The 55,481-nt window shown below is 61.0% G+C and carries 59 protein-coding genes and 6 tRNA genes (2 of these 65 cut by a window edge); 26 read left to right on the top strand and 39 right to left on the bottom strand.

The features are described 5' to 3' along the window. The 6 genes from BHD07_RS21330 to BHD07_RS21305 all read right to left on the bottom strand — a co-directional run. On the bottom strand, positions 1-879 hold the beginning of the coding sequence (locus BHD07_RS21330) for a bifunctional DNA primase/polymerase (RefSeq protein ID WP_338282972.1). Its footprint begins 1,512 nt before the window's first position; only the first 879 of its 2,391 coding nucleotides appear in the window; it begins with the start codon at positions 877-879; its stop codon lies beyond the left edge, outside the window. Beyond that, positions 848-1,120: a hypothetical protein gene (locus BHD07_RS21325; protein WP_338282971.1), complete on the bottom strand. Its 273-nt coding sequence runs from the start codon at positions 1,118-1,120 to the stop codon at positions 848-850. Before BHD07_RS21325 ends, BHD07_RS21330 begins: the two co-directional genes overlap by 32 nt. 285 nt (positions 1,121-1,405) lie before the next feature. After that, a complete protein-coding gene (locus BHD07_RS21320; protein ID WP_338282970.1) occupies positions 1,406-1,627 on the bottom strand; it encodes a helix-turn-helix transcriptional regulator in 222 nt (73 codons plus the stop codon). Positions 1,628-1,695: 68 nt separating this feature from the next. Continuing rightward, a complete protein-coding gene (locus BHD07_RS21315; RefSeq protein WP_338282969.1) occupies positions 1,696-2,070 on the bottom strand; it encodes a hypothetical protein in 375 nt (124 codons plus the stop codon). Beyond that, positions 2,063-3,349 (bottom strand): tyrosine-type recombinase/integrase, encoded by a 1,287-nt coding sequence (locus BHD07_RS21310; protein ID WP_338282968.1) that lies wholly within the window; start codon positions 3,347-3,349, stop codon positions 2,063-2,065. Before BHD07_RS21310 ends, BHD07_RS21315 begins: the two co-directional genes overlap by 8 nt. Before the next feature lie 317 nt (positions 3,350-3,666). Further along, positions 3,667-3,963, bottom strand: coding sequence for a hypothetical protein (locus BHD07_RS21305; RefSeq protein ID WP_100673208.1), 297 nt, complete (start codon positions 3,961-3,963; stop codon positions 3,667-3,669). A 181-nt stretch (positions 3,964-4,144) separates the two neighbouring features. On the opposite strand from BHD07_RS21305, the gene BHD07_RS21300 reads away from it, so the two are divergent. After that, on the top strand, positions 4,145-4,378 hold the full coding sequence (locus tag BHD07_RS21300) for a hypothetical protein (protein ID WP_100673207.1): 234 nt from the start codon (positions 4,145-4,147) through the stop codon (positions 4,376-4,378). Positions 4,379-4,480: 102 nt separating this feature from the next. On the opposite strand, the gene BHD07_RS21295 is transcribed toward BHD07_RS21300, so the two are convergent. Next, a complete protein-coding gene (locus tag BHD07_RS21295; RefSeq protein WP_234819254.1) occupies positions 4,481-4,627 on the bottom strand; it encodes an HNH endonuclease in 147 nt (48 codons plus the stop codon). Between the two features lie 127 nt (positions 4,628-4,754). Between BHD07_RS21295 and BHD07_RS21290 the strand changes: the two genes are divergently transcribed. From BHD07_RS21290 to BHD07_RS31960, 5 genes are all read left to right on the top strand, one after another. After that, positions 4,755-5,060: a hypothetical protein gene (locus BHD07_RS21290; RefSeq protein ID WP_026168598.1), complete on the top strand. Its 306-nt coding sequence runs from the start codon at positions 4,755-4,757 to the stop codon at positions 5,058-5,060. A gap of 19 nt (positions 5,061-5,079) precedes the next feature. Next, on the top strand, positions 5,080-5,259 hold the full coding sequence (locus BHD07_RS21285; RefSeq protein WP_338282967.1) for a hypothetical protein: 180 nt from the start codon (positions 5,080-5,082) through the stop codon (positions 5,257-5,259). A gap of 158 nt (positions 5,260-5,417) precedes the next feature. After that, positions 5,418-5,582, top strand: coding sequence for a hypothetical protein (locus tag BHD07_RS21280; RefSeq protein WP_100673204.1), 165 nt, complete (start codon positions 5,418-5,420; stop codon positions 5,580-5,582). A 39-nt stretch (positions 5,583-5,621) separates the two neighbouring features. After that, on the top strand, positions 5,622-5,885 hold the full coding sequence (locus BHD07_RS21275) for a hypothetical protein (protein WP_018095002.1): 264 nt from the start codon (positions 5,622-5,624) through the stop codon (positions 5,883-5,885). A gap of 447 nt (positions 5,886-6,332) precedes the next feature. Continuing rightward, positions 6,333-6,572, top strand: coding sequence for a hypothetical protein (locus BHD07_RS31960; protein ID WP_018095003.1), 240 nt, complete (start codon positions 6,333-6,335; stop codon positions 6,570-6,572). Between the two features lie 72 nt (positions 6,573-6,644). On the opposite strand, the gene BHD07_RS21270 is transcribed toward BHD07_RS31960, so the two are convergent. Beyond that, entirely contained in the window at positions 6,645-6,935 is a 291-nt protein-coding gene (locus tag BHD07_RS21270; protein WP_338282966.1) for a hypothetical protein, read from the bottom strand. 217 nt (positions 6,936-7,152) lie between these two features. On the opposite strand from BHD07_RS21270, the gene BHD07_RS21265 reads away from it, so the two are divergent. The 3 genes from BHD07_RS21265 (at position 7,153) to BHD07_RS21255 (ending at position 9,505) form a co-directional block, all read left to right on the top strand. Beyond that, positions 7,153-7,554, top strand: a complete 402-nt coding sequence (locus tag BHD07_RS21265; RefSeq protein ID WP_275600051.1) for a DUF1236 domain-containing protein — start codon at positions 7,153-7,155, stop codon at positions 7,552-7,554. A gap of 905 nt (positions 7,555-8,459) precedes the next feature. Continuing rightward, entirely contained in the window at positions 8,460-8,867 is a 408-nt protein-coding gene (locus BHD07_RS21260; protein WP_003530981.1) for a DUF1236 domain-containing protein, read from the top strand. A gap of 326 nt (positions 8,868-9,193) precedes the next feature. After that, positions 9,194-9,505: a hypothetical protein gene (locus tag BHD07_RS21255; RefSeq protein WP_018095009.1), complete on the top strand. Its 312-nt coding sequence runs from the start codon at positions 9,194-9,196 to the stop codon at positions 9,503-9,505. A gap of 215 nt (positions 9,506-9,720) precedes the next feature. On the opposite strand, the gene BHD07_RS21250 is transcribed toward BHD07_RS21255, so the two are convergent. After that, the gene (locus BHD07_RS21250; protein WP_100673202.1) at positions 9,721-10,716 is read right to left on the bottom strand and encodes a GlxA family transcriptional regulator; all 996 of its coding nucleotides are present in this window, start codon (positions 10,714-10,716) and stop codon (positions 9,721-9,723) included. 266 nt (positions 10,717-10,982) lie between these two features. Here BHD07_RS21250 and BHD07_RS21245 point away from each other — a divergent pair, with 266 nt between their 5' ends. Both BHD07_RS21245 and BHD07_RS21240 read left to right on the top strand, forming a co-directional pair. Continuing rightward, the gene (locus BHD07_RS21245; protein ID WP_338282963.1) at positions 10,983-11,630 is read left to right on the top strand and encodes an outer membrane protein; all 648 of its coding nucleotides are present in this window, start codon (positions 10,983-10,985) and stop codon (positions 11,628-11,630) included. Positions 11,631-11,784: 154 nt separating this feature from the next. Further along, positions 11,785-12,048, top strand: coding sequence for a hypothetical protein (locus BHD07_RS21240; protein WP_100673200.1), 264 nt, complete (start codon positions 11,785-11,787; stop codon positions 12,046-12,048). A gap of 16 nt (positions 12,049-12,064) precedes the next feature. On the opposite strand, the gene BHD07_RS21235 is transcribed toward BHD07_RS21240, so the two are convergent. From BHD07_RS21235 to BHD07_RS21190, 10 genes are all read right to left on the bottom strand, one after another. Then, positions 12,065-12,922, bottom strand: a complete 858-nt coding sequence (locus BHD07_RS21235; protein ID WP_338282962.1) for a PCC domain-containing protein — start codon at positions 12,920-12,922, stop codon at positions 12,065-12,067. Continuing rightward, the gene (locus BHD07_RS21230; RefSeq protein WP_338282961.1) at positions 12,919-13,680 is read right to left on the bottom strand and encodes an SDR family NAD(P)-dependent oxidoreductase; all 762 of its coding nucleotides are present in this window, start codon (positions 13,678-13,680) and stop codon (positions 12,919-12,921) included. Before BHD07_RS21230 ends, BHD07_RS21235 begins: the two co-directional genes overlap by 4 nt. Further along, positions 13,677-15,326, bottom strand: coding sequence for an acyl-CoA synthetase (locus BHD07_RS21225; RefSeq protein WP_338282960.1), 1,650 nt, complete (start codon positions 15,324-15,326; stop codon positions 13,677-13,679). The genes BHD07_RS21230 and BHD07_RS21225 overlap by 4 nt, the downstream gene beginning before the upstream one ends. Beyond that, the gene (locus BHD07_RS21220) at positions 15,323-16,492 is read right to left on the bottom strand and encodes an acetyl-CoA acetyltransferase (RefSeq protein ID WP_275597890.1); all 1,170 of its coding nucleotides are present in this window, start codon (positions 16,490-16,492) and stop codon (positions 15,323-15,325) included. Before BHD07_RS21220 ends, BHD07_RS21225 begins: the two co-directional genes overlap by 4 nt. Next, the gene (locus BHD07_RS21215) at positions 16,489-17,337 is read right to left on the bottom strand and encodes an IclR family transcriptional regulator (protein WP_338282959.1); all 849 of its coding nucleotides are present in this window, start codon (positions 17,335-17,337) and stop codon (positions 16,489-16,491) included. The genes BHD07_RS21220 and BHD07_RS21215 overlap by 4 nt, the downstream gene beginning before the upstream one ends. Positions 17,338-17,340: 3 nt before the next feature. Beyond that, positions 17,341-18,144, bottom strand: coding sequence for an SDR family NAD(P)-dependent oxidoreductase (locus BHD07_RS21210; RefSeq protein ID WP_338282958.1), 804 nt, complete (start codon positions 18,142-18,144; stop codon positions 17,341-17,343). A 108-nt stretch (positions 18,145-18,252) separates the two neighbouring features. Beyond that, a complete protein-coding gene (locus tag BHD07_RS21205; RefSeq protein WP_018095019.1) occupies positions 18,253-19,263 on the bottom strand; it encodes a TRAP transporter substrate-binding protein in 1,011 nt (336 codons plus the stop codon). Positions 19,264-19,311: 48 nt separating this feature from the next. Then, a complete protein-coding gene (locus BHD07_RS21200; protein ID WP_338282956.1) occupies positions 19,312-21,180 on the bottom strand; it encodes a TRAP transporter large permease subunit in 1,869 nt (622 codons plus the stop codon). A gap of 361 nt (positions 21,181-21,541) precedes the next feature. After that, positions 21,542-22,417 carry an MBL fold metallo-hydrolase gene (locus BHD07_RS21195; RefSeq protein WP_275597885.1) on the bottom strand — a complete coding sequence of 292 codons (876 nt, stop codon included), beginning with the start codon at positions 22,415-22,417 and terminating at the stop codon, positions 21,542-21,544. Then, positions 22,404-23,903, bottom strand: coding sequence for an aminotransferase class V-fold PLP-dependent enzyme (locus tag BHD07_RS21190; RefSeq protein ID WP_338283140.1), 1,500 nt, complete (start codon positions 23,901-23,903; stop codon positions 22,404-22,406). Before BHD07_RS21190 ends, BHD07_RS21195 begins: the two co-directional genes overlap by 14 nt. Before the next feature lie 99 nt (positions 23,904-24,002). Between BHD07_RS21190 and BHD07_RS21185 the strand changes: the two genes are divergently transcribed. Then, positions 24,003-24,485 (top strand): Lrp/AsnC family transcriptional regulator, encoded by a 483-nt coding sequence (locus BHD07_RS21185; protein ID WP_275597884.1) that lies wholly within the window; start codon positions 24,003-24,005, stop codon positions 24,483-24,485. A 181-nt stretch (positions 24,486-24,666) separates the two neighbouring features. Next, the gene (locus BHD07_RS21180) at positions 24,667-25,833 is read left to right on the top strand and encodes a BCCT family transporter (RefSeq protein WP_338282955.1); all 1,167 of its coding nucleotides are present in this window, start codon (positions 24,667-24,669) and stop codon (positions 25,831-25,833) included. Between the two features lie 549 nt (positions 25,834-26,382). Here BHD07_RS21180 and BHD07_RS21170 read toward each other — a convergent pair. Continuing rightward, positions 26,383-26,823: a YybH family protein gene (locus BHD07_RS21170; protein ID WP_338282954.1), complete on the bottom strand. Its 441-nt coding sequence runs from the start codon at positions 26,821-26,823 to the stop codon at positions 26,383-26,385. Between the two features lie 189 nt (positions 26,824-27,012). Continuing rightward, on the bottom strand, positions 27,013-27,177 hold the full coding sequence (locus tag BHD07_RS21165) for a hypothetical protein (RefSeq protein WP_018095026.1): 165 nt from the start codon (positions 27,175-27,177) through the stop codon (positions 27,013-27,015). Between the two features lie 95 nt (positions 27,178-27,272). Between BHD07_RS21165 and BHD07_RS21160 the strand changes: the two genes are divergently transcribed. Beyond that, entirely contained in the window at positions 27,273-28,067 is a 795-nt protein-coding gene (locus BHD07_RS21160) for a class I SAM-dependent methyltransferase (RefSeq protein ID WP_338283139.1), read from the top strand. A gap of 169 nt (positions 28,068-28,236) precedes the next feature. Here the strand turns inward: BHD07_RS21160 and BHD07_RS21155 are convergent, their stop codons facing one another. The 6 genes from BHD07_RS21155 to BHD07_RS21130 all read right to left on the bottom strand — a co-directional run bounded on the left by BHD07_RS21155 (position 28,237) and on the right by BHD07_RS21130 (position 31,523). Beyond that, positions 28,237-29,481 carry a calcium-binding protein gene (locus tag BHD07_RS21155; protein WP_338282953.1) on the bottom strand — a complete coding sequence of 415 codons (1,245 nt, stop codon included), beginning with the start codon at positions 29,479-29,481 and terminating at the stop codon, positions 28,237-28,239. 363 nt (positions 29,482-29,844) lie between these two features. Further along, a tRNA-Arg gene (locus BHD07_RS21150) sits at positions 29,845-29,921 on the bottom strand. A 17-nt stretch (positions 29,922-29,938) separates the two neighbouring features. Beyond that, positions 29,939-30,244, bottom strand: coding sequence for an ETC complex I subunit (locus BHD07_RS21145; RefSeq protein ID WP_003530925.1), 306 nt, complete (start codon positions 30,242-30,244; stop codon positions 29,939-29,941). 52 nt (positions 30,245-30,296) lie between these two features. Then, a tRNA-Pro gene (locus tag BHD07_RS21140) sits at positions 30,297-30,373 on the bottom strand. Positions 30,374-30,453: 80 nt separating this feature from the next. Next, positions 30,454-30,945, bottom strand: coding sequence for a DUF192 domain-containing protein (locus tag BHD07_RS21135; RefSeq protein ID WP_018095030.1), 492 nt, complete (start codon positions 30,943-30,945; stop codon positions 30,454-30,456). After that, positions 30,945-31,523, bottom strand: coding sequence for a cold-shock protein (locus tag BHD07_RS21130; RefSeq protein ID WP_003530922.1), 579 nt, complete (start codon positions 31,521-31,523; stop codon positions 30,945-30,947). The genes BHD07_RS21135 and BHD07_RS21130 overlap by 1 nt, the downstream gene beginning before the upstream one ends. 196 nt (positions 31,524-31,719) lie before the next feature. On the opposite strand from BHD07_RS21130, the gene BHD07_RS21125 reads away from it, so the two are divergent. From BHD07_RS21125 to BHD07_RS21100, 6 genes are all read left to right on the top strand, one after another. Further along, positions 31,720-32,160 (top strand): VOC family protein, encoded by a 441-nt coding sequence (locus BHD07_RS21125; RefSeq protein ID WP_275597880.1) that lies wholly within the window; start codon positions 31,720-31,722, stop codon positions 32,158-32,160. Between the two features lie 391 nt (positions 32,161-32,551). After that, positions 32,552-33,865, top strand: coding sequence for a YcbK family protein (locus BHD07_RS21120; RefSeq protein WP_100673184.1), 1,314 nt, complete (start codon positions 32,552-32,554; stop codon positions 33,863-33,865). Between the two features lie 161 nt (positions 33,866-34,026). Next, a tRNA-Glu gene (locus BHD07_RS21115) sits at positions 34,027-34,102 on the top strand. 217 nt (positions 34,103-34,319) lie between these two features. Further along, positions 34,320-34,395 (top strand) — tRNA-Glu (locus BHD07_RS21110). 57 nt (positions 34,396-34,452) lie between these two features. Continuing rightward, positions 34,453-34,527, top strand: a tRNA-Glu gene (locus BHD07_RS21105). Positions 34,528-34,711: 184 nt separating this feature from the next. Continuing rightward, positions 34,712-34,787 (top strand) — tRNA-Glu (locus BHD07_RS21100). 73 nt (positions 34,788-34,860) lie between these two features. On the opposite strand, the gene recJ is transcribed toward BHD07_RS21100, so the two are convergent. The 4 genes from recJ to BHD07_RS21080 all read right to left on the bottom strand — a co-directional run bounded on the left by recJ (position 34,861) and on the right by BHD07_RS21080 (position 39,842). Beyond that, positions 34,861-36,663 (bottom strand): single-stranded-DNA-specific exonuclease RecJ, encoded by a 1,803-nt coding sequence (gene recJ / locus BHD07_RS21095; protein WP_338282952.1) that lies wholly within the window; start codon positions 36,661-36,663, stop codon positions 34,861-34,863. A gap of 129 nt (positions 36,664-36,792) precedes the next feature. Further along, entirely contained in the window at positions 36,793-38,115 is a 1,323-nt protein-coding gene (locus BHD07_RS21090; RefSeq protein ID WP_100673182.1) for a homoserine dehydrogenase, read from the bottom strand. Positions 38,116-38,195: 80 nt separating this feature from the next. Further along, the gene (locus BHD07_RS21085; protein ID WP_010969423.1) at positions 38,196-39,413 is read right to left on the bottom strand and encodes an LL-diaminopimelate aminotransferase; all 1,218 of its coding nucleotides are present in this window, start codon (positions 39,411-39,413) and stop codon (positions 38,196-38,198) included. A 123-nt stretch (positions 39,414-39,536) separates the two neighbouring features. Continuing rightward, a complete protein-coding gene (locus tag BHD07_RS21080; protein ID WP_198516793.1) occupies positions 39,537-39,842 on the bottom strand; it encodes an SHOCT domain-containing protein in 306 nt (101 codons plus the stop codon). Between the two features lie 211 nt (positions 39,843-40,053). On the opposite strand from BHD07_RS21080, the gene phaC reads away from it, so the two are divergent. From phaC to sthA, 5 genes are all read left to right on the top strand, one after another. Beyond that, positions 40,054-41,889, top strand: a complete 1,836-nt coding sequence (gene phaC / locus BHD07_RS21075; protein WP_338282950.1) for a poly(3-hydroxyalkanoate) polymerase subunit PhaC — start codon at positions 40,054-40,056, stop codon at positions 41,887-41,889. 20 nt (positions 41,890-41,909) lie between these two features. After that, on the top strand, positions 41,910-42,629 hold the full coding sequence (gene sfsA, locus BHD07_RS21070; protein WP_338282949.1) for a DNA/RNA nuclease SfsA: 720 nt from the start codon (positions 41,910-41,912) through the stop codon (positions 42,627-42,629). Between the two features lie 28 nt (positions 42,630-42,657). Then, complete coding sequence (gene map, locus BHD07_RS21065) at positions 42,658-43,497, top strand: type I methionyl aminopeptidase (protein WP_003537051.1); 840 nt, start codon at positions 42,658-42,660, stop codon at positions 43,495-43,497. Continuing rightward, positions 43,494-44,282 carry a RadC family protein gene (gene radC, locus BHD07_RS21060; protein WP_338282948.1) on the top strand — a complete coding sequence of 263 codons (789 nt, stop codon included), beginning with the start codon at positions 43,494-43,496 and terminating at the stop codon, positions 44,280-44,282. The genes map and radC overlap by 4 nt, the downstream gene beginning before the upstream one ends. 141 nt (positions 44,283-44,423) lie before the next feature. After that, on the top strand, positions 44,424-45,827 hold the full coding sequence (gene sthA, locus BHD07_RS21055; RefSeq protein WP_338282947.1) for a Si-specific NAD(P)(+) transhydrogenase: 1,404 nt from the start codon (positions 44,424-44,426) through the stop codon (positions 45,825-45,827). A gap of 81 nt (positions 45,828-45,908) precedes the next feature. Here sthA and sufA read toward each other — a convergent pair whose 3' ends face one another. The 7 genes from sufA to BHD07_RS21020 all read right to left on the bottom strand — a co-directional run bounded on the left by sufA (position 45,909) and on the right by BHD07_RS21020 (position 52,967). Further along, positions 45,909-46,301 carry a Fe-S cluster assembly scaffold SufA gene (sufA, locus tag BHD07_RS21050; protein WP_338282946.1) on the bottom strand — a complete coding sequence of 131 codons (393 nt, stop codon included), beginning with the start codon at positions 46,299-46,301 and terminating at the stop codon, positions 45,909-45,911. Positions 46,302-46,395: 94 nt separating this feature from the next. Further along, positions 46,396-46,776: an SUF system Fe-S cluster assembly protein gene (locus tag BHD07_RS21045; protein WP_018095041.1), complete on the bottom strand. Its 381-nt coding sequence runs from the start codon at positions 46,774-46,776 to the stop codon at positions 46,396-46,398. A gap of 10 nt (positions 46,777-46,786) precedes the next feature. Continuing rightward, on the bottom strand, positions 46,787-48,031 hold the full coding sequence (locus BHD07_RS21040; protein ID WP_338282945.1) for a cysteine desulfurase: 1,245 nt from the start codon (positions 48,029-48,031) through the stop codon (positions 46,787-46,789). Between the two features lie 12 nt (positions 48,032-48,043). Continuing rightward, entirely contained in the window at positions 48,044-49,321 is a 1,278-nt protein-coding gene (sufD, locus tag BHD07_RS21035; protein WP_338282944.1) for a Fe-S cluster assembly protein SufD, read from the bottom strand. A gap of 22 nt (positions 49,322-49,343) precedes the next feature. After that, positions 49,344-50,099: a Fe-S cluster assembly ATPase SufC gene (gene sufC, locus BHD07_RS21030; protein ID WP_003531483.1), complete on the bottom strand. Its 756-nt coding sequence runs from the start codon at positions 50,097-50,099 to the stop codon at positions 49,344-49,346. Between the two features lie 77 nt (positions 50,100-50,176). Continuing rightward, complete coding sequence (gene sufB / locus BHD07_RS21025) at positions 50,177-51,646, bottom strand: Fe-S cluster assembly protein SufB (protein WP_003531481.1); 1,470 nt, start codon at positions 51,644-51,646, stop codon at positions 50,177-50,179. 154 nt (positions 51,647-51,800) lie between these two features. Further along, entirely contained in the window at positions 51,801-52,967 is a 1,167-nt protein-coding gene (locus BHD07_RS21020; RefSeq protein WP_338282942.1) for a cysteine desulfurase family protein, read from the bottom strand. A 216-nt stretch (positions 52,968-53,183) separates the two neighbouring features. Here BHD07_RS21020 and BHD07_RS21015 point away from each other — a divergent pair, with 216 nt between their 5' ends. Continuing rightward, the gene (locus BHD07_RS21015) at positions 53,184-53,861 is read left to right on the top strand and encodes an alpha/beta hydrolase (protein WP_018095045.1); all 678 of its coding nucleotides are present in this window, start codon (positions 53,184-53,186) and stop codon (positions 53,859-53,861) included. A 748-nt stretch (positions 53,862-54,609) separates the two neighbouring features. Here the strand turns inward: BHD07_RS21015 and BHD07_RS21010 are convergent. Beyond that, on the bottom strand, positions 54,610-55,481 hold the 3' portion of the coding sequence (locus BHD07_RS21010) for a GGDEF domain-containing protein (protein ID WP_338282941.1). It continues 325 nt past the right edge of the window; 872 of the gene's 1,197 nt are visible here — the last part of the coding sequence; its start codon lies off the right edge, out of view; the stop codon is at positions 54,610-54,612.

Raw genomic sequence — 55,481 nt, 5'->3', positions numbered from 1 at the left:
CGCCGCTCCGCCCCACTTTTCGACAAGAGAAATTGGTGTTTCCGGCTGTTCGAGACCGAAGTCCTGAATTCCGTCGCGATGAATGGAAATGTCTTCCTCGAGTTCGCGCCCAAGCTCCTTGGACTTGACACGCCATGAGCCCGTCCCGGCCTCTTTTCGCGCGGCGGAAAAGAGGGACGGCACCCACCTGTCGGTGTCCTCGAGGGCTGCAGCATTGACCTGCTGCCAGAAGGTTCCCGAGCCGGCGCGGGTCTGCTCTACCGCGGCCTTACGCGCCCGCAGTGGACGCCCATGAGCGTTGAGGTAGTCTGTTGCTTCCGCGACGAACCCATCGATTGCTTCCGGAGTAATTTCCGGAAGCTCGGAAAGCGGCACATCAAGCGGAGACGGGCCGATCCACTCGTACGGCCGATGCGTCTCTGGGTGGATGCCGAAGCCGACGATTTGCTGACCGTCGCCCATCACCTCGACTTGGCATTTCAGCCCGTTTACCGTGTATTCGGCGGTCGACAATTTCTTTCGAACCTCGGTGGCGCGAAACAGCAACATCACCTTCGGCGCCTTACCAACGCGGCGAAGGGCGATGTGGGCGCCAGGCAGCAGGTCTGCCATTGCCGTTAGCGCGGCCGCCGTGTCCGGATCTTGAGCGTCGATGTCGACAGCGACAACGCTGCCGCACAGGACGCCGGTGTTTGTGTACGTTGGATTCGCGGCCGTGAGAGTGGAAATCTCTTCTGCGGAGCTAACCGGCGTGCGCCAGCCCGCGACGTCCGAGATCTTGCCGCGTGCCAGGACGGGAGAATAGCCGTTCGCGAAGAGCGCCGTGCGAATAGCAAGTGGGGTGAGATCAGACGTAGCTGTTGCGGCGATGCTGGTCACTATCGATTTCCTTTATTGCAAGAGCAGCGATGTCGCGACGCACAGATGGAGCCAGTGCGGCCGTTAACGAGCCATTCCCAGATTTGGGCGGATAGACATTCAACCTGCCGTCTCGCGCCTCGATCAATTGGAGATCGAAAAGCTTGATCTCGGGCGTCAGCTCGAGGCTAAACGCAGCAATGGCCCTAAAGCCCTGCGGCGATGCAGGGTTGTGAAGGCGCCGTAGATCCACCACTCTCATCGCGCACCCTCGGCGGCGTTCCGCACCTCTCGGGCCAGTTTCTGCCAGCTTGCAAAGATGCGGTCGCCCCTTCCGTTTTCTGGCAGATGGGAGTGCCAGTCTTCACCTGGGGGCACGTTCAATTCGGCTCTGATCTTATCTTCGAATGCGGCCAATCTGGCCGCCGCGCCTAGCTGCTGACGCAAGTATCCTCCTATCGCCGCCCGAAAGGCGGTTGACTGTGTGAACGACTGTGGTGGGAATTACGAGAACAAATAACCGGGAATTGCCGGTCAGCGACAAGGATTAGGCGGCAATATTCCGCGCGGGTGTGTTGTCATTGGCACACCATGTGGATGTACGGGCGCGCTCGGCCACCCATGTGTCGAGGTCGGACGTATTGTAAATCACGCTCCGACCCAACTTGTAGAACCGCGGGCCGCCGCCGAAGCAGCGAAACTTGTCGAGGGAGCTTTTCGAGAGGCCTACGTACTCGGCCGCTTCCTTCACGCGAATATTCTTGGTCATCAGCACCTCCATCGTTTCAATATGATGGACAGCTATTTATGACATTTCACGGGGGTAGATTAGTTGCTTTAAATGTCCTGTGGGGCATCGCCGGCAATTTCTTCCATTGCAGCTTCCCATTTTGCGATTGCAAGTTTGACTTTCGCCTGGTCTCCCAACCGATACTTTATGCTTAGTTCCTCAAGGCGCCGCTCATATGGAATGCCCGCTGAGCGCATCTCGTCGTTCTCGGCCCCGATCTCCGGCCATAAATGTTTGGAGCCGAACGGCTGGCGCCCCCTTTTCGCAGTGGCGAGGTATTCGGCGAGAGCGCGCGTCTCGGCCCCCGCCTTACCCGACGCGATAAGGTCATTTATCCGGGCAAGCGCCTCTTCTCGCTTTCCTTGGTGGAGAAGAATGCGTATCCAGTGGGCCGGAACGTCAATCGGCGGGAGCTTAGCCATTCGTGCCCCTCATAGCCTTTGCGATCTTATTCCCAATCTCGTCTGCCGCGCGCTTGAGCGGATCCACGTCTAAGTGGGCATAACGCTGCGTGGTCGCCGCTTGAGTGTGGCCCAGCAGCTTCCCGATGATGGGAAGACCGAGGCTGCCTCCGACACCGACGCTGGCAAAGGAATGGCGAAGGTCATGCAGGCGCACTCCCTCCAGCCCCGCACGCTTGAGGACGGCTTCCCAGGGTTTGTTGAGATCCGCTCTGGGTTTTTCGTCTTCGGTGCCGGCCGAATTCCCTGCAATTACGTATTTCCCGACGCGTGGCAAGCCCTCAAGAATCGCAATCGCTGCAGCGGACAGTACGACGGTTTTTTTGCCAGTCTTCGAGTCCGGAAGGAAAAGTACGCCGCGCTCTAGATCCACCTCCGACCATTTCAGATCAAGAATTTCGCGGCGTCGCGCCCCAGTCAGCAATAGAAGTCGGATTGCTGCCACGGCATGCGGACCATACACGGTGCGCCTATTCTCCGGTTTAGGAGCATGCTTCGCGTAAGTTTTTTTCTCGTCGACAGCGTAAGGCAAGCCGATCGTCTCCGCCTCATGAAGGGCTTCGCCTAGCGCCGTCAGTTCTGACGTGGTGAGAAACCTCTCCTTGCGATTTTCCTTGAACCTTTCCACCGCCTTCACAGGATTATGCCCCGCGGGCACCAGATGCTGCTTTGCAGCCCAGCTGAACATGGCTGAGAGAACCGCGAGTGTGCGGTTTGCCATTGTTTTTCCAGCGTTCCCCTTCCCGATTTTACCGCGGGTAATGTGTGCCTGCAGCCGCGCAACGTCACTTGGCGTCACGAGCGAGCAGCGCATTGATCCGAGCACAGGCTTTACGTACCGCTCGACCGCGGCCGAGTACTCTTGATAAGTACGTGCCTTGCGCTTGGTAGCTACATGGTCCCGTAAGAACTTGTCGGCCAGGTCAGCGACCGTATCCTGCTTCCGCTCATCACTTCGTGCGCCCGCCGGATCAGCGCCCAAGGTCACTCGCGCAAGGGTTCGGGTAGCTTCGTCGCGGGCGTCCTCGGGGGAATGCGTGGCAGGCGTGCCGATTTTCAGCCTCTTTTTCGCGACTCCGCGTCCTCCCGCCCCCGGTCGGTACTCGAGTATCCAAGATCTCGCTCCGCTCGGCATGACCTTGAGACCGAGACCCTTCACGGTCTCGTCGTAATAGATGACCGCCTTCTCCGACGGCTCGATTGCAGAGACCGCTTTTCTCGTAAGCTTGATTGTCGGCATGATCCCCCACTGAGTCGCCACCGAGTCGCCACCAAAAATGAAACACACGGAAATCCGCGGCGACTTACATGCGAACATATAAGGCAAAATGCCTGAAAAACCAAGGGTTCTTGACACAAGCGGAAACACGGAGCAATTTAGGTATGCTGACTTTTAATCAGTAGGTCCAGGGTTCGAATCCCTGCGCGCTCACCATAAAAAGACAATCAAACAACGCTTTGCATGATCTTTCTAGCTTTACCCTCGCCTTCCGCCACCGGCCAGCTTGGCGTCGGCATCAGATCACAGCTTGCATTAAGCCTCGCGTCGGCGAGCCGCTAGAAATTCAAGTAAATATTGACGCTCGGTCGACGGTTGTAGCGGTAATCGTCACGGTAGCCGTAGCTCTGGGTGTAGTCATAGCGTGGGAAGCACCTGCCGTAGTAGCGGCATGAACGCCAAGCCTGCCGCCTGTTCCAATGGCTGTCTCGCCAGTTGCGTCGGTGGTCGACCTGCTCAACCGCGCCCGTCTTCACCTGCTCTGGCCTAGGCACGAAGATCGGCGCGGCTCTCGCGGGCAAGGCGAAGGACGCAGCCAAAACTGCGGCTGTGAGGGCCGACAAAAACTTTCTCATGAAGGGATCCTCCTCGGTGCGGATGAGATTGCACCGTGGAGGCTGAACTGCTGATGAATGGGTGCGTTGGTGGTGTCCTGCTGAATCGAATCTACGCAAATGCGCAGATCCGGTCGGTTCACTGATATCCGGAACCTCCCCGCCGGTCGTCGGTTCCTCCTTCCCCAGCAGGAGAAACAACATGGCCAAAGACGAACTGAGCGCCGGCTTCACCGGGACGCCGACCGAACCGCCCACTGGTGTCCGAAAGGTAGCGAAGACAGCCACCGACGCAGTGAGCCGCGAGGCTAACGCTGTGGTGGCCGGCGCCGCGGATCACCCATACACAGCAACCGGCCTGGCGCTCACAGTCGGGGCCCTCGCCTTCGCGATCGGCTACGTTATGGGCCGATCGTCAATCGACAACTGGCGGTAGATTACCGGCCGGCGCTGCTGGTGTGGGCGCAGATGGTGACCGCGCTGGCCATTGGAAACTGTAGCTCTGATTGGCCCTAAAACTCTTGCGTCGCCAGGACGCTTAACTCAGCCGGTCGCGCTCGCCGCGGCTGTTGTTGCAGCGCGTGCATGCCATAGCGAGGTTTGACCAATGGCTCGTACCGCCGTCAGCGCGGCGATGCAGGTGTTCCACAGAAGCCACCTGAAATACCTTCCAGCGCGTGTCCATCGCTGCCTCCGTGGTCGTCGCTTTCATCTGTCGACGCGGCGCCGAGTCTATCACGGTGATCTCTTGCGTTTGCCGGCGGCCTGGGCGAACCTCTGATTCCCATTTCCTGAACTGGCATGTGAAACCGATGAGCAGCAAAATTTTCGAAACCTTGACCGGCATGTACTTTACGGTCGACGCCGCCGATGGGAGTTACTCCACCGGTCAAGTGATCCGGCTCGCTGCAGAGGGGCTCTATTTCGTTCGGTTCGACGGCAACGAGGTGACATTGCCCCTGGAACTCGTGACCGTCGGCGAGATGCTGGACACCACCGAAGAAGAGTACAAGCTCTGGCGGTTTTTCGACACGATCGAGGAACGTGACACGTGGATCGAATGGCTGGACGCGCCGTCTAAGCCGCGGGTTATCTCGCTTGTGAAGCCGACCAAGTAACACGTTCGAACCCGTGACAATGGCCAATATCGATCAGATAGTCATGTTTGGCGCCGGTCTCTGGATGACAGCGGCAGGCTTTGGCTTCGTCCAGACGAATACTCAAGTCCCGTGGCTCGTTCAACTCACAAGGCATTTTCGCTGGATGGGGCCGCTGTTGACCGTTATCGCTGTGGTTCTGCTGTTTAACCCAAGTTAGCGACATGATTTTCCGAATGGCCGTAGAAGATGGGACGAAGAGTTGAACTGATTGCGGTGGCAGTGATCATCATCTCCGCCTTTGTGCTCGTTTGGCTGCTATTTGTCTTCAGTTGAACGCTGAAAAGATCAGCATGGCGTGGTCTGGAGCAAGCGATATTGAAGCGTAACGTGCGCGCCATGAGACTGCTCGCCCTGGCGGCCATTCTGATCGCAGTGCTGCTGCTGTTCCTGCTCGTATCCGGCATTGCCGATGTCCCCTGTCAGGACGGCAGCTGGGACCCGAACAGATATACCTGCGTACATACAGGGGTGACGTCATGAAGGCTGCCCCTCGGCACGCCCACATGCTATAAGAGATCGATGACCGAAAACGAACAGCAATACGAGTTTTCCGAGTTCTCCGGCGAATTTGTCGACGACGACATCATGGTCACTATCGGCATATACCGCCCGGCGGGCACCAACGCGGACTGGACGCTTGAGGTCGTCGATCAAGAGGGATATTCGACCGTCTGGGATGATCTGTTCGCCACCGACCGCGATGCTTTCCAGGAATTTCTGGCGACCGTCCATCGCGATGGAATACGCAGCTTTCTCGATCAGTCGATCCGCACCGTCCATTGACGCTGCATTCCGCGCGCCTGGATGATTGGTATTGGTCCGATGCCGCTGATGTGATCAGGAGGCGGAAAATCGCGCTTGATGTAAATGTGCAAAAGCGCTTTACCTACCCATGTATTTTGAAGAGGCGTACCGGAATCGCGGAATCAGACCTTTCTCGCTGATGAAACCGCAGATAGCGTCTCTGCGCAGCTGCATTCCGGCTGCGTCCCCGAGTCCAATGAAGGCAACTGGATGAGGGCTTGCCCCGCCATCGTGCGGGGCTTTTTCGTGGACAATGGTACTGGTCGGACAGCCGACTTGAGACACCCGTACACCGAAGCGTTGGCTCTCCCTCATGCCCATAAGGATGCGGTCGCGACCACCGTTTCTAGCCCATTTTAGTCAGAGAGTAAGCATTGCGCCTCGAAATAGGTTGTGTTGTGATTCGCACTCAACCGGAGTGCTGCCATGTTCGATAATGAAGAGATCGGTATCCCCTGCCCCGAATGCGGCCACGAGACCAGCAAGCCTGTCGCTTGGGTGAAAGCGAACGACGAACTCCCTTGCAGGAGATGTGGGACCGCCATCGTGTTGGAGAACGAAAAGCACTTGCTCACGATCGAGCAAGTCGCTCAGAACATGACGAAACTCAGACGATCGCTCGCAAAGTTTCGTAGGAATGCTCGTGGTGCGCGTTGGCACCGGTGACATCCATCCGCCGCGAAGGAAATCCCTCCCGAATGCGCTTCGAGGAAGGACTGGCGTCCGTGTGAACCGTCGCTAGAAGTTGAAATAGATCGTCACGCCCGGCCGCCGATGGTAGCGGTGATAGTCTCGATAGCTGTAGTACCGGGGATAGCACCTGCCGTAGTAGCGGCAGGAACGCGAAGCGTAGCGTCTGTTCCAGTGGCGCTGCGTGCGCCAATGGCGATGGTGCCGGTGATTGACCTGCTCGGCAGCGTCGGTCTTCACCTGCTCCGGCACAGGCACGAATATCGGTGCGGCGCTTACCGGAAGGGAAAAAGGCGCAGCCAGGACTAAGGCTGTGAGGGCGGATGAGAGCTTTTTCATCATCGACTCCGTCTCGCTGCTTATGAGCTTGGGCCATCATGCCTGAACCGCTGATGAACGAGCCCTACTCAAGAAAATTCACTATCAAGGAAATATATCCCCGAAGTCCGCACGATTAATCGGGAAATCGTCTGGCATTGAGTCGGACTAAAGTCCAAGGAGTGGAACCGCTTGCTTATTTCCCCGTTGAGTGACGAGTTCAACGAGAGGAAATGTTATGAAGAAGCTCGTATTTATTACTGCGACTGTCGCGCTCATCGCCAGCGGTGCTGTCGCGCAGCAAGCCGACGGTACCAACGCGGCAACCGGCATGGTCGGCGGTGCCGCCACCGGCGCCATTATCGGCGGCCCGATCGGAGCCGGGGTCGGCGCGGTGGTAGGCGCCACGCTCGGCGGCGCACTCACGCCGCCTCCCCCCGAAGTGGTCACTTATGTTCAGCAGCAGCCGGCACCGCCATCGGTCGTCGTTCAGCAGCCGATCGCGGTCGGCAAGCCTGTTCCCGAAACGGTTATGCTGACGCCAGTCCCGCAGAATCCGACCTATGCATATGCGGTGGTCAATGAGCAGCGTGTCATCGTAGAGCCGAAATCGCGCACGGTCGTTCAGGTCATCAACTGACCTGACGGCGGTGAGAGCGGCCCTCGCAGGCTCGGTTTAAGGCCCCAGGCCGGCCCCGCGTTTATCGCCGGCCTGGAACTTACCCGCGGCGTGGCCGTTCACTCGTGAAGAAAGGAGTTGATCGATGAATCAGATTATCTACCTCGTCGGCCTCGTTGTGATCGTGATAGCGATCTTGTCGTTCTTCGGCTTGAGCTGAACTGAGAAGATCGTTCCATGGCGCGGCCAGCCGATCCCGGCTTTTCGCAGCTTCACCAGGGATTCCCGCGGATTTATTCGCAGCGGCGTACCGGAAACCGAGATTCAGACCTTCCCACCCGTTCGGCTCAGAGATAGCGTCCGCGTCGTAGCTGCATTGGAGCTACATCTTTCCCCGCATTTCGTTTGCCAAGCGGATGCGTGCCTGCCCCGCCATCGAGCGGGGCTTTTTTATCGCCGTAACTCCACGTCCCGCCGCGGCTTCGATGCGTGCGCGGTTTGCGGCGGATGCGGCCGTAGACGCAGACAAATCACTGATCTGCCGGACTTTGGTCCCTGGATCATAAGGCTCTTGGCCCGCCAAAGGTCCGATACGCTGGGCTGCCGGCTGCGATATTGTTCGCATGGAAGGCTGCAGCAAATCCATCGGCGATTGTTGCAGAGAGATCGGGAGGTCCGAAGCCAGCCGCCGCTGGACGGCGGACCCCGCGAGTGGCCCCAGAGCGGTGTCCCAGTAGTCCCTTCGGGCAGCGCCGCTCTGGGGCTTTCCCCAACCACCGGATCGCGTCGGCAACTCGCCTGTCGTCACGGTATATTTCACTCAGGTAACGTAACGTTACTGTATAACAGAAATTAACCGCTAGTAAGATCAGGAACAAATTGAACGATACGTCGTTCTACCATCGTATATCAAGGGAGTACGATAGATGAACGCCAAGATCTTCATTGTTACTGCGATCGCAACGGGCATCTTTGCCGCGCCCGCTATTGCAAACGACACCAACCAAGGTGCGGTGACGGGTGCCGCTGGCGGAGCCGTTACCGGCGCTATTGTTGGCGGTCCCGTCGGCGCTGCCATCGGCGGTGCGGTCGGCCTCGTCGCCGGCGCTGTTATCGCTCCTCCGCCGCAGCAGGTCGTAACCTATGTGCGACAGCAGCCGGTTCCCGCCGATACCGTGGTCCTGCAGGAGCGGATCGCCGTCGGTCGTCCGCTACCGCGGACCGTGGCTCTGACGCCCGTTCCCGAGAATCCCTCCTACGCGTTCGCCGTGGTCAACAACCAACGCGTGATCGTCGACCCAAGAACCTACACGGTCGTCCAGGTCGTTCAGTAAGAGGCATTGGAGCGGGATGAGGAAAAGTCTTTGCGCTTTTCAACCGCATCCCGCTCCAATTTATAGATCATGTTCATGATCCTGGTCGACACGGCCTGAAATCACCGTGATCCAGAGCATTTCCGCGCTTCTTCGGTTCGCGGAAATGCTCAAGCTCTCGTTTCCGCGCATTTCGAGATGGTGTGGCACATACACATCGCTTTTCAGCAAAAACTGATTCATGTAAAATTGCTGCTTCCTTCCGAATCGGAATCGCCCTCTATCGAGGGGAACCAAGGAATCATCCCGCCGTTTCCCCCTAGGTTCGCTTCCGGAGGGCTGCCACCATGTTTACCGCTTTGTTGATTGCCTCACTCGCGGCGCCTTCGAGTCTCGTCTCGGCCACCGCGACGGTCGATGATCTCCAGTCCGACTTCGAAACTGCCGTGGCCTGCCGGCAGATAGACGGCAGGAACGTATGGAAGGGTGAACTGGCCTATTACATCCAGTCCTATGTCTACGAAGGCGATGCAGCCGCTTCGGCTGACCGCGCCGACATGGCTGATGCCGTGCTGCCGGAGGACAACGAACCGGAGACGGTCAAGGAATTCGAAGAGGCCTGCTCACTTGCCGGGTCGACCGGACACGCACGAAGGTGACCGTTCTGGCGCAAGTCGATTGCCCCTCTCGATCACTACAGCGGCCGTTGCGCGTCTCGTAAGACGCGCGGCGCTGTACAGGGATGAGAGCAGCGCCGCGTCTGCGGCGCGGGAAGCGTTCTTTCAGCCCAAGGACTTGGTCTGGCTGGATTCCTGTGACAAGCACAGGAATGAGGAAGACAAAGCCGCGGCGGCTATCCGGATTTCAACAGACCTCAGCCTGATGCGTCCGGTGTAACGCCTGCGCCACGTGCACTGCGCATTTTCAAAGCGCTCGTCCGGTATTCGCGGCGATAGGCGCGCGAAAAGGCGGAGAGACTGTCGAATCCGCAACGCAGGGCGATGTCACGCATCGGAATTCCGGTATCACGCACGAGCCGGTGGGCGACCTGCAGCCTGAGGCGCAGGTAATAGGCGCCGGGACTCGTCGAGAGGCCTTTGGCGAAGAGCGTTTCGAGCTTGCGCTGCGAGACGGAAAGCCGGCGCGCCAGCGCCGCGACCGTCATCGGACGTTCGAGCGTGCGCTCCATGAGCCTGATGGCCGCGGCAAGCTCCGGGTCGCGTGCCTCTATGCGGCCGAGCGAAACGAAAGGCTGGACATCCGTCGGTCCGTGCATCTGGTCGTAGACGAAAATGCTCGCGACATCGAGCGCCAGTGCAGGCCCGAGCCTCTCGGCGACGAGATGCAGCATCATGTCGAAGGTCGGCGACGCGCCGCCTGAGGTCCAGTATTTGCCGTCGATCACGAAACGGTCGCCGATCACCTCCAATTCGGGAAACGCCTGGCTGAAATCTTCGAGTTCCTCCCAATGGGCCGTAGCCTTGCGGCCATTGATGAGCCCGGAACGGCCGAGCAGCCAGCACCCGGATTCGACGCCTGCGACGATGTCGAAATGTCGCGCACATTCCTGCAGGGTCGCGAGAAAGCGCTTGCCGGCGTGCCTTTGAAGATTGAACCCGCCGATGATGAGAAGAAGATCTCCCACGACGGGCAAGGTGAAACTTCCGTCCACGGCAATCGGGACGCCGCAGGTCAGCATCACCGCCTGGCCGTCGGCGGACAGCAGCCGCCAGCGGAAGACCTCGTGCCCCGCCACTCGATTTGCCGCGCGCATCGGATCGAGGACCGAGGCAAAGGACATGATCGACGATTCGGGCAGGACGACCACCACGACCTCAATCGGCGATTGTGCAGAACGGTTCGCAATCATGCGCGTAACGTCAAATTTTATGCGCAGTATGTCAAATGGCAAACGAGCGTTAGGGCATTATCGACCGGCAATCGATCTCTTCGCGGGCATTTGCAGGCCCGCTCGGAGATGATGTTCCCCTTTTTCCGCTACTTTCGGAAGGGCCGGCCGGAACGAACCGCCGGCCCTCTTTCTTTCCCCGGGCGGGCGGTTCGAAGGCGTTGTTTTTCGCAGACTCGCTCCCGATATGTTGCTAATCTCTGCCGCAACAACAGGAGGCATCTGTGATGATCAGAAATGTGCTTGTTGCAGTCTTCGGGGCTTCGCTGCTCGGGGGAGCGGCCCATGCAGCCGATTTGGCACAGGCACCGGAGCCGGCGCCGACGGTCGAGACGATATCCAGCTTCGTATGGACGGGCGGTTATCTCGGCCTGCAGGGCGGCGGTGGCTGGTTGAACAGCGACCTCAGCGTCCCGGGCGGCAGCGCCTCCGAAAAATTCAGCGGCGGCCTCTTCGGCGCCTTCGCCGGCTACAACTATCAGCATAGCGACTGGGTCGTCGGCGTCGAGGGCGATGTCAGCTACAACTGGAATGATGAGACCGTCACCGTCTTCGGATCTGACACCGAAACCGGGACGGATGTTTCCGGATCCGTGCGCGCCCGCCTCGGCTACACCGTAAACGACCGGACGCTGATTTACGGCACAGGCGGCTGGGCAGTAACGCGCGGCTTTGTCGATGTCGCCGGCGCGCCCAAGGAAAAGGAAACCTTCAACGGCTGGACCATCGGCGCGGGTGTCGACTACGGCTTCACCGACAGCGTCTTCGGACGCGCGGAATATCGTTACAACGATTTCGGAGACAAGGATGTGGGCGGCGTCGATGTCGACCTCGACCAACACCAGTTTACCGTCGGCGTCGGCGTGAAATTCTGATCGCCGCAGGAGTTTCGATCAAGGACCCGGCAATCGCCGGGTTTTTTCTGGAGGCATATCGGCTCCGATATGAGAACGCAGCAGGCATCAGGACACGGGTTGCGGAAGCGGGATGGGATGTAACCGCGCCCGCCGAAACATACGGGGAGGAAGGATGGGAAGATTTCTGGAGTTCTTGGGCGGTGCGATCGTCATCGGAACGCTGGTTTTGCTGGCGATGACACTGGTTCCCGCTCCCGACGTGAAAACACTCGTCGCCGTCCTCCCCTGGGCCTTTCCGGCGATTGCCGGCGGCCTCCTCCTCGTCGCCTTCGGCGCGATGCTCGACCACCTTGCCGCCATACGCTCGGCGGCAGACCGGCAGGCCGATATTTTCCAGCAACTGCTCGAGCGGCGAAACACAGCGAAGAAGGAATGAGGATCGCCCTCGACCGTCACTCTTCGACGATCAGCACCTCGAACGTTATGCAAACGGCGTCAACGCCGTAGGCTATCTCACCCTCGAAAATGGTGCATTCCGTATCGACGATCGCGATATCGAGCTTCGCTTTGGCCTGTCCGCCCCGATCGGGTGAAAGCGTCCCCTTGCGAATGAGCAATTCCGAAGCGGCCGATTCCATGACCTGGCCGTCGACGAACGTGCAGCCGACGAGGCTGCCGATGCCGTGCAACGTCGCCCGTTCGATTCCGTGCTCGGCTGCCGTGCGCTCGATCGCCGAATGGATCGGTTCGTTCGGCTTCAACCGGCAGAGAACGGCGCGCCGCGGAGTGATGGCCGGTGCGGCGGCATGAGGCACAGGCGTGAACAGACGGAATCGGGTCTCGCTGTCCTCCAGCTGATCCATGATGGCGCCCGACAGTATCCAGGCTTCCGCCTCCACCGGTTCGGCGAATTGCGAATCCTTCGGCATCACGTGCCCGGCCGCGCGGAAACCGTCCTCGTGCCGCCAGACACCATGGCCGTGCAGGAACGGCTCCCCGTCGCGCCGGCCGAACGTCATGACCAAATCTTCGATGGGCGCGCGGCCATTAGGCGCATGTATGCCGCTGTACCAGGCGGCATGAAGGCCGTCATGCGAGAGAGTCGGTGCGACATAGGCAAGCGGCGCAAACGCACCGCCCCTGACCTCTACGATCGCGCTGTCGCAGCCTTTTTCAGCGAGCGCCTCGTGGACGGCTTCGAGCACGCTCCGGCCCGGTTTGAAGGTCAATCGCGTCTTCTCGGCGTGGCACCCGAGAGAGATCACCCTCGGCGTGAACGGCACGCCGGGTTGGCGGAGACTCCGCATCATCGTCCTTTCAAAGTCAGACCGGCGTTGACGAACCCTCCATCGACCGCCAGCACCTGGCCGTTGATATGGCTCGCCTCCTCCGAGATCAGGAACGCCGCGCTGGCCGCGATTTCGCGCGACGAACCGTAGCGGCGCTGGGGGATGCGCTCGTGCCATTGCGCACGCACGTCATCCGTATGGACGGCACGCGACAAAGGCGTGTCGATGGCACCGGGAGCGATGGCATTGACGCGAATTCCATCCTGTCCGAGCTCGGTCGCGAGAATGTAGGTGAGCAGATTGACCGCGCCTTTGGAGGCGCCGTAGGCGGCGCGTCCCTTGTTGCCGATAATACCCGATACGGAGGAGATGTTGACGATTGCACCGGGCGTGGCCGTCGCCAGCCAATGACGCGCCGCCTCACGGCAGACGATGAACGTGCCGGTCAGATTGACGTCCAGAATGCGGCGGAAATCGTCGACGCTGGTCTCGACGGCAGGCCTGTCGATCGCGATGCCCGCCGAATTGATGACCGCCCGCAGCGGTGCCCTCGCCGCCGCGGTCTCGATGGCCGATGCGACCTCCTTTTCATCCGTGACGCTGCAGGCGATTGCCTGCGCGGGATCGATCGGGATCGCGCGACATGCGTCCGCCAGCGCATCGGCATTGCGATCCACCAGATAGACCCTCCAGCCGCGGCCGTTCAGAAGCCTCGCTATTTCGAGGCCGATACCGGATGCTCCACCCGTGACGAGTACGGATTTCATTCCATCGCTCATGGGGCAGCACTCCTGCGGTCCCCGATGCCAACGGAACCGATGTCCAGTTCGCCGCGCCGTTCGAGTTCCTCGCGGATCAGCTTCTTGGTGATCTTGCCATAGGCCGATTTTGGCATTTCGGACCAGAACACGATCTTCTTCGGAAGCTTGTAGCGGGCAATCTTCCCGTCCAGCCATTCCCTCAGAGCCGCCGCGTCGACCGACGCACCGTCACGTGCGACGCAAACCGCGATGCCGACCTCTCCCCAGACCGGATCGGGAACGCCGACGATCGCCGCCTCGCTGATATCCGGATGCATCAGGAGCTTTTCCTCGATCTCGCGCGGATAGACGTTGGACCCGCCCGAAATGAACATGTCGGAGGCGCGGCCGGTGATGTAGAGGAAGCCTTGCGCATCGACATGGCCAAGGTCGCCGGTCCGAAACCAGCCGTTGCGAAACGCTTTGGCGTTGGCCTCGGGGTTCCGATAATAGCCGGCAAAAACCGCCGGGCCGATCACGCAGATCTCGCCGGTCGCGCCCGCCGGGACTTCGTTGCCGTCGTCGTCCTGGATCTGCAGCTGCATGCCCGTCCGCTCGAAACCGCAGGTGCCGATACGCGCATCCGGGCCATCCTCCGCGCTGTGGAAGGCGGGAGGCAGGACGGTGATCGCTCCCGTCACTTCGCCGAGCCCGAAATACTGCACCAGGACGGCGCCGAGCTTTTCCAGCGCTTTTTTCTGATCGGCACGGTACATCGGCGCACCGGCATAGATGACATAGCGCAGCGACGAGTGGTCGTACCGGTCGACGGACGGATCCTCGATGAGCAGCTTTACGATAGTCGGTACGGCGAAGAGGTTGCTGACCCTCCATTTTTCGACGAGGGCCCAGAACTGCGGTATGTCGAGCTTCTCGGACGGCAAGAGGATCGTGGTTGCGCCCCTTGCGACCTGGCACAGCTGATGGATCCCGGCGCCGTGCGACAGCGGCGCAACGACGATCGACCGGTCGCGATGGGTCGTAGCCGGAAAGAGATCGCCGATATGATTGTTGATGACGAAGGCCATTTGCCCGTGCGTCAGCACGGCAGCCTTGGGTCGGCCGGTGGTGCCGGACGTATAGAAATACCAGCATGGATCATCGCGATCGACGGCAACGGGCGAAACCGATTTTCCAAGATTGCGCGCAACGATCGCATCATAGTCTTCGCCGACCCGTGACGCGCCGATCGGAATGCATGATCCGATCTGCTCGCCCGCAGCCCGACATGCTTCGGCATGAGCCTCGAAGGGGGCCTGGAATATCACCAGCCTGGCACCGCTCGATTGGGCCAGATAGGCGACCTCCTCCGGCAGCTGCCGGAAATTCGTGGGAACCCAGACCGCACCTGCTCTGAACGCCGCAAACATGGACTCGAACATCTGGTTGCAGTTGGCGGAGTGGACGAGAATCCGGTCTCCTTTGCGCACGCCGAACTCATGGACGAGCGCATATGCCATGGCGTCGACCCGCGCCTCCAGCTCGTTCCAGCGCCACCGGTGATCGCCGTGAACGAGGGCGATCTCGTCCGGATTGCGTCTCGCTGCCTGCGAAAGGAAATTGCCGAGGTTCATGACTCGCGTCGAAACGGGGGTGACGCCGCCCTGGGGTTCGTTGCTCGTCATTTCGCCCGTTCCAGGATGGAGACATAGTTTGCGACGGCAGCGCCGCCCATGTTGAAGATGCCGGCGAGACCGGCGCCGGGGATCTGCATTTCGCCCGCCTCCTCCATAAGCTGCATGGCGGAAATGACATGCATCGAGACCCCCGTCGCGCCGATCGGATGACCCTTGGATTTCAAGCCGCCGGAGGGGTTGACCGGCAGGCTTCCGCTCCTGGTGGTGGTTCCGTCGCGGATCGCACGGTAGCCTTCGCCGGGTGCGGTCAGGCCCATCGCCTCGTATTCGATCATCTCGGCTATGGTGAAGCAGTCATGCGTCTCGACGAAGGAGAGATCGTCCAGCGTGGCGCCTGCCATGGAAAGTGCCGCTTTCCAGGCCCGCCGTGGCCCGTCGAATTCCAGCATGTCCCGGCGGCTGAGCGCAAACACGTCGTTGACGTGGCTGCGGGCCCGGAAGGCGATTGCCCGCTGCAGCGTCGCAGCCGTGTCCGCGTCGGCGAGCACGAGGGCGGCCGCCCCGTCCGAGACGAGCGAGCAGTCGGTGCGGCGCAAGGGGGCCGCGACGATCGGATTCTTCTCCGAAACGGTGTTGCAGAACGCAAAACCGAAATCCCTTCGCATATGCGCGTAAGGGTTGGCTACGCCGTTTTCGTGGTTCTTGGCCGCTATCATCGCAAGCTCTTCGGAACGGTCGCCGTAACGCTGGAAGTAATGCTGTGCAATGCGGCCGAAGACGCCCGCAAAGCCCCCTTCCACGTCGCCTTCCTCTTTCCGGTAGCTGCCGCCCAGAAGGATATCGCCGACTGCTGCCGTCGAAACGGCGGTCATCTTCTCGGCACCGATGACGAGTGCGATGCGGCCGCGGCCGGCCTCGATGAAATCCATCGCCGTATAGATCGCCGCCGAGCCTGTCGCGCACGCATTTTCAAGCCGCACGGACGGGACGTGAGCAAGGGCCTCGTCGGTCATGCCGACAAGTGCGGCCTGAAACTCCTGCTTGGAGAAGCCGCCGTTCATGACTCCGACAAAGATTCCGTCGACATCCGAGGCGGCAAGACCGGCATGGGCAAGTGCCGGCGCCGCGACCGCGGCCATCAGCGCCTCTGTGTCCGCGTAGTCGGTCTTGCCGAACTGGGAGTGGGCCCAGCCTACGATCTGCGCCTTGGTCATCTGGACAATCTCCTTTTGAGAGGTCTTGCAATGGAGGCTATGTGTCGCGTCCCGCGTTCACGGAACTGCTCGGCGAGTTTGCTCTCGATGCGTGAAGCTTCCTGCCTGAGAAGAGCTGCCAACTCGCTCTGCCGCGGCTCCTGCATGCGGCTGTCGATGGCGGCAATGCTGATGGCTCCGGCGACGCCGCCGCCGGGATAGCGGATTGCGACGCCCACACCCCAGGAGTTGGTGAGGATAAGGCCGGGATTGACCGCATAGCCCTGAGCGCGAGCAAGCTCGACGCGGCGGCGCAGTTCGTCCGGCCCAAGCATCGGAAACTGCTCCTCGAGCACGGCGGCATTCTGGTCCAGAACGGACGAAACCTCCTCGTCCGAAAGAGCCGCGAGCATGGCCAGAGAGCCGGCGCCGACGCCCAGCGGATGCACGAAGCCCGCCTGGAGTGCGTGGGTGCGGATCGGAAAGCTCCCCTCCTCCCGGTGGAGACAGACCGACGACGCTCCGCGGCGTACGGAGAGAAAGCAGGAGTCGCTGGTCTTCTGCGCCAGGCGATGCAGGCTTTCCGTCGACAGGCGCAGGAGCCCGTGCCGGCTCGATGCGAGGGTGCCGAGCACATAGGCTTCTTCACCGACATAGTAGCGCCGGTCGCGGTCGTCCTGCTCCAGGAGGCCGGCCCTGATCAGGGCAAGCAGGAGGCGGCGAACCGTTGGTTTGTTGAGGCCGCTCTGCTCCACGACGGCGCTCAGAGACATGCCGTCCATCTGGCGGCCGACCAGCGACAGGAGCTTGGCCGCACGATCGACGCTTTGCGAACCGGTCATGTCCCTGTCGGCCGCATCGCCCATGTTTCAGTGTACCCCCATGATCGTGCAGCTCTGGCCGCCATCGACCGGCAGACAAACGCCGGTAATGAATTTCGCTTCGTCGGAGGCAAGGAAAAGCGCTGCATTGGCGACATCCCAGGCATCGCCCATGCGCCCGCCCGGAACCGCCGCGTTGCGGGCTGCCACCATTTCCTCGGCGGAGGCGTATTGCGAGGAGATCTGCTTGTAGATCAGAGGCGTGTCGATCAGGCCGGGGACGACACAGTTCGCGCGGATTCCGTGCGGCGCGTATTGAGCCGCGATCGCGACCGTCGCCTGGTTGACCGCCGCCTTCGTCGCGTAATAGGCGAAATAGGGATAGCCGGTCCACCGGATGCCGGCGAGCGACGAGATGTTGACGACGGCGCCACCGCCGGCTTCGATCATGTGCGGGATGACAGCCTTGGCGGTGCGGAACACCGAGCCGAGATTGAGATCCACGGATTGCTGGAACTGTGCTTCCGACAACTCGACCGGTCCACCCATATGCGTGACGCCGACATTGTTGTGTAGAATGGAAATGGTGCCGAATGCCTGCCGTGCGGCCGCCACCGCCGCTTCGACAGATGCGAGAGCGGTGACGTCTGCGGCGACGGCTAGGGCCTGGCCGCCTTCCGCCGCGATGATTGCCGCCGTTTCCTCGGCTGCCTCCCTATCGACGTCGACACAGACGACCTTGGCGCCCTCACGCGCATAAAGCACTGCGGCAGCCTTGCCGTTGCCCCAGCCGGGGCCGGAGGAACCCGCACCGAAGACGATTGCCGATTTTCCCTTGAGACGGTCTGCCAATTCGAAACCTCGGAAGGCGCCACGCGCTCGTGGAAGAACGCGCCGCGTCGCTGCATCGGTCGGCGAACGGCCGGGTGAACGGCCGCCCGCCTCGTCGTGCTCAGGTGGTCAGCCGAGGCTGGTGCCTACGGCCTTTTCGAGAATGGCCCAGGCCTCGTCGCCGAATTTTCCCTTCCATTCGGCGTAGAAACCCGCCGATCTCAGCGTCTCCCGGAAAGCTGCCTTGTCCGGGTCGGTGAATGTCATGCCACTCTGGGTGAGCTGCTCGCGTACCGTGTCGTTCACTTTGGCGGTATCGGTGCGCTGTGCGATGGCCGACTCGTTGAGATGTTTGGCCGCAATCTCCCTTATGTCTTCCGGCAGTGTTTCCCAGGCCTGCTTGTTCGCCAGCATCCAGAAACCGTCCCACATATGGTTGGTCATGGCGCAATGTTTCTGCACCTCGTAGAGCTTGGCGGTCGAGGCGATTGCCAGTGGGTTTTCCTGGCCGTCGACGGTGCCGGTGCTGAGCGCCGTGTAGACTTCCGCGAAATTGATCGTGGTCGGTGCAGCCCCGAAGGCGGTGAACATGGATTGCCAGAGCGGGCTCGGCGGAACGCGGATCTTGAACCCCTTGAGGTCCTCCGGCGTGTTGATCGGCTTGGTCGAACTGGTGATCTGGCGAAAGCCGTTGTCCCAGATCTTCTCCATGGGCACGAGGCCCTTCTTTTCGATCTCGCCGCGCGCATAGGCGCCCAGCTCTCCGTCCATCGCCTTCCAGACCGTGTCGTAGTCGGGGAAGGCGAAGCCGATGCCGCTGATGGCAGCGTTGGGCACCAGGGTCGAGAGAATCAGCGGCGAGAGCGAGAAGAACTCGGTTGCGCCGTTGCGAAGCTGCGAAAGCGTTTCGGTGTCGTTGCCGAGCTGACTGCTCGGGAAGATGTTGATCTTCAGGCGGCCGCCCGTCTCCTCCAGGATCTTGTCGGCGGCTTCCTTCAGGCGAATGTTGAGCGGATGGGTGACCGGCAGGTTGTTTGCCAGCTTATAGGTGAAGTCCGCGGCATGGGCCTTGGTGCGGATCGAAGCCCCAAGCGCAACTGCTCCAGTGCCGAGCAGCATCGTTCTACGGGTTATTTTCATCGCTCTGTTCTCCTCCTGATCGTCGATGATGAATATGGGATGGCGGGCTCACAGCAATGCGAGCGAGAACCACGGCACGGCGGCGATCAACAAGAGGCCAAGCACCATTGCGCCGATATAGGGCCAGATCGCTCCCATGGCCTCGTCGGGCGAAACGTTGCCGATCTTGCAGGCGATGTAGAAGCCGATGCCGATCGGCGGCGCCATCAGTCCGACGTTCATCGCGGTGACGATGACCATGGAATAGTGGACGTCATGGATCCCCATCGCACGCGCGATCGGAAACATGATCGGCGCCAGGAGCACGATCGCAGGGAGGCCTTCGAGCACGCAGCCGAGCAGCATGAACAGGGCGATCGAGACCAGCATGAAGGTGAACCATCCACCCGGCAGGCCGCTCATCATATCGGTGAGCTCGAAGGCGAACCCGGTCTGGGTGAGCGCCCAGGCCATCGCCGCGGCGGTACCGAGGATCAGGAGGATCGCACCGCTCATCGCGGCGGTCTCGACCAGCATCCTGTAGGTCCGGCGCATGCCGATACCGCCATAAAGGACAGTGCCGATGATGAAGGCGTAGACGACCGCGATGGTGGAGACCTCGGTCGCGGTCGCCGCACCGCTCGCGACCGCGCTGCGGATGATGAACGGCAGTACCAGGGCCGGCGCCGCGATCAGGGCCGTGCCGCCGATGTGTTTCAGCGACGGGCGCACGACGCCGTCGACATTTTCTCGGGCCGCCTTGATGCGTGCAAGCGCGGCAAGCGCGACCAGCAACACGAGAGCGATGGCAAAACCGCTGGTAAACAGAGCGGCGATCGAAACGCCGGCCACAGAGCCGAGAACGATCAGCACGATGCTCGGCGGCACGGTGTCGGCCATGGCGGCCCCGGTCGCGAGCAGCGCTATCATTTCCTTCGGCTTGTGACCCCGGCGCTTCATCTCCGGAAACAGCGCCGGGGCAACCGTCGCCATGTCCGAGACTTTCGACCCGGAAATGCCGGACACGAGAAAGAGCGAGCCCAACAGAACGTAGGACATGCCGGCCTTGACGTGGCCGAGCATGGAGGCGAGGAAATCGACGATCGCCTTGCCCATTCCGGTCGCGTCCAGAATGCAGCCGAGAAGCACGAAGACCGGGACCGACAGCAGAATGAGGCTGGACATGCCCTCGTCCATGCGGCCGATCATGACGACCAGCGGCATCGACGTCGTGAAGGCGAGAAACAGAAGCGTCGCGATGCCGAAGCAGAAGGCGATCGGAACGCCCATCGCGAGGCAGATGGCAGCACCGCCGACGAGAAAGATCAGAATGTTGCCGTTGCCGAACGAACTGAGCGCAGGCGTCAGCAACCAGAGCACCAAGGCGACCGCGAGCACGAATGCCACGGCCAGCACCACGTCGAACGGCCTGGCGGTTCTGATCAATTGAGCGACGGCCAGCAGCACCATCAGGACCATGCCGACTGCAATGGCCGCGGCACGATAGCCCGCCGGGATGTTCAAGGCCGACGAAGTGATGTCCATTTCGCCGGCGGCATAGGTGTAGGCTGCCGGCAGCAGGACGAGAAGGAACGCCATGATGGCGACCATGCCGAGCGTTTCGGTGAACTGCCGGGCCCTTTCGCCGAGAGCATTGAGAAGAATGGTCAGCCGCAGATGCTCGCAACGATCGATCGCGATCGCCGAACCGAGCATGGCTAGCCACAGGAAGGCGATGGATGCGGCTTCATCGATCCAGACGATCGGTCTCGACAGGCCGTAGCGAAAGGCTACGCCGGTAAGCAGCATGGCGATGATCGCCACAAGCAGAGCGGCGGACGACGCTTCGACGGGGCGCATCAGCCGCGAACCCGGCCGGGCCTCCATCGTCTCGGCGAGCACGGCGAATTCGGACACGCCCTCCGTCGTGGTGGTCATCGGCTTCCTCCCTTACGAACCGTTCGATCGCCTTGCGCGCCAGCCGCGCGAATGCGGCGGGATGAACGACGTCAAAGCTCCTCCCGGAGGTGTCGTCCGAAGAAACTGGATGCATCGGATCGACATTCCAGATCGTCCGTCGCCCTCCAAAGCAACGTTCGATCAGGTCCATTTTGTAGGTGAAAGGAAACCACCTAGCAACACGCTGAACTAAACCGTTGAATACGTAATATATTCGTCGTTAAGTGAGGTCCATAATGTGAACCTTATCGTGTCGTCGCGGAACAAGCGTAAGCCCCGTGGTCGCCTGGTGCGGGTCCCCTTCGCCGGCTTGCGGCGGACGAATCCGTCCCTGTCCCCGTCATTCCCAGACGGCACCGGGAAAGGCGTTCAGCGGTATCTTGAGGTAGCGGCGGCCATTATCCTCGGCGACCGGCAGTTCTCCGCCGCGAATATTGACCTGCAGGGCATGCAGAATCAGCTTGGGCATCGGTAAGGTCCTGTCGCGCGCCTCCCGCAGATTGACGAAATCCGCCCGTGTTTTTCCGGCGACATGCGTATTATTAGCTTGCTGTTCCGCCACCGTACTTTCCCACAGAGCTTCACGGCCGCCTGGCCGATAGTCATGTCCGGTGAAGAGGCGGGTCTCGCCCGGAAGGGCAAGAATGGCCTCGATCGAGTTCCACAGGCTCTCGGCGCTGCCGCCGGGAAAATCCGCGCGGGCGGACCCGCTGTCAGGCATGAACAACGTGTCGTGAATGAAGGCCGCATCGCCGATGATGTAGCTGATCGACGCTAGCGTATGCCCAGGCGAGTGCAGTACGCGGGTTTCGAGATTCCCGAGTTCGAACATATCGCCGTCGCGAAACAGCCGATCCCACTGCGAACCGTCACAAACGAAATCCGGCCAATTGTAGATCTGTTTCCAGATCTGCTGCACGCCTTTCACGTGCTCGCCGATGGCAGTGGGCGCCCCCGTTCGATCCCTGAGGTAGCGTGCCGCCGAGAAATGATCCGCATGCGGATGGGTGTCCAGTATCCATTCGACACTCAAACCCTGCTTGGCCACATGATCGAGAATGGCGTCGGCATTCGTCGTCGCGGTGGAACCCGATTTCTGATCGAAGTCGAGCACCGGATCGATGATCGCGCATTTTCCCGTTTCGGGGTCGGCCACGACATACTGAATGCTGCACGTGGCCGCGTCGTAAAAGGCGGCTACATCAGGCCTGTGCATGTGCCCTTCCCTTCTCGGCCGCTACACGAGGGAAGAATATCGCACGTGCCGGATCGAAGTCGTAATCCCGTTCGAACGCCGGAGCGTCGGCAGCCAGTTTCGCGACGGAATCGAGGATGAATTTCACCTTTTCGTCCGAGAGCAGAACGCTGAAATTCAGCCGCGTGAAGCCGGGCTTCTTTATTTCGTCGCCGGCGAGAATGGCTTGGCGCATCTGCTCTGACTGCTGCGCATCGATCGACAGCAGCCTGTGAACATAGGGCCCGGCGCAGGCGCAACCGCCACGGGCCTGAATGCCGAAGCGGTCGCTCAGCATGCGAGTAACGAGTTGCTGGTGCATATACCCCCCTTTGCCGTCGCGGATGCGGAAGGAAAAAATCGGTAGCCGGTCCAGCGCCGGTAGACCAAGTATCTCCAATTGTGGGACATCCTTCCATGCGGAAAAGGCACGAACCGTAAGCTGGCGATTGCGCCGCGCCATTTCCTCCAATCCGATGGCGTGCTTGACGACAAAGGCGAGGGCCGCCCGGATGTCGCCAACGACGTTCGGTGTCCCCGCCTCTTCGCGGGCTTCGAGGCTGTCGCTGTAGTCGTGCGTCTCCGGCGAGACGAATTTCACCGTCCCGCCGCCCGGCCAGGAGGGTTTGCTCGTGGCCAGACCGTCGCGCCGAACGATCAAAATGCCGGAAGCGCCCGGGCCGCCAATGAACTTGTGCGGCGAGAGAACGATGGCGTCGATCTCCGCAGAACCGCTCGGCGACACCGAAATCGGTACATAGGGCCCGGCACCTGCATAGTCCCAGATCATCTTGGCCCCGGCCGATTTCACCAAGTCGGTAGTCGCGGCGACGTCGCTGGTGATTCCCGTGATGTTCGAGGCCGCGGACAATGTACAGATGGTCAGGTCGCAAGATCCGCTTCGCAGAGCCTGATCCAGAAGGAAGAGGTCCGGGCCGCCCTCGGGCGATTCGGTCAGCTCGACGATTTCCGCACCGCTTTCGCGCCAGGGAAGTATGTTGGAGTGGTGCTCATACGGACCGATGATGACCCGCACGGTCTTCCCTGCCGCGATCGCTTCGGTGACGCCGAACAGTTTGACGAGGCGGTTCAGCCCCGAAGTCGCGCCGGATCCGGTAAAGATGACCGCATGTCTCTCGTCCGCTCCGCAGCACTCGGCGATCAACGCCCGCGCCTCCCTTCGCATGCGGGTCATGAACCCGCCGCAGTAAGAAGCCTCGGTATGGCTGTTGGCGTAAAATGGCAGGACTTCCTCGAGGATGAAGCGTTCGACCGTTCCAAGCGCCCGGCCCGATGCAACATAGTCGGCATAGACCAGGTTTCTGATGCCGTAAGGGCCTTCGATCTGCGACGTGGCCCCGACGAGATCGCTCCGCAGGTAGTCTATGAGATCGCCGCGGTCCAGCCCTCGGCGAAACCGCTCGAGAGGCGTGACGTTATCTTTCGGCTCATGGCGGACAGCTTGCACGATCACCTCCCGAGGCTTGAATGTTGACATCGATTGTATTCTGCCGCACCGTCGAAATGTTCACCTATTTTCTGCAGTTCCTCTCGGGTTTTGTGTCACATGATCGAATCTCAAGCCAAAGTCGATGGATTCGATCTGAAGATTCTGACGGCTCTGCAAAAGGATTCGAACCTCTCGCAGCGCGAACTGGCGGAGAAGGTAGGGCTGTCGCAAAATGCCTGTTGGCGCCGTCTTCAGCGGCTTCACTCGATCGGAATGATCCGCGGGTCCCATAGCGATATAGATATCGGCGCGTTGGGCCTCGATCTCATCGTGTTCGTGATGATTCGCACCCGACATCACTCCAAGGAGTGGAGCGACGGCTTCAGGGCACATGTCGAGAGACTTCCCGAAGTGATCGACTTTTACCGCATCGGCGGAGAATGGGACTACCTGATCAAAGTCGTCACCAGAGGCATGTCCGGCTATGACGCCTTCTATCAGAAGCTCATCACGAATTTCGACCTCGCCACGGTGACGGGCTTTTTTTCGATGGAAGCGATCATCAACAACCGTCCTGTGGATTTGACACGTCTCCGGTGAGCCTCTCGAATTGCGGACTTTCAGGGCCATTTTCGATCGCTTGCGGCTCGAAACGGCCGCGGTGCGCGTCGTTCACGATTAGCGCCGCGTCGTTCGTGGACATTTGAAACCGCCATGCTTGTGGCCTCATGCCGCTCCCGCCGATCGGATGCGGCGGGACGACAAGAGGGGGAGATCTGCCGTGAGCTACATCATCAGCACCGCCTATGCGGCGGTCCTTCTCAGCGCCGTCTTCGTGATCGTCCGCTGGGGCAATGTCTACTGCCGCGGGCAAACGCCCGTCGGCATATACACCTTCGTGGCGCTGCTGTTCACGGCTGGTCTCGATATGGGCCTGGTCATGCTCCCCCTGACCGAGTTTCCCGCCTATGCGGCCGATAGCGCCTATGGCTTCACCAATCCGCTCGCCATCGAGTTCGGCATGTGGGGGCCGTTGGTCTGGATGATGTACTTCCTCTCGGCCTTCTACTTCGTGGTGCTCGAACCGCGACTCAAGATCTTCGAGATCGCGGCCGTCAAATGGGTCTACAATCTCACGGTCATCGCGACATGCGCGTTCACCTGCTATCTCTTCCTCACGGCCTTGCCGAGCTATATCGAGGGGATCTCGATGCCGGCGCGCTGGGCTGTCGTCGTCGCCGTCATCGCGGCGTCCGTCTATTCGAGCAGCAACGTCAATTTCATGAAATGGCTGGCGGTCACATCGACATGGATGTTCGTGACCCTGGCTCTCGCGGCCCTTTTGGCAGCCGCCTTTTTCTACAGCAATACAGGCCTGAGCGGGCTCGTATCGAATGTGGGCCTGCTGTCGGACTATTTTGCCAACTTGAACCGCTTCGTCAGTCCGATCACAGAATATCACGAGTTCTACCTCTTCTGGTGGTTCTCCTGGAGCATTATGATCGGCCAGTTCGTTTCCATGTTCGTCGGAGGGCTGAGGACATGGCGGCTGGCGGTTGCAATGGTCCTCCTGCCTTCGATCCCCTTGGCGGTGTGGTTCGCGGTGCTTTACATCTATTTCCAGCAGCAGATCGTCATTCCGACGTGGTTGAACTGGTTCATGGTCACGGTCGGCATCATCTTCGTCGTGAATTCGCTCGACTCCCTGATCCGTCTCTACGGACTTAATCTCGGCTGGACGAAATCGCGGCTCGGCGCGAGAGCATACTATCCGCTGCACTTCCTTCTTCAGCTCGGCCTGGTAATGGCGTACCAGTTCACGCCGTTCAGGATCGAATGGGTGGGCGTGATCGTGATCGGCATTTACGCGGCGATCTACGCGCTCATTTTGCGCCACCACGTTCATGTTCGGACGGCATTGAACGAGGCGCGGAGCGCGGCAGCCTAAGGTTAGGGCCCTTCCAGGAGAGATTTGCTCGGCCGTGCTTTCGAGCAACTGCTGGAAGAGCGTCAGGTACCCAACTGCGGCGACCAGGCGGAGATACTGAAAAAACTGACGCTGCATTCCTGAACGCCGCGCGTGGCAAGCGATCGGCCGGGACGGAACGCAGCCGTCCGGAGCATTCGCGGGATAACTGTGTGCCGTCCGGTGTCGAGATGCCCGGTTGCGCGGGAACAGGCCTGATTCAAATAAAATTAACCGTGACAGGCATCGGTGACCTTCTTCGTCGATGTTTGCCCCGGTTTGCTCGCATTCAGCTTGCCATGATGGGGGATGGATAAAGCGGGACTCGCCTTTCTGGTGCTCATACTCGTGCTCATCTCTATCGTGATGAGCATACTTGCCGTCGAGCGGGAACCGGAGGCGCCGCCTACCGGGTCGATCATCGCCCCGGCGGTCGGAACCCGTCGTGGCTGCCGGCGGCCCCAAAGAAGCCGCAGGCCATTTGCAAGATAGTTCACTATCCCTCTTGGCTTCCCGGGAGACGTGGATCTGTCAGTTGAAGATGTGCACTCTGAGTTTCAGGCTGCCGTCTGCCTGTTTCTCAAAGACATGGGTTGCCACCCCAGCCCATGGCTGATCGGCACCTTTGGCGTCTTTGCCCTTGGCCGACCATTTCGCTGTGCCGATCAGCAGGTTGCCCTCGCCTTGCGCCTCGATCAATTCAAGCTTGTGACCCGTCACGCCCATGCCGAAGATTCCGCCAAAGAATTTCTCGACGCCGGCGGGCCCCTTGATCACGTCATGGGTGGCAGGCAAGAAAATAGCGTCGTCCGTGTAGAACGCCGCGATGGCTTTTGCGTCCGCATTGTTGAATGCTGCGTCCCACGCCGAGTAGGCGGCCTTTACGTCGTCGCCGGGGTCGGCCTTGGCAGAGGCGAGCGAAAAGAGGCAAATGCCGAACGCGACGAACATGGCAGTCAGAAGTCTAGCCATGGCATCCTCCCAAAAGGATGGCGGCATGGAATGTAGATGCCGTCTTACAGAAGAATACGCTCCGATTGCCGGGGTGTTAACCTACCCATTCGGGTGGCGATGATTGGGCTGATTTCGAAGCAGGGTCGCCGGGCCGTCGGCTTCCTTTGTGGTCGGATGAGGTCGAAGCCTGCCCCAACGAGGCGCCGCTTATGGCATGCTCGGCGGCGCGATGAACTGGTAGTACGCCCACACCAGGACCAGCCCGGCTATAACGGCCAGCCAGGTAAGCGCCTTCCGCCGCACTGGAGCGACCGCTCTCGGCTGCGGCTTCGATTTCCGTCGCTCGAATTTAATGATTTTGTCGTCGCTCATGTGGTCCTCTTCTCAGCGGTGGACGTAGTATCATACTGTTGCCGGCTTGTTCGAAACAAACACGGACAAATCGTATCCCCAAAAAGGAGCACAGCGTGACCCAGTTATCGGAGGCGGACGTTGCGGCCCGATGGAACGACAATGCCGATCAATGGGCACATGATGTTCGACAGGGTTACGATACCTATCGAGACCTATTCACGCTCCCGGCATTCCTGGCCTTCCTTCCCTCAATCAGCGGCTTGGACGTGATCGACTTCGGCTGCGGCGAAGCTTCCAATACGAGGCGGTTCGCCGCAATGGGCGCTCGAATGACCGGCATCGATCTTTCGGAGCAGATGATCCGCCATGCTCGCGCAATTGAAGAGCAGCAGCCGCTCGGCATCCACTACGCGATTAAATCTTATAGCCAGAACACCGGTTTCGAGGATGCCTCCTTCGATGCCGTCGTCTCAACCATGGCATTGATGGATGGGCCGGACTTCCCAGCCGCCATGCGTGAGGCATTCAGGTTGCTGCGCCCCGGCGGGTTTATCGCCTTCAGCATCCTGCACCCCTGTTTCATTACTCCCGGGTTGCGATGGCAGAAGGAGGGCGACGGGAGGGCGACGGGGCTGGTGGTGTCGCGCTATTTCGATCAAACCGATTTCGTCGAGAGATGGCGCTTTGGCGACCGACCGAGCGACGATGACGTCGTACCGTTTGAGGTGCCACGCTTTCCCCGCACTATCGGCGAATATCTCAACGGCGTCGCTGATGCCGGGTTTCGTATCGTCGAAGTCCGCGAGCCGCAGCCGACGGCGGAGGCATGCGAACTCGCACCTCGTTTCATCAGATGGCGCGATCTGGCCGCATTCCTGCTCATGATCCGGGCCGAACGCAGTGCCTGACAGGTCACGCGCCCCTGCAATCGGACGGATCGTTAGAGAGCCCAGCTATCCAGCCATTCTCGTTGCCGTAAACGAACTTCGGCGGGTCTTCGTCGCTGCTGGAGAAATCCGGGATGCGTCACAGACTGGATCGAAAGAGGGCAGCTTTGGCGGCACCCCTTTTGAGTGCTTATGCGAAGATGAAGTCCGCGCTCGAGAAACTGGTAGCGGTGATAAGGCCGTTCTGATCGTCAACGAGAATTGAAAACTCGCGTCCACCGGAATCAAAGCCCTTCACCAGCACGTCACCGCCAGCGGTATCGTACGCGTAGATCGTACCTGCCGCGCCAGTATTGGAATACAATTTAACCCCAAGCTTCTCGATGACAAACATGTCGAGACCATCCTGAAAGTCCATCACCGAATCCCGATCCGTCAGTACCGTCGGCCCTCGAAAGACAAAGCGGTCGGCGTCGGCTCCGCCCCAGAGTACGTCCCTTCCCCCATCGCCAGAGATTGTGTCTCCGCCAGCGTCGCCATAGAGGGTGTCATTTCCCGCCCCGCCGACCAGGCGATCATGACCGTTGCCGCCACTCAGATCATCGTCGCCGGCGCCGCCTGTGAGAATGTCATCTCCGTCATCCCCGAACGCCCGATCGTTGCCCGCCCCCACGGAAATTCTGTCATTGCCTCTACCGCCATACGCTTCATCGGTCCCCCCTTCCGAATCCAACACATCATCGCCGTCGCCGCCGTCCAGGTAATTGTCACCGTTACCGCCATCGACGATGTCGTTTCCGCTCCCGCCGTACATACGGTCGTTCCCCGACTGGCCCTTAAGGGCGTCATCGCCGCCTTCGCCATAAATTATATCATTGCCTGCGCCGCCGCTGACCGCCTGCTGCGTCAATTTCCCAGTTGCAGGGTTCACGCGGTTATTGAAGCCGTCATTTCCCGCGCCCGCGAAGATGATGTCGTCACCATCACCAGCATCAATATACTCTTCGCCATTGCCACCGTAGATTACATCGTTACCACGGCCACCCAGAAAGTGGTCATGGCCTTCACCGCCATGCAACGTGTCGTTGCCATCTCCACCATCGGAAATGTCGTTTCCTCGTCCGCCAAAGAACGTGTCGTTCCCAGCCCCACCTTTGAATCGATCGTCGCCATCGCCACCTTCGGCATAGTCATTCCCGGCACCGCCCTCGATATAGTCGTTGCCATCGCCACCGTAGAGTTTATCGTCGCCGAGACCGCCGGAGAGATAGTCGTTGCCGGCGCCGCCCTCGACATTATCGTGGCCATCGCCACCGTAGAGCTTATCATCGCCCTGCCCGCCGTAGAGATAATCGTCGCCTGCATAACCCCAAATCTCGTTGTTGCCAAAAAGACCACGGATGATGTCGGCCAAGCTTGTTCCGCGTAAAAGCATTCTATCCCCTCCGGGTGGGCGACGGCAGAGCGCTCATGACGTGAGTAAGCATAGCGCTACCTGCCAAGTTTCTAAGGCCTCAAACCGAAAGAGACTATTCGGGCGGATGGACTAGACCACTTGGTTGATATGGCCAGTCCTGATTTGCGGACAGAGTCCTATAGCCGCCGACGAGAGCGCAAAGGCTCATGAGTTGATGGCGATGTAAGGCTGGGCTCGACTCGCAATGGCCGAGATCTACACGAAAGAAGCGGAAAAAAAGCGCCAAGGCAGCCTCGGAACGCCTTGCGAACAGAATGTAGGTCGCACCTATGACCCCGACCGGTCGCACCTGAACTAGAATCAATGACTTAGAGGGTGGTTTGGCGACCCCTGCAGGACTCGAACCTGCGACAACCTGCTTAGAAGGCAGGTGCTCTATCCAGCTGAGCTAAGGGGCCGTCTCAGCACGTGAGCCTCAATGGGTCCAGGGCTGCATCCGGTTGAAACGGAAATTGTCCGAATAGGAAACATTCTTGCGAGCCGCATCCTTGGGCGCGATCACGCGATACTCGATGCCGTTGCGCTCGGCATAGGCGATCGCCTGCTCAGCACTCTCGAAGGTCAGGCGAACCTGCTGCCGGGTGTCGGCGGAACTCGTGTAGCCCATGATCGGGTCGATCGTGCGCGGTCTTTCCTGATCGAACTCCAGCACCCACAGATGCGTCTTGGCCTTGCCGGACTGCATTGCTGTCTTTGCGGGGCGATAGATCTTCGCGGACATTGTTCTTAACAGCTCCCGTTGACCAAGAGATCAATGTTTTCACGTGATTGGATGGTCGGAGTGGAGAGATTCGAACTCCCGACCCTCTGGTCCCAAACCAGATGCGCTACCAGACTGCGCTACACTCCGCACCACGAAGGCGGAGATACACGCTTCGCCCTGCGGCTGCAACAGCAAATTTCGAGGCTGGCGCGGAGCCGGCGAATGCTTCAGTTCGCCCGCTCCGCGGCCGGAAGTCCCGCGCCTTCGAGCCTGTCGCCGGGGCTGATGCCGAGTCGCTTCACGGTTCCGGCATTAAGCTCGAGCACGTACGCCACCGGTTCCCTGGAATCGATAATGGCTTCGGAATGCGGAACCGCGTTCTCATGGATGGTACGGATGACGCCGTCACGCGCGATGAAGAGCATGTCGAGCGGCAGATAGGTGTTCTTCATCCACATCATCACCGGCCGCGTCTCGCCGAAATCGAACAGCATGCCGTGATCCGGCGCCATCTGCCGGCGATACATCAGCCCCTGCTCCCGCTGATCCGGCTGGGTCGCGAGCTCGACGGTAAGGTCATGCGTGCGTCCGCTCGCCGTTATCAGCCGCACCCGCTCCTTGGCAAAGGAAACCTCGGCCATGGCCGAGGCAACGAGCAGCGACAACAAAAAAAGCGCCGTCAGGGCGCTTCTTGCAGCTATGCCGACGACTCCGGGCATCAGTGCGACCGCGTGGTCGGCGTCGGCCCGTCGGGATGGATCTCCGCAGCCATCAGGCCCTTCTCCCCGTCCCCGAAGCGGCAGAGTACCACTTGGCCGGGCCTCAGCTCCGTCAGGCCAAAGCGGCGCAGCGTTTCCATATGCACGAAAATGTCTTCGGTGCCCTCCCCGCGCGTCAGGAAGCCGAATCCCTTGGTTCGGTTGAACCACTTCACGAGCACACGTTCGAGGCCGCTCGTCGGTGTGACTTGAACATGCGTTCTGACCGGTGGCAGCTGGGAGGGGTGAACGGCCGTCGATTGGTCCATCGAGAGGATGCGGAAGGCCTGGTAGCCACGATCCCGCTTCTGAATGAGAGCGACGACCCGGGCACCTTCCAGAACGGTCTGATATCCGTCGCGTCTGAGGCAGGTCACATGCAGCAAAACGTCCTGCATGCCGTTGTCCGGAACGATGAAGCCGAATCCCTTGGCAACGTCGAACCACTTTATGACCCCGGTAATTTCGATGAGATCAAGCGCGTCGTTACCGAATTCGCCATTATGGATGACGTCTTTCGAAGATGTCCTGTCAGCCATTCTCGCAGCCCCTCGTTACGCGCAACACTTCGATACGGTTAACTGATTCTTATGGGCCAGAATAACATCGTCCCGCTGCGCGTGTGCAAGCCCCTCGACATATTTTGACCTGAGACGTTTATAGGCATGCAGCCTTGCGTCTGGCTTGCCGTCGCCTCACTATACGCCATCTTCCACGAAACAGGGACATTCTCCAATGCGGTATCTGCATACGATGGTTCGCGTCAAAGACCTCGACCAGGCTCTTCATTTTTATTGCAAGCTTTTCGGGCTCCAGGAGATTCGCCGATACGACAACGAGAAAGGCCGCTTCACGCTCGTTTTTCTCGCGGCGCCCGGCGATCTCGACCGCGCCAAGGAGGAAGCCGCGCCCTGCCTGGAGCTCACCTATAATTGGGATTCCGAGGAATATGCCGGCGGGCGTAATTTCGGCCACCTCGCCTATGAGGTCGACGACATCTACGCGTTCTGCAGGGATCTGATGGACAACGGCGTTACGATCAATCGCCCGCCGCGCGACGGCCACATGGCCTTCGTCCGGTCGCCGGACGGCATCTCGATCGAGATCCTGCAAAAAGGCGAGCACCTGCCGGCTCAGGAACCCTGGGCTTCCATGGCCAATACGGGTGTCTGGTAAGCCTCGCACAATTGCCACCGGCTAATCGTCAGCCGTCGCCGGCCCTGCCGAGCGGCGCGGCACCGGCCGGCGCAAGAGGATCAATAGAACAGCGGATGATCTTCAGGCCCGGCTATTGCCGGGCTTTCGCTTATATTTTGCGAAGCTGAAATAGGTTGGTGCAGGTTTACAAAACACGCGGCGTTCATTACCTTGCCGCGCAGACGTTGAAACGGGGCTCTGCTTCGTCGTCACTTGCGGGGATAGCCCTATACTTGCCTGACCTTTCCCGTGGGGAGCCTAGCGCCCTCCGCGTGAAATTGTTGTGCCGTTCCGGAGCGTATTCGGAATCGGAACGTGTTGTGTGCGCGGTGCAAAGCAACCCGCATGCACGGAGAGCGGGGAAAAGGCGTTGCAACATCTGGAACCAGGATACAGTCTCCTGACGATCGGACGCGCCGCAGCATTATCCGTATCGCTTCTGGCACTGGCGAGCTGTGTGTCGGCAGTCGCCGACAATGAGACGATCAGCCCGCTCAATTCCCAACAGGTGGCTGAAGCAGCGCCGGCCGCATCCGAGGAGACGATGCGGGACGAGCAAGAGGCTGGCGCCGGCGCGACGGCGCAGGTGCCCGACGGTGAAGCGGGCCAGAACAGCGCCGCCATGCAGCCCGGTCTGGCCATGCAGGGCACTGCGCTGCGCGCGACAACATCGAGCATCTACGGGCAATCGCCGGCAGGACCGTCCGCCGAGGCGCGGCCGGACCCAAGCAGCCAGCCGACGGCAGCACCGTCGGCCGTCGCATCGCCGACGATGAATGCCAAGGCCAATAGTCTCTTCAGCAACGGACAGTCCGAGGCTCAACCGGTGATTCAACCGCAACAGGGCGCGGCAGGCGAAGCTCCCGCGACAAACGAAGCGATTGCTGCCGCAACGCCGGCAGCCACCGGCGAAAGGGATACGCCCGCGGCCGTTCCGTTGCCTTTGAGCGCGCAGGCCGCACTATCAGGTGCGACGGCGGCCGCCCTGCAGCCGGTCGAAGTCGCCTCGCGGACGCCGGCGGATGCCACCCAGCCGGCGGGCTCCGACCACGGTGAGAAAGAGACTCAAGAGACGAAGAAGACCTGGACCCTCGCAAGCCTGTTTGCGCCGAAGCGCAGGGAAAAACAGCGGGCCGAATCGACACGCGCTGTGCCGGCAGGCGAGAAGAAAACGATTACCGCAAGCAATGCGGGACAGCCGCAGGTCGCTTCCCTCGCCTATACGTCACTGCCCGGCGTCAACATGAACCCGCTTTTCAGCATGGAACACGAAGCGCACGAGGCTGACGAGGACGACGCGCCCGTGGAAGTGGCGAACCTCTCGGGCCTTGCCCGACTCACGCCGAGCGGCCTCATCCTGCAAACGGAGAAGGTGGAAACGGGCTGTTTCAAACCGCAGCTTCTCGACATCCTGAAGACGGTCGAAGGTCATTACGGCCGCAAAGTCATGGTCACATCGGGCCTGCGCGCCATCAAGGTCAACCGCAAGCGCCAGTCCCTTCATACGCGCTGCGAGGCGGCGGACATCCAGGTGGCGGGCGTCAGCAAGTGGGAGCTCGCGAATTTCCTGCGCAACGTTCCCGGCCGGGGCGGCGTCGGCACCTACTGCCATACCAACTCCGTCCATATCGACATCGGTCCCCAGCGCGACTGGAACTGGCGCTGTCGCCGTCGCAAAGGCTGATCGGCGATCGCTCCCTGTTAACAAGGCCCATCGTGATCAGCGGTGATTTTTCCCGGAAAAAATGAAAACTGCCACTTGCGGGAATCCGAAGCCCTCTCTATAAGCCGCCTCGTCTTACAGCGACTTGCGTCTTTTCAGAGGCACAAGGCTTGCTGCAGCAGGCGCCCATCGTCTAGCGGTCTAGGACGCCGCCCTTTCACGGCGGAAACACGGGTTCGATTCCCGTTGGGCGTGCCAATTTCTCCTCTTATACTTGTGGATACTTCGCCTTGTATGTGGATGGGACGTCTTTGCTTTGCGTCACCATAGGATCGAGTTGACCTGCGCGGATCTCTTGCCGAAAAAGCAAAATAATCGCCTTACATCACTTGCATGAATCCGATGCCCTCTCTATAAGCCGCCTTGTCTTACAGCGACTTGCGTCTTTTCAGAGGCGCCAGGCTTGCTGCAGCAGGCGCCCATCGTCTAGCGGTCTAGGACGCCGCCCTTTCACGGCGGAAACACGGGTTCGATTCCCGTTGGGCGTGCCATTCCACCTCTTTTCTATTTCATGTTTTTCATAGTATGGTGCTGATCGTCACCAGCAGGCGCCCATCGTCTAGCGGTCAGGACGCCGCCCTCTCACGGCGGTAACACGGGTTCGAGTCCCGTTGGGCGTACCATTTTCCTCACCTTGCGCGCGCATCATTTCGCTTCCGAATAGCGCTTGCGTCTGCTCCCGATCTTTTCCCAGGAAAAATCGAAATTTACCGCCCGCGGTCTCTTGCGAGAATCCGAAGCGCTCTCTATAAGCCGCCTTGTCTTACAGCGCGTGCGCCTTTCAGACGCACAAAATCGCTGCAGCAGGCGCCCATCGTCTAGCGGTCTAGGACGCCGCCCTTTCACGGCGGAAACACGGGTTCGATTCCCGTTGGGCGTGCCATTCCTCTTCAAAGTCTTTAAGAAAAGTCCGTAAGTCTCTGAGTCGGCTACACCCGTTGGCGCCGCCTCGGCGTTTAATTTGCTTTCGCGGCGTCCGTCACGCGCAGTTGAACCTTGCGTGTCCCCTGCCACAGATCCGCTGACACGGAACCCGCGACATGAACGGTGGCGCCGCGGTTGCCGAGCAGGAAATCGCCGAGCGGCGTCTCCGTCGCGCGGAAGGCGATGCCTTCCATGCGGCTGCCGTCGTGCCCCTCGAGCGTCACCTTCACGTGGTTGGCCCCGACCTGACGGCTATCGCGCAGTCGATGTTGCGGGAAGGCAAAGAGCGGCTGCGGATGGCCGGAGCCATAGGGTCCCGCCTGGTCGAGAAGATCGACGAGGTCGAGCGTCGCCCCGGCCGCTGCCAGTGCGCCATCGACCTTGAGCGTTTGGACGGCGACGAGATCGCGAACGGCAGTTTCGGCGCGCTCTTCGAAGAATTGCCGAAGCTGGCCGAGCTTACCGCGCTCTACCGTCAGCCCGGCGGCCATTGCATGTCCCCCGCCTTTGACCAGCAGGCCGTTGTCGACGGCCGCACGGACGAGCCGCCCCATGTCGAAACCGTTGATCGAACGGCCGGATCCGGTTCCGCGGCCGTTCGGATCGAACGCAATCGCAAAAGCCGGCCGGCGGAATTTCTCCTTGATGCGTGCCGCAATGAGGCCGACGATCCCAGGGTGCCAGTTCTGCCGGGCAGTGACGATCACCGACGCGCCCTCGCCCGTTCCGTATTCCGCCAGCACCTCGGCTTCCGCCTCCGCAAGCATCGCCGCCTCCATCGCCTGGCGATCGCGATTGAGTTCATCGAGCTGGGTGGCGATGATTTCCGCCGCCGCGGCATCGTCGAGGGTCAGCAGACGACTGCCGAGCGCAGCGTCGCCGATTCGCCCGCCGGCATTGATCCGCGGGCCAAGCAGGAAGCCGAGATGATAGGGCGTCACGGGTCCGCCGATCGCCGCCTTGCGCAAGAGTGCGGCGAGACCCGCATTGCCCATGTGCCGCGCGGCAAGCAGGCCCTTGACGACATAGGCCCGGTTCAGGCCTTTGAGCGGCACCACGTCGCAGACGGTCGCAAGCGCCACCAGGTCGAGCAGCGACAGGAGGTCGAAGGATGCCGCGCGCGGGTCGCCCCTGAGGCGGAGCACGCGCAATGTATTGACCAGTACCAGATAGACGACGCCCGCAGCGCAGAGATGGCCCTGCCCCGACAGGTCGTCCTCCCGGTTGGGATTCACCAGGGCGTGACACGGCGGCAGCACCGAGCCGACCTGATGGTGGTCGATGACCACGACATCGGTCCTGCGCTCTGCCGCCACCGCCAGGGCTTCATGGCTCGTCGAGCCACAGTCGACCGTGACGATCAGTTCGGCGCCCCGATCGATCAATTGATCGATCGCCTGCGGGTTCGGACCGTAACCCTCGAAAATGCGGTCGGGAATATAGATCTCGGCGGTGATATCGAAATGCCGCAGGAAACGCGCCATGAGCGCGGACGAGGCCGCACCATCGACATCGTAATCCCCGAAGATCACCACCTTCTCGCGGCGACGAATGGCATCCGCGAGCCGCTCGGCCGCCTTGCGGCCGTCGGTCAGGGTGTCGGGGTCAGGCATCAGTGCGCGCAACGTCGGCTCGAGGAATGCCGACGCGTCGTCCAGTCCGACGCCACGCCCGGCAAGCACGCGCGCGATGAGTTCGGAATAGCCGTGGATCTGACTGATGGCCAGGGCACGGTTCTGGCCCGCCTGATCGAGGCGCGATACCCAGCGCTGACCGCTGACCGAGCGTTCAACGCCGAGAAATGCCCGCTGGATCGGATCCGCCAAAACGTCCATCTGTCTACCCGCCCGAAGTCCCTCCGTTCTTAGCGAAGATTTCGGCACTGAAAAACCGGCGGGGGTGCAGTTCGGCCCGCAAGTCGCCGGTCGCAGCGGCTTCTCAACAGATTTGATGAGGACGCGCGGTCACCAGGCCTTCGGACGCTCGATCCTGATAACCTGCGGCTCGCCGACGAGATAGCCCTCGCTCTTGATCGAGACGATCGCTTTGCGGACGGAAGCCTCTGATGTCGCATGCGTGACGAGGATGATCGTCTTCGGCTCGGCCGGGTCGGCATAGTGCTTGGAATGCTGCATGATCGATTCCAGCGAGATGTCGTTTTCCGCCATGTGCTTCGCCACATTGGCGAAGACGCCCGTGCGGTCGACCACTTTCAACCGGATAAAATAGCCGCCCTCATGGCTCTGCATCCGGGCGCGCTTATAGGGCAACAGCGCCTTCGCCGGACGGCCGAATGCCGGCACGTGCTGCGCGCCGGGTCGGCTCTTGGCGATGTCGGCGATATCGCCGAGCACGGCCGATGCGGTCGCGTCCCCGCCAGCGCCCGGGCCCACCATCAGAAGCTCTCCAAGAATGTCGGATTCGATCGCAACCGCATTGGTCACCCCGTCGACCTGCGCGATGACGGTGTCGTGAGGTACCATGGTCGGATGGACGCGCTGCTCTATGCCGCTATCGGTTCGCTGGGCGACTCCGAGAAGCTTGATGCGGTAACCGAGGTCGGAAGCCGCCTGGATATCTTCGATCGAGATGTTGGTGATGCCCTCGAGATAGATGTCGTCGGCAGCAATCGCGGTGCCGAAGGCAAGGCTCGTCAGGATCGAGAGTTTGTGCGCGGTGTCGTTGCCCTCGATGTCGAAGGCCGGATCGGCCTCGGCATAGCCGAGCCGCTGAGCCTCCTTGAGGCATTCCTCGAAGGAGAGACCCTCCCTCTCCATCTTCGTCAGGATGTAATTGCATGTGCCGTTCATGATGCCGTAGACGCGCGAGATCGTGTTGCCGGTCATCGACTCGCGAAGCGCCTTGATGACGGGAATGCCGCCGGCGACCGCAGCTTCGTAATTCAGAAGTGCGCCATGCTTCTCGGCAATTTCCGCCAGTTCGACACCATGTGCTGCCAGAAGCGCCTTATTGGCGGTCACCACATGGACGCCGCGCGTGAGCGCTGCCTTCACGCAAGAATAGGCCGGGTCTCCGGCGCCGCCCATCAGTTCGACAAAGACGTCGATGTCTGCTTCAGACGCCAGGGAAACTGCGTCGTCGAACCAGGCGATGTCCGAAAGCTTCACGCCCCGATCTTTCGCCCGGTCTCTTGCCGCTACGGCCGTAATCTCGATCGCCCTGCCGCATGTGGTCGCCATCGTCTCATGACGATCCTGGAGAATCCGCACGAGCGAGGCACCGACGGTCCCCAAGCCCGCAATGCCGATTTTGAGGGCATCTGCCATAGCAAGTTCCTAACACGTAGAGGCGCCCCGCCAGACCAGGCGGGGCAATTTGGGTGCGGAAACGGGCACAGCCCGGCTCCTTACCGATGCGCGTTGAGCGAGATGACGTTGTGCATCGTCTCGTCCGCCGAAGAAAGGAAGCGCTTGATATTGCGCGCGGCCTGGCGGATCCGGTGTTCGTTCTCCACCAGAGCGAGACGAACATAGTCGTCGCCCTGCTCGCCGAAGCCGATGCCCGGAGCAACGGCGACATCCGCTTTCTCGACGAGAAGCTTGGAGAACTCGAGCGAGCCGAGATGGCGGAACTTCTCGGGGATTTTCGCCCAGGCGAACATCGTCGCCGGCGGCGGCGGAACCTCGAAACCGGCCTTGCCGAAGCTTTCCACCATGACGTCGCGGCGCCGCTTGTAGATGGCGCGCACCTCGGCGATATCGCTGCCGTCACCATTCAGTGCCTGCGTCGCAGCTACCTGAATCGGGGTGAATGCGCCATAGTCCAGATAGGACTTCACGCGCGTCAGCGCCGCGATCAGTCGCTCGTTGCCGACGGCGAAGCCCATGCGCCAGCCGGGCATGGAGAAGGTCTTCGACATCGAGGTGAATTCGACGGTCACATCGGTTGCACCCGGCACTTCCAGAACCGAGGGCGGCGGTGCGTCGTCGAAGTAGATTTCCGAATAGGCGAGATCCGACAACACGATGATGTCGTGCTTCTTCGCAAAGGCGATGACATCCTTGTAGAAATCGAGCGTCGCGACCTGCGCCGTTGGATTGGACGGGTAGTTGAGGATCAGCGCCAGCGGCTTCGGGATCGAGTGCCGGACCGCACGCTCGAGCGGCGGGAAAAAGCTCTCGTCCGGCTCGACCGAAATCGAGCGGATGACGCCGCCTGCCATCAGGAACCCGAAGGCGTGGATCGGATAGGTCGGATTCGGGCAGAGGACGACGTCGCCGGGTGCGGTAATGGCCTGCGCCATGTTGGCGAAGCCTTCCTTGGAGCCGAGGGTCGCGACGACCTGCGTCTCGGGATTGAGCTTGACGCCGAAGCGGCGTGCATAATAGGCGGCCTGCGCACGGCGCAGCCCGGGAATGCCCTTCGATGACGAATAACGATGCGTCCGCGGGTCCTGGACGACTTCGCACAGCTTGTCCACGATTGACTGCGGGGTCGGAAGATCCGGATTGCCCATACCGAGGTCGATGATGTCAGCACCGGCCGCTCGCGCGCTCGCTTTCAAACGGTTGACCTGTTCGAAAACGTAGGGCGGCAAACGCCGGACTTTATGAAACTCTTCCATCTCCAGACCTCATTTGGCGCGCGTCTTTGCAGCCCTTGGGCTCTTCGCTCGACATGCGCGGGGTGAACGGCCGCCATCGCGGCCATTCAACGCTTTGCGTCCAAAACACGAGAAAGGCAAGCGCTAATTCTCGATCTGTTTCAGCGTGTCGGCACCGTGCTGCTCGGCCAGAACCTGCAATTCCTTCAGGCGACGCCGGTACTCGGCTTCGGAGATCGCGCCGGACCGGCGCTGCCCGGCAAGTGCGGTCAACTGCCCCTGCATGTTCAGCGCCTCCTCATTGGTCATCTGCTGCATGGCGGCAGGCTTTTGACCGTAAACCGAAGGATAGGTGGCAAGGTCCGCCGTCGAATTGCAGCCCGCGAGCACGCCTGCGAGAATCAGTGCGGACATCCAAGAAAGCGAACGCTGTTTTCCGACGGCAAGCATGCTGGCGATGACCTCTGTTTCTGCGGCGCAACGATGCGCTACAGCGCCGCGCGTCTCCCGGGACGCACAAAGGTCGCTGTAGCACTTTGATCTGCTGCATGTTTTTGTCCTTCGACCGGCTACGATCACGGGAACATGCAGTAGCCCTTGTAATCATTTTCGGGCAGAATGTAAAAATACAAAACAAACAAGATGCTGTGGAGGACGCCGGGTGACAGCAGAGAAGGCTGAGGGCGCTACGGGCTTTGCCGGCTTCGACCCGAAATCTGTCGAGCCCTACATCGTCAAGGATCCCGAAAGCCTGGCCATCAACATGGCTCGTGCGGCAGAGCAGCTCGGAAAAGCCGCTTCTGCATGGCTCGCCCCGCGCGAAGCGGGCGAGAAGACCGATAGTTTCGCCGAGCCCGTCTCCGATATGGTCAAGACGCTTTCCAAGGTCTCGGAATACTGGCTCTCCGACCCCCGGCGGACACTCGAAGCCCAGACTCATCTTCTCGGCAGCTTCTTCGATATGTGGTCGCGGACGCTCCACCGCATGGCCGGCGAGGCCGTGGAGGACCCGGCCAACCTTCAGCGCAACGACAAGCGCTTCGCCGACGAAGACTGGGTGAAGAATCCGTTTTTCGACTTCATCCGCCAGGCCTATTTCGTCACCTCCGACTGGGCGGAGCGCATGGTGAAGGACGCCGAGGGCCTTGACGATCATACCCGCCACAAGGCGGCCTTCTACGTTCGCCAGATTGCCAGCGCTCTTTCCCCGACCAACTTCATCACGACCAATCCGCAGCTCTATCGCGAAACGGTGGCGTCGAGCGGCGCCAATCTCGTGAAAGGCATGCAGATGTTGGCGGAAGACATAGCCGCCGGGCGCGGCGAGCTTCGGCTCCGCCAGACGGACACCAGCAAGTTCGCCATCGGAGAGAACATCGCGATCACTCCGGGCAAGGTGATCGCGCAGAACGATGTCTGCCAGGTGCTGCAATACGAGGCGAGCACCGAGACCGTGCTGAAGCGGCCGTTGCTCATTTGCCCGCCCTGGATCAACAAATTCTACGTGCTGGACCTCAACCCGGAGAAGTCCTTCATCAAATGGGCGGTCGACCAGGGCCACACGGTCTTCGTCATCTCCTGGGTAAACCCGGACGAACGCCATGCCTCCAAGGATTGGGAAGCCTATGCACGCGAAGGCATAGGTTTCGCGCTGGATATTATCGAGCAGGCAACCGGCGAGCGCGAAGTCAATTCCATCGGCTATTGCGTCGGCGGGACGCTGCTCGCCGCCACCCTGGCGCTCCATGCCGCGGAAGGCGACGACCGCATTCGCTCCGCGACGCTCTTCACCACGCAGGTGGATTTCACCTACGCCGGCGATCTCAAGGTCTTCGTGGACGACGACCAGATCCGCCACCTCGAAGCCAATATGAGCGCCACCGGCTACCTCGAAGGCTCGAAGATGGCGTCGGCCTTCAACATGCTCCGGGCTTCGGAACTGATCTGGCCCTATTTCGTCAACAATTACCTCAAGGGCCAGGATCCCCTGCCCTTCGACCTGCTTTACTGGAACTCCGATTCGACGCGAATGCCCGCGGCCAACCACTCTTTTTATCTGCGCAACTGCTATCTCGAGAACAGGCTCTCCAAGGGCGAGATGGTGCTTGCCGGCCGCCGCGTCTCCCTCGGCGACGTAAAGATTCCGATCTACAATCTCGCGACGAAGGAGGACCACATCGCGCCGGCAAAGTCGGTTTTCCTCGGCAGCAGCAGCTTCGGCGGCAAGGTGACCTTCGTGCTCTCCGGCTCCGGGCACATCGCCGGTGTCGTCAACCCTCCCGCCCGAAGCAAGTATCAATACTGGACGGGAGGCGCGCCGAAGGGCGACCTCGAGACCTGGATGGGTAAGGCAAAGGAATCGGCCGGGTCGTGGTGGCCGCATTGGCAGGGCTGGGTCGAACGGCTCGACAAACGCAGGATCCCGGCGCGAAAGGCCGGAGGTCCGCTCAATTCCATCGAGGAAGCGCCCGGCTCCTACGTGCGCGTGCGCGCCTGACCGCAGAGAGTGCAATCCCCTTGAATTTCCCTCGCCCGCTCGTCCCTGCGACGCTTGTGCAGCGTTACAAACGCTTCCTCTTCGACGCTATTCTGGCCGATGGAACGGCAATCACGGGTTCATGCCCGAATACCGGCTCGATGCGTGGCCTGACCACACCGGGCTCGCCGGTCTGGCTCTCGGAACACGACAGTCCGACACGCAAGTATCGCCACATGCTGGAAATCGTCGAGGCGGACGGCACGCTGGTCGGCATCAACACCGGATTGCCGAACCGGATCGCCGAAGAGGCGATCATGGCCGGACAGGTGGGCAATCTTCACACCTACGGCACGCTCCGGCGCGAGCAGAGATACGGCCGCAACTCCAGGATAGACATTCTGCTCAGTGATGCGGAAAAGGGCCTCGCCTATGTCGAGGTGAAGAACGTCCATTTCAGCCGCGTCCGCGGTCTGGCCGAATTCCCGGACAGCCCGACCCAACGCGGTGCGAAACATCTCGAGGAACTGGGCGATATGGTCGAGGCGGGACACCGCGCGATCATGCTCTATCTTATCCAGAGAGGCGATTGCAGTCGCTTCCGCATTTGCCGTGAGCTCGACCCGGTCTATGCTCGTGCTTTCGAAAGGGCGACCGCACGCGGGGTCGAGGCCTATGCGGTCAAATGCGCGGTATCGCCGGCGCAAATCCTGGCGGCAGGACCGATCGTAGTGGACGAACCGGTCCCTGCTGTTTTATGAAAATCGCCTGAAACAACGGAAATTTGGAATGGTAACTTACATCGAGGCCGACGCGGCTCCCTACAAGAACACCGGTGTCATTCGACTTTACGGGCCGGAGGGGTTTGAAGGCATGCGCAAGGCCTGTCAGGTGACCGCGCGCTGCCTCGACGAGCTCGTGGCGCGCGTGAGCCCGGGCGTGACCACGGACGAGATCGACCGCTTCGTCTTCGAGTTCGGCATGGACCACGGCGCGCTCCCTGCAACCCTCAACTATCGCGGCTACACGAAATCCTCCTGCACCTCGATCAATCACGTGGTCTGTCACGGCATCCCCAACGACAAGCCACTGCGCGAAGGGGACATCGTCAACATCGACGTGACCTATGTGGTCGATGGGTGGCACGGCGATTCAAGCCGGATGTATCCCGTCGGAGAGATAAAGCGTGCCGCCGAGCGCCTGCTGGACGTAACGCATGAATGCCTGATGCGCGGCATAGCGGCGGTTCGCCCGGGCGCGCGCACGGGGGCAATCGGCGAGGCGATCCAGGCCTATGCGGAAGCCGAGCGTTGTTCGGTGGTTCGCGACTTCTGCGGTCACGGCGTCGGCCGGCTCTTTCACGACGCGCCCAATATCCTTCACTATGGCAGCGCCAATGACGGGCCGGAGCTCAAGGAAGGCATGATCTTCACGATCGAACCGATGATCAATCTTGGCCGCCCGCATGTGAAGGTCCTCTCGGACGGATGGACGGCAGTTACGCGCGATCGATCCCTGTCGGCCCAATATGAACACACGGTGGGCGTCACGGCGGACGGCTGCGAGATATTCACGCTCTCACCGGCCGGTCTCTTCAAGCCCGGCATTCACGTCGCGGGCGACGCGTGACGAAGACCCCGCCCGCCGAACCCGACGACCTTTTCGACGCCGCGGACGAACGCCGGTTTTTCCCGCAGAAGCCGACCCGCGAGAGCCACGCAACCGCGCCGGCGCCGGCAACCGATACGCACTACCACGGCCATCGGGACCGCCTGAGAGCCCGCTACCGCGAACACGGTGATGCGGCGCTGGCGGATTACGAACTCCTCGAGCTCATCCTCTTCCGCCTCATACCCCGCCGCGATACCAAGCCGATCGCCAAGGCGCTGCTCGACCGCTTCGGCACGCTGGCGGCCGTCTTCGGCGCTCCCTTGCACCTCCTTCAGGAAGTCAAAGGCGTCGGAGAGTCAGTCGCGCTCGATCTCAAGCTCGTCGCGACCGCCAGCCACCGCATGCTCAGGAGCGAATTGCGCAACAAACAGGTTCTGTCCTCCTGGAGCGCCGTGATCGACTATTGCCACGCGGCGATGGCGCATGAGACGAAGGAGCAGTTCCGCATCCTTTTCCTCGACAAGCGCAACACGCTGATCGCCGACGAGGTTCAGCAGCAAGGAACGATCGACCACACGCCCGTATATCCCCGCGAGGTGGTCAGGCGCGCTTTAGAACTTTCCGCTACCGCCTTGATTTTGGTGCACAACCATCCCTCCGGCGACCCGACGCCGTCACGCGCCGACATCGACATGACCAAGCTCATCGCCGAAGCCGCCAAGCCGCTCGGCATCGCGCTTCACGATCACGTCATCATCGGCAAAGACGGCCACGTCAGCCTCAAAGGGCTTCGATTGTTCTGATGGAAAATATGCAGCAGACGCATCCAGAACAGGGCGCTGCGGCATTGCACGTCATCAAACGGTGCGATTGACGATATAGCTGTGCCTGCGCGAAAGATACCGCATCGCACAACGATTCTCACGCGAGCAGGGGAAGCGTTCATGAACCAGTACGATCTCATCGTTGTCGGCAGTGGTCCGGCCGGGCGCAGGGGCGCCATCCAGGCCGCGAAGCTTGGCAAGAAGGTGCTCGTCATCGAACAGGGAAAACGGGTCGGCGGCGTTTCCGTCCACACCGGTACCATTCCGTCGAAAACGCTGCGTGAAACGGCGCTCAACCTGACCGGCTGGCGCGAGCGCGGCTTCTACGGCCGCTCCTATCGGGTCAAGCAGGAGATCAGCGCCGAAGATCTGCGCCGTCGTCTCATCATAACGCTCAACCACGAGGTGGAGGTGCTCGAACACCAGTTCGCGCGAAACCGCGTGCAGCACATCCGTGGCAGGGCGAGCTTCGTCGGGCCGACGACGCTCGAGATCTCCAAGGATGACGACGAGAGCATGCTCGTTTCCGGCACCAGCATCCTGCTTGCAGTGGGAACGAAGCCCTTTCGGCCTGACTACATGCCTTTCGACGGCAGGACGGTCGTAGACAGTGACGAACTGCTCGACATCCGTGAACTGCCCCGCTCGCTTGTGGTGATCGGCGCCGGCGTCATCGGCATCGAATACGCCACCATCTTCAGCGCCCTCGACATCCAGGTAACGGTCATCGACCCGAAGGACACCATGCTCGATTTCATCGACCGGGAGATCGTCGAGGACTTCACCTATCAGTTGCGCGACCGCGCGATGAAACTGAACTTGGGCCAGAAGGCGGACAAAGTGGAGCGGCTCGACAACGGCAAGGTGCTGCTTAGCCTCGACAACGGCCGCAAGATCACGACGGACATGGTGCTTTTCGCCGCCGGCCGGATCGGCGCGACGGATGCGCTCAATCTTCCTGCGGCAGGTCTCGAGGCCGACGCCCGCGGTCGGCTGACCGTCAATCCGGAAACGTTCCAGACGACCGTTCCGAATATCTACGCCGCCGGCGATGTCGTCGGCTTTCCGAGCCTCGCCTCGACCTCGATGGAACAGGGCCGCATCGCGGCCCGTGTTGCGGTCGGCGCAATCGCCAAGGAGCCGCAGAAATATTTCCCCTACGGCATCTATGCCGTGCCGGAAATATCCACCTGCGGCCTATCCGAGGAAGAAGTCAAAGAGCGCGGAATTCCCTACGAATGCGGTATCGCCCGGTTCCGCGAGACTTCGCGCGGGCACATCATGGGCCTGGATTCGGGACTCTTGAAGATGATCTTCTCGCTCAGGACGAGGCGGCTGCTCGGCGTCCATATCATCGGCGAAGGAGCGACCGAACTCGTCCATATCGGCCAAGCCGTCCTCAACCTGAAGGGCACCGTCGAATATTTCGTCGAGAATACCTTCAACTACCCTACCCTGGCCGAAGCCTACAAGATCGCGGGCCTCGATGCATGGAACCGCATGGGAGAGATCAAGACGGAATGACGGCGGGACTAAGTCCCTTCTTCCCGTCAAAACGGGGAGAAGGGCCGGCAGGCTGGATGAGGGGCGGATACGCCCACGGAATCAGCTGGCGCGGACCACCGCGTCGCCGCGCTCGGCAAGTTCCGCGAGATCGGCCGGCTTCAGTTCCACCGACTCGCCGCAGCCGCAGGCAGAAGTTTGATTAGGATTGTTGAAGGTGAAGCCCGAGCGCAGCGTGGTGGTCTCGAAATCCATCTGCGTGCCCAGAAGGTAAAGCACGGCCTCTGGGGCCACCCAGACCTTCGCCCCCTGGTGCTCGACCAGGTCGTCCTTCGAATTGGGTTCGCTCACGAGATCGACGGCATATTCCATGCCGGCGCAACCGCCCTTCTTGATGCTGACGCGGATGCCTTTGGCCTCGCCTCCGGCATTTTCCACGATCGACCGAACCCGGCTGGCGGCGGCATCGGTCAGGCTCATAACGGCAAAGCCCATAGGCTCCATCTCCTTCGTATCGCCGGGTTAAAGGCCCGGCGCTTCCAGACTGAATGTAATGCCCGCGTGCCGACGGATCAATATCGGCAGGTGCTCAATACCAGCCGAGCGCAACCTGCGCCTCTTCCGACATGCGGTCAGGCGTCCACGGCGGATCGAAGGTCATCGACACTTCGACGCCCGAAACGCCCTCGACGGCGCCTACGGCATTTTCGACCCAGCCCGGCATCTCACCGGCAACGGGGCAGCCTGGCGCGGTCAGCGTCATGTCGATCTTCACCATACGGTCGTCTTCGATGTCGATCTTGTAGATGAGGCCGAGTTCGAAGATGTCCGCCGGTATTTCCGGGTCATAGACGGTTTTGAGCGCCGCGATGATGTCGTCGCTGAGGCGCGCCAGTTCCTCCGGCGGAATGGCCGAATGAACGATGCCTTCGCGGACGTCGACTTTTTCTTGTGTTTGCTCGAGACCCATGTCCGTCTCCCTAAGCGAAAAACTTGCGTGCGTGTTCCAGGGCGTCCGCCAGCGCATCGACCTCGGCCGGGGTGTTGTAAAGACCGAAGGACGCCCGGCATGTGGAGGTGACGCCGAACCGTTTCAAGAGCGGCTGCGCACAATGCGTTCCGGCGCGCACGGCAATGCCGGCACGATCGATGACCATCGACACGTCATGGGCATGGATGCCGGCGATCTCGAAGGAAAAGATACTCCCCTTGCCGGGTGCGTCGCCGAAAACCCTCAGCGAATTGATCGAGGACAGGCGCTCGCGGGCATAGGCCGTCAGGCTCGCCTCATGAGCCCTGATCGCCTCGCGGCCGACCTTCTCCATGTAATCGAGCGCATAGCCGAGCCCGATCGCCTGGACGATCGGCGGCGTACCGGCCTCGAAGCGATGCGGCGGATCGTTGTAGGTGACGCGGTCCTCGGTCACTTCCTCGATCATCTCGCCGCCGCCCATGAAGGGGCGCATTTCCTTCAACCGTTCGGTCTTGCCATAGAGCACGCCGATGCCGGAAGGACCGTAGAGCTTGTGACCGGTCATCACATACCAGTCGCAATCGATGTCCTGGACGTCGACGGGCATATGCACCGCACCCTGGCTGCCGTCGACAAGCACCGGAATGCCGCGCTCGCGGGCAATGCGGCAGATCTCCTTGACCGGGACCACGGTGCCCAGCGCGTTCGACATGTGCGTGATGGCGATGAGCTTCGTCCGCTCCGTCAGGCATTTGACGAAGTCCTCGATGTGGAATGCGCCGTCGTCGTCGATCGGCGCCCAGACGAGCTTCGCGCCCTGCCGCTCGCGAATAAAGTGCCAGGGAACGATATTGGAGTGATGCTCCATGATCGAGATGACGATCTCATCCCCCTCGCCGAGCTGCGGCATTCCATAGCCGTAGGCGACCGTGTTGATCGCCTCCGTCGAGGACTTGGTGAAGATGATGTTGTCGACCGACGGCGCATTCAGGAAACGGCGAACCTTTTCGCGCGCCTGTTCGTAGGCTTCCGTCGCGGCATTCGACAGGAAATGCAGGCCGCGATGGACGTTGGCGTATTCGTTGGAATAGGCATGGGCAACGGCGTCGATGACGAGTTGCGGCTTCTGCGCCGACGCGCCGTTGTCCAGATAGACGAGCGGCTTGCCATAGACCGTCCGTGACAGGATCGGGAAATCCTTCCTGACCGCTTCGACGTCGTATGCCGCTACCGGCGGCGCAGGATGTTCCATGTCTCTATCCAATCAGGCGTGCTTTTCGAGCCAGGCCGCGACTATGCCTTCCAGCGCCTCGACCAGTGCCTCGTCGTCTTCCAGTTCCTCGACGATCTCGGCGACGAAAGCATTGACGAGCATGGCGCGCGCCTTGTTCTCCGGAATGCCGCGAGCGAGAAGGTAAAAGAGCTGCGTGTGATCGATATCGATGACCGTTGCACCGTGGCCGCACTGCACGTCATCTGCAAAGATTTCGAGTTCCGGCTTCGCAGAGAAATCCGCGTCGTCGGACAAGAGCAGCGTGTTGCACGACATTTTGGCGTCGGTCTTCTGCGCGTCCTGGGCGACCAGGATCTTGCCCTGAAACACGCCCTTCGCCCGATCGAAGACGACGTTGCGGATGATCTCGCTCGATGTCGTGTGCGGCACGTTGTGGCTCAGCGTGAACGTCAGATCCGTGTGGCTGTCCCCGCCGAGCAGGTTGATGCCGCGCAGCGTCAGGTCGGAGCCCTCGCCGCTCGCACGGCCATGCAGTTCCTGACGGACCAGCTTGCCGCCGGCGTTGATGACGAAGAGGTGCAGCTTCGCGTCCTTGCCGAGATCGAAGCGGATTTGGCCGAGATGCGTGTCCGCCGGACCCTGCTGCTGCAGGATGATCCAGATCACGTCGGCCCCGTCTGCAAGCGTCACGTCGCTTACCGAGGAAACGAAGCTCGGCTCCGCATTCGTCGAAAGATGGCGTTCGATTACGGTCGCTTTCGCGCCGGCGCCGAAGGAGACCGGAAAGCGCGTATGCGCCTGACCATGACTCTGAACCACCTGGATTTCGATCGGAGCTTCGATCTGCGCGCCGGCGGCGACGGTGATTTCCAGTCCGCCGCGCACGAGGCCGCCATTGATCCGGCCGATCGCATCATCCGAGCCGAGCACGGAGAGCCCGGCTACCGCCGAGCCATCGAGCAGGCTCTCGGTATAGGAGCGCGCCGTCAGCTCTTCGGGAACGCTCTTGATATCCGCCTGGCCGTTGCGCACGGACAGAACGGACGAGCCCGGGACGACCGGCTCGACGCGCTCGGCAAAGGCGGCCGGATCGGCCGCCGGCACCGCCCGCAGCAGCGTACGCAGGTCGGTATAGTGCCAGGCTTCGACGCGGCGCGTCGGCAGACCTGCCGTCTTCAACTCGTGAACCAGCGTGTCGCGCAGCGACAGCACAGCCCCGTCGCCCGGCAGATCACCGATCTGCGCCGTATAGGCATCGACGAGCGCCGTTTCGGCCGCCGTCATCTTAATGGCCTGTTGCATATTCATTCGAACACTCCTTCGACAGGCGTCAGGCTGCCGCCTCGATGATATCCGCGTAGCCGTTGGCCTCGAGTTCGTGCGCCAGCGTCTTGTCGCCGGACTTGATGACCTGGCCCTTGTAGAGCACATGGACGGTGTCCGGAACGATGTAGTTGAGCAGGCGCTGGTAGTGCGTAATGACGACGACAGCGCGATCAGGCGAGCGCAGTGCGTTGACGCCATCGGCAACGATCTTCAGCGCATCGATGTCGAGGCCGGAGTCGGTCTCGTCGAGAACGCAGAGCTTCGGCTCGAGCAGAGCCATCTGCAGGATTTCCGCGCGCTTCTTCTCGCCGCCCGAGAAGCCGACATTGAGCGGACGGCGCAGCATTTCGGGCGCGATCTTCAGCTCGGCGGCAGCTTCCTTGACGCGGCGCATGAATTCCGGCGTCGTCAGTTCCTCTTCGCCGCGGTATTTGCGCTGTTCGTTCATCGCCACCTTCAGGAACTGCATGGTAGCGACACCCGGGATCTCGACCGGATACTGGAAGGCGAGGAAGATACCCTTGGCGGCTCGCTCCGAAGCGTCGAGCTCCAGGATGCTTTCGCCGTTATAAAGAATGTCGCCTTCGGTCACTTCATAATCTTCGCGCCCCGAGAGGATGTAGGAGAGCGTCGACTTGCCGGAACCGTTCGGCCCCATGATGGCCGCGACTTCGCCGGCCTTCACGGTCAGGTTCAGGCCGCGGATGATCTCTGTGCCGTCCTCGGCGATGCGTGCGTGCAGGTTCTTGATTTCAAGCATGTGTGTTCGTCCTCTTGGGAAACGAAATCTTCTATCGCGCACAAATTCCGTGCGCCGGTTCGGTATTCGGACGGGCCTTAGCCCACGGAGCCTTCGAGCGAGATGCCGATCAGCTTCTGCGCCTCGACGGCGAATTCCATCGGCAATTCCTGGATAACTTCCTTGACGAAGCCGTTGACGATCAGAGCGATCGCCGCCTCTTCCGGAATGCCGCGCTGCAGGCAGTAGAAAAGCTGGTCCTCGGAAATCTTGGACGTCGTCGCCTCGTGCTCGAACTGCGCAGTCGAATTCTTCGCCTCGATATAAGGCACCGTGTGCGCACCGCACCGATCGCCGATCAGAAGCGAATCGCACTGGGTGAAGTTGCGGGCGTTCTCGGCCTTGCGGTGCGCCGAGACCTGACCGCGATAGGTGTTTTCCGAAACGCCGGCTGCAATGCCCTTGGAGATGATGCGGCTCGACGTGTTCTTGCCGAGGTGGATCATCTTCGTGCCCGAGTCGATCTGCTGGTGACCATTGGAAACTGCGATCGAGTAGAACTCGCCACGCGAACCGTCGCCGCGCAGGATGCAGGACGGATATTTCCAGGTGATCGCCGACCCGGTCTCGACCTGGGTCCAGGAGATCTTCGAGTTCTTGCCGCGGCAATCGCCACGCTTGGTCACAAAATTATAGATGCCGCCCTTGCCCTGCTTGTCGCCCGGATACCAGTTCTGCACCGTCGAGTACTTGATTTCGGCATCGTCGAGCGCAATCAGTTCGACCACTGCCGCATGAAGCTGATTCTCGTCGCGTTGCGGCGCCGTGCAGCCTTCGAGATAGGAGACATAGGCGCCTTCGTCGGCGATGATGAGCGTACGCTCGAACTGGCCCGTATTCTTCTCGTTGATGCGGAAATAGGTCGAAAGCTCCATCGGGCACCGAACGCCCTTCGGCACATAGACGAAGGAGCCATCGGTGAAGACCGCGGAGTTCAGCGTCGCATAGAAATTATCCGACTGCGGCACCACCGTACCGAGATACTTCCGCACGAGGTCCGGATGCTCCCGCATCGCCTCGGAGATCGACATGAAGATGACGCCGGCCTTCTTCAGCTCTTCCTTGAAGGTGGTGACGACGGAGACCGAATCGAACACCGCATCGACGGCGATCTTCGACTTCTCGACCCCGGCGAGAATCTCCTGTTCCTTCAGCGGAATGCCGAGCTTCTCGTAGACCTTGAGGAGTTCCGGGTCTACCTCGTCGAGCGACTTCGGCCCGGTCGTGCCCTTCGGCGCCGCGTAATAATGGATGTCGTTGAAGTCGATCTTCGGATAGCGGACGCGCGCCCAGGTCGGCTCCTCCATGGTCTGCCAGCGGCGATAAGCCTCGAGGCGCCATTCGAGCATCCATTCCGGTTCGTTCTTCTTGGACGAGATCAGGCGGATGATGTCCTCGGACAGCCCCTTCGGAGCAAGGTCCATCTCGATCGTCGTCTCGAAGCCGTATTTATACTGGTCCACGTCGATCTGGCGGACCTGATCAATGGTTTCCTGCACGGCAGGCATGTCGTTCTCCAATCTCGCCGGATCCAAGGTCCGGCAGCTTGTCAATACGATGCAAGTATTCGCGCACCGCTTATGTAATGGCTAAAAGGCGCTTTTCACCCCATTTGCCAAGCGGAAAATTGCTTTTCCGCAATTTCATTCAATGCTCTCCGCTTCACGCCGCCTGTCCGGCCGAGCGGCGCCGCGCCGCCACTTTCGCGAATGCTGCCGCGCAGCGCTCGATTTCCGCTTGCGTCGTCGCCTCGCCGATCGAAATCCTGAGCGCACCCTGGCGGGGATCGTAGCCCATGGCGGTCAGGACGTGACTTTGCCCGACCTTTCCGGACGAGCAGGCCGAGCCCGCCGACAAGGCGACGCCCTCGAGATCGAAAGCGATTTGCCCGGTCTCGGCTTTCAGCCCCGGAAGCGTGAAGAAGCAGGTATTTGCCAGGCGGGGCTCGTCGCGCCCGTGGATCACCACATCGGGGGCGCAGGACTGCATTTCCGCCTCGAGGCCGTCGCGCAGCGCGGCTATGGCGGCCATGCGCCCGTCGATATTCCCAGCCGCGGCGCGTGCTGCAGCCGCAAAGCCCGCAAGCGCGGCTGCATTCTCGGTCCCCGAACGATGGCCCCTCTCCTGTCCGCCGCCGCGAATCAGTGGAGAAGGCATCATGATCTCGCCGCGGGCGACGAGTGCGCCCGCCCCCTTTGGGCCGCCGATCTTGTGCGACGACAGGATCAGAAAGTCCGCGCCGAGCGATGAGATCGAAAGCGGCAGCCGGCCGGCCGCCTGGACCGCATCGACGACCAGGATACCGCCATGCGCGCGCACGATCGCCGCAACCTCGGCGACCGGCTGAATGATGCCCGTTTCGTTATTGGCAAGCATCACGGCCACCATCGGCAGACCGGTCTCACGGTCATGGGCCTGAAGCAGATCGTCGAGCGCTGCGCAGTCGACGATCCCGGCATTTGTCACCGGTATCTCGCAAACATCCTCGCGCGCGAAACGCCCGCCCTCGCGCACGGCCGGATGCTCGATCGCCGAAACATAGAGCTTGCCTGCCTTGAGCGGCGTGCGCCCCATGCGCAACTGCGGCGTCAGCACCATGTTCGCCGCTTCCGTTGCGCCGCTGGTAAAGACGACCGCTGCGGGTTGCGCGCCGCACAGAGTGGCAACATCGCGTCTGGCGCTCTCGACAAGGGCGCGCACCGCACGCCCTTCGCCGTGGACCGAAGAGGGATTGCCGAGCTGATCGAGCGCGTACAGGAGCGCCTCGCGCGCTTCCGGCAGAAGCGGCGCCGTGGCGTTCCAGTCCATGTAGATGCGCGATCCCGACATCGATTCCTTCGCTAGGCTGCTGCGACCGCTTCGAACGGCCGTTGCATTTTCCTTGAATTTTCCGCGCCGCTTGCCTTAAGAGACGAAGCTTATGCGGAGGTCCGCACCCAAGTTTTGAACGGTTCTAAAGTAGGTTCTAGAAAAGCTGACTGGTTTAGTCAAGACAGATCGGCACCAAGAACGACGGAATTGAACCAAAGCACTCCCGGAGAGCCAATGCCCGAAATCATTTTCAACGGACCGGCCGGTCGCCTTGAGGGCCGCTATCAGCCTTCGAAGCAGAAGAGCGCACCGATTGCGATCATCCTGCATCCGCACCCGCAGTTCGGCGGCACGATGAACAATCAGATCGTGTACCAGCTCTTCTACATGTTCCAGAAGCGCGGCTTCACCACCTTGCGCTTCAATTTCCGGGGCATCGGCCGCAGCCAGGGGGAATTCGACCATGGTGCCGGTGAGCTTTCCGATGCCGCGTCCGCGCTCGACTGGGTACAGAGCCTGCACCCCGACTCCAAGAGCTGCTGGGTCGCCGGCTACTCGTTCGGCGCCTGGATCGGCATGCAGCTGCTGATGCGGCGTCCGGAAATCGAGGGCTTCATGGCGGTGGCACCGCAGCCGAACATCTACGATTTCTCCTTCCTGGCGCCTTGCCCCTCTTCCGGTCTGATCATCAACGGCGATTCCGACAAGGTCGCGCCGGAAAAGGACGTCAATGGGCTCGTCGAGAAGCTCAAGACGCAGAAGGGTATCCTGATCACGCATAAGACGGTACCGGGCGCCAACCACTTCTTCAACGGCCAGGTCGAGACCCTCATGGCCGAATGCGAAGACTATCTCGACCGCCGGCTCAACGGCGAACTGGTACCCGAGCCCGCGGCAAAGCGCATCCGCTGAACCGCACCATTCCGTGAGGCAGCCCGGGAATCCTGCACGTTTCCCGGGCTGTCGCTTGCCGTGCGTCTAGTGCCTGTTGAGATTCATTTTGAGTTTAGGCTGCGAGATGGATAATGGCGTTGAAGCTCGGGTCGGTTTTGTCGGCACGCATGGCAATGCGCTTGAGTTCCTTGAGTACCGAGCGTGCGCTTCTCATAAGACGCGCGGCGCTGTGGAGGCGTATCGGAGGACTGCAATCTCTCCTTTTGCCTCATTCCTGTGCTTGTCACAGGGATGAGAGCAGCGTCGTGTCCGCGGCGCGGGAAGTTCTTTCAGCCCAAGGACTTGGTCTGGCTGGATTCCTGTGACAAGCACAGGAATGAGGGACCGGGGATGTGCGGCTCCTACAACTTTCGCTTGAGAATATGCGGGGGAATCGTCAACCTGTCACGCAATGAAAGGTTACGTCTACATGCTCGCCTCGAAGCGAAGCGGGACGCTATACACGGGCGTGACCGGGACCTGCCGTGTCGCCTCGCTATTTTCACGGTTGAGGGAAACACGCCAAGGGGCCGCACCCTCTCTACCCTCATCCCTGTGCTCGTCACAGGGATCCAGCAGCGCCGCGTCTGCGGCGCGGGAAGCGTTCTTTCAGCCCAAGGACTTGGTCTGGCTGGATTCCTGTGACGAGCACAGGAATGAGGGAAATCAAACAGGCGGCGGCGGGCGGCCCGAATCTCAACAGGCCTTAGTCGTAAGCAGTGGCGATCTAATGCCTGATCCACTGGGAAACAGCGGGGGTCACGACACGCGCGGACGGCTCTGCGGATTCGACACGGTTGCGCCCCGCGGCTTTGGCGGCGTACAGCGCCTTATCCGCCCTCTGTAGCGCCGTTTCCAGCGGCTCTCCCGGTTCGATCGCCGCCACACCGAAGCTTGCGGTGATCGTCGCCATCTCCGGTAGCCCGGGGATAGGCGTTGAGGCGGTGGCGGCACGCATTCCCTGAGCAACGACACGCGCATCGCTCAGGCCCACGCCGGGAAGAAACACCGCAAACTCCTCGCCGCCCAGGCGTGCCGCCGCAGCCCGGCTGGGCATGAGTTCGAGAAGCACACGCGCGAACTGGCGGATTACCTCGTCGCCCGTGTGGTGGCCATAGGTGTCGTTGACGCCCTTGAACCGGTCGAGATCCGTAAGGATCAGCGCGCCCGGACCCTCGGCGTTGCGGGTCGGCAGCAAAGGGGCGACGCGCTCGATGAAGCCGCGCCGGTTCAGGAGACCCGAAAGGGCGTCGGTCTCGGAGCTGGCGCGTGCCTTGTCGACGATGTCCTTGACCATGACGCCCAACATCGCGACGCCGGTCCCGACGATCAGCGCGGCGCCGAACGCCTGCGAAATCAAGGCGAAGGGGCTCTGAAGATAGTCCGAAGCCGTGGCGCCCGCCCCCGCGGCGACGGCCGCATAGATCTTGACGAGGAAATGGAGCGCATTCATCGCGAGGAAGCCAATTAGGATCCAGTCCGCGTAGGAGCGGCGCCGGGAACGGATAACCGCGGCTGCGGTCCAGGCCTGGATGAGGAAGAACGGCGCCTGGTAGAAGAAGGCGTGCCGCAACGTTCCGCGCGGAAGATCGTAGATAA

The sequence above is a fragment of the Sinorhizobium sp. KGO-5 genome (assembly GCF_036245905.1).
GTDB classification, from domain to species: domain Bacteria; phylum Pseudomonadota; class Alphaproteobacteria; order Rhizobiales; family Rhizobiaceae; genus Sinorhizobium; species Sinorhizobium meliloti_A.
This window is presented reverse-complemented; position numbering and strand designations above follow the sequence as displayed.

Excerpts from the sequence above, each read along its gene's own strand:
- BHD07_RS21325 (WP_338282971.1), bottom strand. The coding sequence starts at position 1,120 with ATGAGAGTGGTGGATCTACGGCGCCTTCACAACCCTGCATCGCCGCAG.
- BHD07_RS21320 (WP_338282970.1), bottom strand. The coding sequence starts at position 1,627 with ATGACCAAGAATATTCGCGTGAAGGAAGCGGCCGAGTACGTAGGCCTC.
- BHD07_RS21315 (WP_338282969.1), bottom strand. The coding sequence starts at position 2,070 with ATGGCTAAGCTCCCGCCGATTGACGTTCCGGCCCACTGGATACGCATT.
- BHD07_RS21310 (WP_338282968.1), bottom strand. The coding sequence starts at position 3,349 with ATGCCGACAATCAAGCTTACGAGAAAAGCGGTCTCTGCAATCGAGCCG.
- BHD07_RS21305 (WP_100673208.1), bottom strand. The coding sequence starts at position 3,963 with ATGAGAAAGTTTTTGTCGGCCCTCACAGCCGCAGTTTTGGCTGCGTCC.
- BHD07_RS21300 (WP_100673207.1), top strand. The coding sequence starts at position 4,145 with ATGGCCAAAGACGAACTGAGCGCCGGCTTCACCGGGACGCCGACCGAA.
- BHD07_RS21295 (WP_234819254.1), bottom strand. The coding sequence starts at position 4,627 with ATGGACACGCGCTGGAAGGTATTTCAGGTGGCTTCTGTGGAACACCTG.
- BHD07_RS21290 (WP_026168598.1), top strand. The coding sequence starts at position 4,755 with ATGAGCAGCAAAATTTTCGAAACCTTGACCGGCATGTACTTTACGGTC.
- BHD07_RS21285 (WP_338282967.1), top strand. The coding sequence starts at position 5,080 with ATGGCCAATATCGATCAGATAGTCATGTTTGGCGCCGGTCTCTGGATG.
- BHD07_RS21275 (WP_018095002.1), top strand. The coding sequence starts at position 5,622 with ATGACCGAAAACGAACAGCAATACGAGTTTTCCGAGTTCTCCGGCGAA.
- BHD07_RS31960 (WP_018095003.1), top strand. The coding sequence starts at position 6,333 with ATGTTCGATAATGAAGAGATCGGTATCCCCTGCCCCGAATGCGGCCAC.
- BHD07_RS21270 (WP_338282966.1), bottom strand. The coding sequence starts at position 6,935 with ATGAAAAAGCTCTCATCCGCCCTCACAGCCTTAGTCCTGGCTGCGCCT.
- BHD07_RS21265 (WP_275600051.1), top strand. The coding sequence starts at position 7,153 with ATGAAGAAGCTCGTATTTATTACTGCGACTGTCGCGCTCATCGCCAGC.
- BHD07_RS21260 (WP_003530981.1), top strand. The coding sequence starts at position 8,460 with ATGAACGCCAAGATCTTCATTGTTACTGCGATCGCAACGGGCATCTTT.
- BHD07_RS21255 (WP_018095009.1), top strand. The coding sequence starts at position 9,194 with ATGTTTACCGCTTTGTTGATTGCCTCACTCGCGGCGCCTTCGAGTCTC.
- BHD07_RS21250 (WP_100673202.1), bottom strand. The coding sequence starts at position 10,716 with ATGATTGCGAACCGTTCTGCACAATCGCCGATTGAGGTCGTGGTGGTC.
- BHD07_RS21245 (WP_338282963.1), top strand. The coding sequence starts at position 10,983 with ATGATCAGAAATGTGCTTGTTGCAGTCTTCGGGGCTTCGCTGCTCGGG.
- BHD07_RS21240 (WP_100673200.1), top strand. The coding sequence starts at position 11,785 with ATGGGAAGATTTCTGGAGTTCTTGGGCGGTGCGATCGTCATCGGAACG.
- BHD07_RS21235 (WP_338282962.1), bottom strand. The coding sequence starts at position 12,922 with ATGATGCGGAGTCTCCGCCAACCCGGCGTGCCGTTCACGCCGAGGGTG.
- BHD07_RS21230 (WP_338282961.1), bottom strand. The coding sequence starts at position 13,680 with ATGAGCGATGGAATGAAATCCGTACTCGTCACGGGTGGAGCATCCGGT.
- BHD07_RS21225 (WP_338282960.1), bottom strand. The coding sequence starts at position 15,326 with ATGACGAGCAACGAACCCCAGGGCGGCGTCACCCCCGTTTCGACGCGA.
- BHD07_RS21220 (WP_275597890.1), bottom strand. The coding sequence starts at position 16,492 with ATGACCAAGGCGCAGATCGTAGGCTGGGCCCACTCCCAGTTCGGCAAG.
- BHD07_RS21215 (WP_338282959.1), bottom strand. The coding sequence starts at position 17,337 with ATGGGCGATGCGGCCGACAGGGACATGACCGGTTCGCAAAGCGTCGAT.
- BHD07_RS21205 (WP_018095019.1), bottom strand. The coding sequence starts at position 19,263 with ATGAAAATAACCCGTAGAACGATGCTGCTCGGCACTGGAGCAGTTGCG.
- BHD07_RS21200 (WP_338282956.1), bottom strand. The coding sequence starts at position 21,180 with ATGACCACCACGACGGAGGGCGTGTCCGAATTCGCCGTGCTCGCCGAG.
- BHD07_RS21195 (WP_275597885.1), bottom strand. The coding sequence starts at position 22,417 with ATGCACAGGCCTGATGTAGCCGCCTTTTACGACGCGGCCACGTGCAGC.
- BHD07_RS21185 (WP_275597884.1), top strand. The coding sequence starts at position 24,003 with ATGATCGAATCTCAAGCCAAAGTCGATGGATTCGATCTGAAGATTCTG.
- BHD07_RS21170 (WP_338282954.1), bottom strand. The coding sequence starts at position 26,823 with ATGGCTAGACTTCTGACTGCCATGTTCGTCGCGTTCGGCATTTGCCTC.
- BHD07_RS21165 (WP_018095026.1), bottom strand. The coding sequence starts at position 27,177 with ATGAGCGACGACAAAATCATTAAATTCGAGCGACGGAAATCGAAGCCG.
- BHD07_RS21155 (WP_338282953.1), bottom strand. The coding sequence starts at position 29,481 with ATGCTTTTACGCGGAACAAGCTTGGCCGACATCATCCGTGGTCTTTTT.
- BHD07_RS21145 (WP_003530925.1), bottom strand. The coding sequence starts at position 30,244 with ATGTCCGCGAAGATCTATCGCCCCGCAAAGACAGCAATGCAGTCCGGC.
- BHD07_RS21135 (WP_018095030.1), bottom strand. The coding sequence starts at position 30,945 with ATGCCCGGAGTCGTCGGCATAGCTGCAAGAAGCGCCCTGACGGCGCTT.
- BHD07_RS21130 (WP_003530922.1), bottom strand. The coding sequence starts at position 31,523 with ATGGCTGACAGGACATCTTCGAAAGACGTCATCCATAATGGCGAATTC.
- BHD07_RS21125 (WP_275597880.1), top strand. The coding sequence starts at position 31,720 with ATGCGGTATCTGCATACGATGGTTCGCGTCAAAGACCTCGACCAGGCT.
- recJ (WP_338282952.1), bottom strand. The coding sequence starts at position 36,663 with ATGGACGTTTTGGCGGATCCGATCCAGCGGGCATTTCTCGGCGTTGAA.
- BHD07_RS21090 (WP_100673182.1), bottom strand. The coding sequence starts at position 38,115 with ATGGCAGATGCCCTCAAAATCGGCATTGCGGGCTTGGGGACCGTCGGT.
- BHD07_RS21085 (WP_010969423.1), bottom strand. The coding sequence starts at position 39,413 with ATGGAAGAGTTTCATAAAGTCCGGCGTTTGCCGCCCTACGTTTTCGAA.
- BHD07_RS21080 (WP_198516793.1), bottom strand. The coding sequence starts at position 39,842 with ATGCTTGCCGTCGGAAAACAGCGTTCGCTTTCTTGGATGTCCGCACTG.
- map (WP_003537051.1), top strand. The coding sequence starts at position 42,658 with ATGGTAACTTACATCGAGGCCGACGCGGCTCCCTACAAGAACACCGGT.
- sthA (WP_338282947.1), top strand. The coding sequence starts at position 44,424 with ATGAACCAGTACGATCTCATCGTTGTCGGCAGTGGTCCGGCCGGGCGC.
- sufA (WP_338282946.1), bottom strand. The coding sequence starts at position 46,301 with ATGGGCTTTGCCGTTATGAGCCTGACCGATGCCGCCGCCAGCCGGGTT.
- BHD07_RS21045 (WP_018095041.1), bottom strand. The coding sequence starts at position 46,776 with ATGGGTCTCGAGCAAACACAAGAAAAAGTCGACGTCCGCGAAGGCATC.
- BHD07_RS21040 (WP_338282945.1), bottom strand. The coding sequence starts at position 48,031 with ATGGAACATCCTGCGCCGCCGGTAGCGGCATACGACGTCGAAGCGGTC.
- sufD (WP_338282944.1), bottom strand. The coding sequence starts at position 49,321 with ATGAATATGCAACAGGCCATTAAGATGACGGCGGCCGAAACGGCGCTC.
- sufC (WP_003531483.1), bottom strand. The coding sequence starts at position 50,099 with ATGCTTGAAATCAAGAACCTGCACGCACGCATCGCCGAGGACGGCACA.
- sufB (WP_003531481.1), bottom strand. The coding sequence starts at position 51,646 with ATGCCTGCCGTGCAGGAAACCATTGATCAGGTCCGCCAGATCGACGTG.
- BHD07_RS21020 (WP_338282942.1), bottom strand. The coding sequence starts at position 52,967 with ATGTCGGGATCGCGCATCTACATGGACTGGAACGCCACGGCGCCGCTT.
- BHD07_RS21015 (WP_018095045.1), top strand. The coding sequence starts at position 53,184 with ATGCCCGAAATCATTTTCAACGGACCGGCCGGTCGCCTTGAGGGCCGC.